This window comes from Pseudomonas sp. GW821-FHT02H06 (genome assembly GCF_059421525.1).
This window is the reverse complement of record NZ_JBWKVD010000017.1, coordinates 1-57,671: the sequence shown is the minus strand read 5'-3', so window position 1 is coordinate 57,671 and position 57,671 is coordinate 1. Positions and strand designations below refer to the sequence as shown.

44 protein-coding genes and 3 tRNA genes (1 of these 47 running past the window's edge) are annotated in these 57,671 nt (G+C 60.3%); 18 read left to right on the top strand and 29 right to left on the bottom strand.

Annotated elements, in window-relative coordinates; all coding sequences use genetic code 11:
• Positions 1–1,076, top strand: partial view of an enoyl-CoA hydratase/isomerase family protein gene (locus AC07VF_RS22250; protein WP_192174091.1) — the 3' portion only. 22 nt of this gene lie to the left of the window's left edge; the window shows 1,076 of its 1,098 coding nt (coding positions 23–1,098); its start codon lies beyond the left edge, outside the window; it ends in the stop codon at positions 1,074–1,076.
• Positions 1,077–1,079: 3 nt separating this feature from the next.
• Positions 1,080–2,231, top strand: coding sequence for an acyl-CoA dehydrogenase family protein (locus AC07VF_RS22245; protein WP_495009554.1), 1,152 nt, complete (start codon positions 1,080–1,082; stop codon positions 2,229–2,231).
• Between the two features lie 57 nt (positions 2,232–2,288).
• Here AC07VF_RS22245 and AC07VF_RS22240 read toward each other — a convergent pair whose 3' ends face one another.
• The gene (locus tag AC07VF_RS22240; RefSeq protein WP_495009555.1) at positions 2,289–7,586 is read right to left on the bottom strand and encodes a hypothetical protein; all 5,298 of its coding nucleotides are present in this window, start codon (positions 7,584–7,586) and stop codon (positions 2,289–2,291) included.
• A 227-nt stretch (positions 7,587–7,813) separates the two neighbouring features.
• Positions 7,814–8,377 carry an NADPH-dependent FMN reductase gene (locus AC07VF_RS22235; protein WP_282372575.1) on the bottom strand — a complete coding sequence of 188 codons (564 nt, stop codon included), beginning with the start codon at positions 8,375–8,377 and terminating at the stop codon, positions 7,814–7,816.
• A 331-nt stretch (positions 8,378–8,708) separates the two neighbouring features.
• Between AC07VF_RS22235 and AC07VF_RS22230 the strand changes: the two genes are divergently transcribed.
• Complete coding sequence (locus tag AC07VF_RS22230) at positions 8,709–8,921, top strand: hypothetical protein (protein ID WP_192174094.1); 213 nt, start codon at positions 8,709–8,711, stop codon at positions 8,919–8,921.
• 81 nt (positions 8,922–9,002) lie between these two features.
• Here the strand turns inward: AC07VF_RS22230 and AC07VF_RS22225 are convergent, their stop codons facing one another.
• From AC07VF_RS22225 to AC07VF_RS22210, 4 genes are all read right to left on the bottom strand, one after another.
• Positions 9,003–9,572, bottom strand: a complete 570-nt coding sequence (locus tag AC07VF_RS22225; RefSeq protein WP_197984058.1) for a GNAT family N-acetyltransferase — start codon at positions 9,570–9,572, stop codon at positions 9,003–9,005.
• Between the two features lie 178 nt (positions 9,573–9,750).
• Entirely contained in the window at positions 9,751–10,503 is a 753-nt protein-coding gene (dnaQ, locus tag AC07VF_RS22220) for a DNA polymerase III subunit epsilon (RefSeq protein ID WP_495009570.1), read from the bottom strand.
• A 258-nt stretch (positions 10,504–10,761) separates the two neighbouring features.
• Entirely contained in the window at positions 10,762–11,214 is a 453-nt protein-coding gene (rnhA, locus tag AC07VF_RS22215; protein ID WP_192174096.1) for a ribonuclease HI, read from the bottom strand.
• A gap of 46 nt (positions 11,215–11,260) precedes the next feature.
• The gene (locus AC07VF_RS22210; protein WP_065986459.1) at positions 11,261–12,019 is read right to left on the bottom strand and encodes a class I SAM-dependent methyltransferase; all 759 of its coding nucleotides are present in this window, start codon (positions 12,017–12,019) and stop codon (positions 11,261–11,263) included.
• 99 nt (positions 12,020–12,118) lie between these two features.
• On the opposite strand from AC07VF_RS22210, the gene gloB reads away from it, so the two are divergent.
• The 8 genes from gloB (at position 12,119) to fabI (ending at position 23,001) form a co-directional block, all read left to right on the top strand.
• Positions 12,119–12,898, top strand: coding sequence for a hydroxyacylglutathione hydrolase (gloB, locus tag AC07VF_RS22205; protein ID WP_495009571.1), 780 nt, complete (start codon positions 12,119–12,121; stop codon positions 12,896–12,898).
• 99 nt (positions 12,899–12,997) lie between these two features.
• A complete protein-coding gene (locus AC07VF_RS22200) occupies positions 12,998–14,611 on the top strand; it encodes a lytic transglycosylase (RefSeq protein WP_495009556.1) in 1,614 nt (537 codons plus the stop codon).
• A 146-nt stretch (positions 14,612–14,757) separates the two neighbouring features.
• Complete coding sequence (locus tag AC07VF_RS22195) at positions 14,758–16,587, top strand: extracellular solute-binding protein (RefSeq protein WP_495009557.1); 1,830 nt, start codon at positions 14,758–14,760, stop codon at positions 16,585–16,587.
• The gene (locus AC07VF_RS22190) at positions 16,584–18,479 is read left to right on the top strand and encodes an extracellular solute-binding protein (RefSeq protein ID WP_495009558.1); all 1,896 of its coding nucleotides are present in this window, start codon (positions 16,584–16,586) and stop codon (positions 18,477–18,479) included. Before AC07VF_RS22195 ends, AC07VF_RS22190 begins: the two co-directional genes overlap by 4 nt.
• 1 nt (position 18,480) lies before the next feature.
• Entirely contained in the window at positions 18,481–19,554 is a 1,074-nt protein-coding gene (locus tag AC07VF_RS22185; protein WP_237252271.1) for a microcin C ABC transporter permease YejB, read from the top strand.
• Position 19,555: 1 nt separating this feature from the next.
• Positions 19,556–20,575, top strand: a complete 1,020-nt coding sequence (locus tag AC07VF_RS22180) for an ABC transporter permease (protein WP_191945774.1) — start codon at positions 19,556–19,558, stop codon at positions 20,573–20,575.
• A 1-nt stretch (position 20,576) separates the two neighbouring features.
• Positions 20,577–22,187 (top strand): ABC transporter ATP-binding protein, encoded by a 1,611-nt coding sequence (locus tag AC07VF_RS22175; RefSeq protein ID WP_495009559.1) that lies wholly within the window; start codon positions 20,577–20,579, stop codon positions 22,185–22,187.
• Positions 22,188–22,206: 19 nt separating this feature from the next.
• Positions 22,207–23,001: an enoyl-ACP reductase FabI gene (gene fabI, locus AC07VF_RS22170; RefSeq protein ID WP_108121389.1), complete on the top strand. Its 795-nt coding sequence runs from the start codon at positions 22,207–22,209 to the stop codon at positions 22,999–23,001.
• A gap of 518 nt (positions 23,002–23,519) precedes the next feature.
• On the opposite strand, the gene AC07VF_RS22165 is transcribed toward fabI, so the two are convergent.
• The 9 genes from AC07VF_RS22165 to AC07VF_RS22125 all read right to left on the bottom strand — a co-directional run bounded on the left by AC07VF_RS22165 (position 23,520) and on the right by AC07VF_RS22125 (position 32,809).
• Positions 23,520–25,394, bottom strand: coding sequence for a SurA N-terminal domain-containing protein (locus AC07VF_RS22165; RefSeq protein WP_495009560.1), 1,875 nt, complete (start codon positions 25,392–25,394; stop codon positions 23,520–23,522).
• Positions 25,395–25,633: 239 nt separating this feature from the next.
• Complete coding sequence (locus AC07VF_RS22160) at positions 25,634–25,921, bottom strand: HU family DNA-binding protein (protein WP_272631174.1); 288 nt, start codon at positions 25,919–25,921, stop codon at positions 25,634–25,636.
• A gap of 121 nt (positions 25,922–26,042) precedes the next feature.
• Positions 26,043–28,439: an endopeptidase La gene (lon, locus tag AC07VF_RS22155; RefSeq protein WP_192174103.1), complete on the bottom strand. Its 2,397-nt coding sequence runs from the start codon at positions 28,437–28,439 to the stop codon at positions 26,043–26,045.
• A gap of 201 nt (positions 28,440–28,640) precedes the next feature.
• On the bottom strand, positions 28,641–29,924 hold the full coding sequence (gene clpX, locus AC07VF_RS22150) for an ATP-dependent Clp protease ATP-binding subunit ClpX (RefSeq protein WP_037013640.1): 1,284 nt from the start codon (positions 29,922–29,924) through the stop codon (positions 28,641–28,643).
• 115 nt (positions 29,925–30,039) lie between these two features.
• On the bottom strand, positions 30,040–30,681 hold the full coding sequence (gene clpP / locus AC07VF_RS22145; RefSeq protein WP_122537614.1) for an ATP-dependent Clp endopeptidase proteolytic subunit ClpP: 642 nt from the start codon (positions 30,679–30,681) through the stop codon (positions 30,040–30,042).
• Positions 30,682–30,772: 91 nt separating this feature from the next.
• On the bottom strand, positions 30,773–32,083 hold the full coding sequence (tig, locus tag AC07VF_RS22140; RefSeq protein WP_192174104.1) for a trigger factor: 1,311 nt from the start codon (positions 32,081–32,083) through the stop codon (positions 30,773–30,775).
• A 373-nt stretch (positions 32,084–32,456) separates the two neighbouring features.
• Positions 32,457–32,541, bottom strand: a tRNA-Leu gene (locus tag AC07VF_RS22135).
• Positions 32,542–32,597: 56 nt separating this feature from the next.
• Positions 32,598–32,673, bottom strand: a tRNA-His gene (locus AC07VF_RS22130).
• Between the two features lie 59 nt (positions 32,674–32,732).
• Positions 32,733–32,809: transfer RNA gene (locus AC07VF_RS22125), tRNA-Arg, on the bottom strand.
• Between the two features lie 310 nt (positions 32,810–33,119).
• Between AC07VF_RS22125 and folD the strand changes: the two genes are divergently transcribed.
• Complete coding sequence (folD, locus tag AC07VF_RS22120) at positions 33,120–33,974, top strand: bifunctional methylenetetrahydrofolate dehydrogenase/methenyltetrahydrofolate cyclohydrolase FolD (RefSeq protein WP_133776580.1); 855 nt, start codon at positions 33,120–33,122, stop codon at positions 33,972–33,974.
• A 90-nt stretch (positions 33,975–34,064) separates the two neighbouring features.
• Here the strand turns inward: folD and AC07VF_RS22115 are convergent, their stop codons facing one another.
• From AC07VF_RS22115 to AC07VF_RS22090, 6 genes are read right to left on the bottom strand one after another with little or no spacing between them, the layout of a single operon-like run.
• A complete protein-coding gene (locus AC07VF_RS22115) occupies positions 34,065–35,870 on the bottom strand; it encodes an ABC transporter substrate-binding protein (protein WP_192174105.1) in 1,806 nt (601 codons plus the stop codon).
• 59 nt (positions 35,871–35,929) lie between these two features.
• Positions 35,930–36,202 carry a DUF2160 domain-containing protein gene (locus AC07VF_RS22110; protein WP_065986436.1) on the bottom strand — a complete coding sequence of 91 codons (273 nt, stop codon included), beginning with the start codon at positions 36,200–36,202 and terminating at the stop codon, positions 35,930–35,932.
• Between the two features lie 11 nt (positions 36,203–36,213).
• Positions 36,214–37,014 (bottom strand): carbohydrate ABC transporter permease, encoded by an 801-nt coding sequence (locus AC07VF_RS22105; RefSeq protein WP_122537834.1) that lies wholly within the window; start codon positions 37,012–37,014, stop codon positions 36,214–36,216.
• 27 nt (positions 37,015–37,041) lie between these two features.
• Entirely contained in the window at positions 37,042–37,908 is an 867-nt protein-coding gene (locus tag AC07VF_RS22100) for a carbohydrate ABC transporter permease (RefSeq protein WP_122537610.1), read from the bottom strand.
• A complete protein-coding gene (locus AC07VF_RS22095) occupies positions 37,901–39,031 on the bottom strand; it encodes an ABC transporter ATP-binding protein (protein WP_495009561.1) in 1,131 nt (376 codons plus the stop codon). The genes AC07VF_RS22100 and AC07VF_RS22095 overlap by 8 nt, the downstream gene beginning before the upstream one ends.
• Positions 39,031–40,125, bottom strand: coding sequence for an ABC transporter ATP-binding protein (locus AC07VF_RS22090; protein ID WP_423572627.1), 1,095 nt, complete (start codon positions 40,123–40,125; stop codon positions 39,031–39,033). The genes AC07VF_RS22095 and AC07VF_RS22090 overlap by 1 nt, the downstream gene beginning before the upstream one ends.
• 355 nt (positions 40,126–40,480) lie before the next feature.
• Here AC07VF_RS22090 and AC07VF_RS22085 point away from each other — a divergent pair, with 355 nt between their 5' ends.
• The 3 genes from AC07VF_RS22085 (at position 40,481) to AC07VF_RS22075 (ending at position 43,130) form a co-directional block, all read left to right on the top strand.
• A complete protein-coding gene (locus AC07VF_RS22085; RefSeq protein WP_495009562.1) occupies positions 40,481–42,346 on the top strand; it encodes a sigma-54-dependent Fis family transcriptional regulator in 1,866 nt (621 codons plus the stop codon).
• Between the two features lie 170 nt (positions 42,347–42,516).
• Entirely contained in the window at positions 42,517–42,756 is a 240-nt protein-coding gene (locus tag AC07VF_RS22080) for a type II toxin-antitoxin system Phd/YefM family antitoxin (RefSeq protein ID WP_065986546.1), read from the top strand.
• Positions 42,753–43,130 carry a type II toxin-antitoxin system VapC family toxin gene (locus AC07VF_RS22075; RefSeq protein WP_074892086.1) on the top strand — a complete coding sequence of 126 codons (378 nt, stop codon included), beginning with the start codon at positions 42,753–42,755 and terminating at the stop codon, positions 43,128–43,130. Before AC07VF_RS22080 ends, AC07VF_RS22075 begins: the two co-directional genes overlap by 4 nt.
• Positions 43,131–43,383: 253 nt before the next feature.
• On the opposite strand, the gene cysS is transcribed toward AC07VF_RS22075, so the two are convergent.
• Entirely contained in the window at positions 43,384–44,766 is a 1,383-nt protein-coding gene (gene cysS, locus AC07VF_RS22070) for a cysteine--tRNA ligase (RefSeq protein ID WP_192174109.1), read from the bottom strand.
• A 10-nt stretch (positions 44,767–44,776) separates the two neighbouring features.
• A complete protein-coding gene (locus AC07VF_RS22065; RefSeq protein ID WP_192174110.1) occupies positions 44,777–46,474 on the bottom strand; it encodes a glutamine--tRNA ligase/YqeY domain fusion protein in 1,698 nt (565 codons plus the stop codon).
• Positions 46,475–46,751: 277 nt separating this feature from the next.
• Between AC07VF_RS22065 and AC07VF_RS22060 the strand changes: the two genes are divergently transcribed.
• Together AC07VF_RS22060 and AC07VF_RS22055 are read left to right on the top strand one after the other, a co-directional pair.
• The gene (locus AC07VF_RS22060) at positions 46,752–47,255 is read left to right on the top strand and encodes a peptidylprolyl isomerase (protein WP_192174111.1); all 504 of its coding nucleotides are present in this window, start codon (positions 46,752–46,754) and stop codon (positions 47,253–47,255) included.
• Positions 47,252–47,977: a UDP-2,3-diacylglucosamine diphosphatase gene (locus AC07VF_RS22055; protein WP_192174112.1), complete on the top strand. Its 726-nt coding sequence runs from the start codon at positions 47,252–47,254 to the stop codon at positions 47,975–47,977. Before AC07VF_RS22060 ends, AC07VF_RS22055 begins: the two co-directional genes overlap by 4 nt.
• 197 nt (positions 47,978–48,174) lie before the next feature.
• Here the strand turns inward: AC07VF_RS22055 and AC07VF_RS22050 are convergent, their stop codons facing one another.
• The 6 genes from AC07VF_RS22050 to AC07VF_RS22025 all read right to left on the bottom strand — a co-directional run bounded on the left by AC07VF_RS22050 (position 48,175) and on the right by AC07VF_RS22025 (position 54,365).
• On the bottom strand, positions 48,175–49,707 hold the full coding sequence (locus AC07VF_RS22050) for a DHA2 family efflux MFS transporter permease subunit (RefSeq protein ID WP_133773439.1): 1,533 nt from the start codon (positions 49,705–49,707) through the stop codon (positions 48,175–48,177).
• Positions 49,708–49,776: 69 nt separating this feature from the next.
• Positions 49,777–51,042 carry an HlyD family secretion protein gene (locus AC07VF_RS22045; protein ID WP_282372158.1) on the bottom strand — a complete coding sequence of 422 codons (1,266 nt, stop codon included), beginning with the start codon at positions 51,040–51,042 and terminating at the stop codon, positions 49,777–49,779.
• Positions 51,043–51,052: 10 nt separating this feature from the next.
• Complete coding sequence (locus AC07VF_RS22040) at positions 51,053–52,549, bottom strand: efflux transporter outer membrane subunit (protein WP_495009563.1); 1,497 nt, start codon at positions 52,547–52,549, stop codon at positions 51,053–51,055.
• Positions 52,546–53,019, bottom strand: a complete 474-nt coding sequence (locus tag AC07VF_RS22035; RefSeq protein WP_192174116.1) for a MarR family winged helix-turn-helix transcriptional regulator — start codon at positions 53,017–53,019, stop codon at positions 52,546–52,548. Before AC07VF_RS22035 ends, AC07VF_RS22040 begins: the two co-directional genes overlap by 4 nt.
• A gap of 144 nt (positions 53,020–53,163) precedes the next feature.
• Positions 53,164–53,772 (bottom strand): MiaE family protein, encoded by a 609-nt coding sequence (locus AC07VF_RS22030; protein WP_122537832.1) that lies wholly within the window; start codon positions 53,770–53,772, stop codon positions 53,164–53,166.
• A gap of 119 nt (positions 53,773–53,891) precedes the next feature.
• Positions 53,892–54,365 (bottom strand): DUF1289 domain-containing protein, encoded by a 474-nt coding sequence (locus tag AC07VF_RS22025; RefSeq protein WP_423572634.1) that lies wholly within the window; start codon positions 54,363–54,365, stop codon positions 53,892–53,894.
• Between the two features lie 426 nt (positions 54,366–54,791).
• Here AC07VF_RS22025 and acnB point away from each other — a divergent pair, with 426 nt between their 5' ends.
• On the top strand, positions 54,792–57,392 hold the full coding sequence (acnB, locus tag AC07VF_RS22020; RefSeq protein ID WP_346625405.1) for a bifunctional aconitate hydratase 2/2-methylisocitrate dehydratase: 2,601 nt from the start codon (positions 54,792–54,794) through the stop codon (positions 57,390–57,392).
• The last annotated feature ends 279 nt before the right edge of the window (positions 57,393–57,671 follow it).

Here is a 57,671-nt window from a genome sequence, read left to right as displayed (position 1 = left end):
CCGAATACGCGGCGCAGCAATCCGCCTGCGCGAGCGTTCTGTCCGACGTACGCAATCACATTGGTCACCTCACCCTCAACCGCCCCCAGGGCCTCAATGCCATCGACCTGCACATGGTCCGGCAGCTGCAGTACCAGCTCGACGCCTGGGCAAAGGATGACAACGTTTACGCCGTGGTCCTGCGCGGTGCCGGCGAAAAGGCCTTCTGCGCCGGCGGCGACATCCGCTCGCTGTACGACAGCTTTCAGGCCGGCCGAACCGAGCACCTGGATTTCTTCGTCGAAGAATACGCGCTGGACCTCACCCTTCATCATTACCGCAAACCCGTCGTCGCCTTGATGGACGGCTTCGTGCTCGGCGGTGGAATGGGCCTGGCCCAGGGCGCGGACCTTCGCGTGGTCACTGAGCGCAGCCGTCTGGCGATGCCGGAAGTGGCGATCGGTTATTTCCCTGACGTGGGCGGCAGCTACTTTCTGCCCCGTGTGCCCGGCGAGTTGGGGATTTATCTGGGCGTTACGGGCGTGCAGATCCAGGCCGCCGATGCGCTGTATTGCGGGATGGCGGACTGGTACCTCAACAGCGAACGCCTCAATGACCTCGATCTGCAGCTCAATAACCTGAAGTGGAGCCTGACCCCGCTCAAGGACTTGCAGGGCGCGCTGGCGAAACTCGGCGTGCAGCACTTGCCTGCGCCGCCGCTGGCAAAACTGCGCCCGGCCATCGATCATTTCTTCGGCCTGCCGGACGTCCCGAGCATCATCGAACAATTGCTAGAAGTCAGCGTCTACGACACCCATGCCTGGGCCCTCGACACGGCGCATCTGATGCAAACCCGTTCACCGCTGGCGATGGCGGTCACCCTGGAGCTGCTGCGCCGCGGCCGGCATCTGCCGCTGGAGCGTTGTTTCGCCCTGGAGCTGCATCTGGACCGCCAGTGGTTTGAAAGGGGTGACTTGATCGAAGGCGTTCGTGCCTTGATCGTCGACAAAGACAAGAAACCGCACTGGAGCCCTTCCAGCGTGCAGGCATTGGATGCCGAGCACGTGGCAAGCTTCTTCAGCGGTCATGAGGGGTGACCTATGCAAGATCTTGAACTGACCGAAGAGCAAGTGATGATCCGCGACATGGCGCGGGACTTCGCGCGCAATGAAATCGCGCCCCATGCTCAGGCCTGGGAACAAGCCGGCTGGATCGACGACGCGCTGGTGGCGAAGATGGGCGAACTGGGCCTGCTCGGGATGGTCGTCCCGGACGAATGGGGCGGCAGCTACATCGACTACGTCGCCTACGCGCTGGCGGTCGAAGAGATCTCCGCCGCCGACGGCGCCACCGGTACGCTGATGAGCGTGCACAGTTCAGTGGGCTGCGGGCCGGTGCTCAACTACGGCAGCGACGGGCAGAAACAACAGTGGCTGGAAAAGCTCGCCAGCGGAGAGGCCATCGGCTGCTTCTGCCTGACCGAACCCCAGGCCGGCTCCGAAGCCCACAACCTGCGCACCCGTGCCGAATTGAAAGACGGCGAATGGGTGCTCAACGGCGCCAAGCAGTTCGTCAGCAACGGCAAGCGCGCGCAGCTGGCAATTGTCTTCGCCGTCACCGACCCGGACCTGGGCAAGCGCGGCCTGTCAGCGTTTCTGGTGCCCACCGACAACCCCGGTTATCGCGTCGACCGTATGGAACACAAGATGGGCATCCGCGCCTCCGACACCTGCGCCGTGACCCTGAGCGATTGCCGGATTCCGGCGGAAAACCTGTTGGGTGAACGGGGCAAAGGACTGTCCATCGCCCTATCAAACCTGGAAGGCGGACGCATCGGCATCGCTGCCCAGGCTCTGGGCATCGCTCGCGCGGCATTCGAGGCGGCACTGGGTTACGCCCGTGACCGCGTGCAGTTCGACAAGCCGATCATCGAGCACCAGAGCATCGCCAATCTGCTGGCCGACATGCACACCCGCATCAATGCTTCTCGCCTCTTGGTCCTGCACGCCGCGCGGTTGAGAACGGCCGGCAAACCCTGTCTGTCCGAAGCGTCCCAGGCCAAGCTGTTCGCCTCGGAAATGGCCGAGTGGGTCTGCTCCAAAGCGATACAAATCCACGGCGGCTATGGCTATCTGGAGGATTATCCGGTGGAGAAATACTACCGGGACGCGCGGATCACCCAGATCTACGAAGGCTCCAGCGAAATCCAGCGTTTGCTGATCGCCCGCGAGCTGCGGCACTACGCGCTGTAAGGGTCACGCCCCTCCCCCCCAGAAACGCCGAGCCCCTCAGGGCTCGGCGTCTGTCACTCAACGACCGCCCGGCGCGGGGCTTGGCGCGACAAAGCTGCGTCTTCCCAACTGGAGGACAAGCAGGGTCACCGAATCGGCATTGGCCAGGAGAACTCGACTGCGTTTGCGTGCATCGCCGAGAAACGCCTCACGGGCTTCATCCATGGTTTTGCTGCGGGTGAGCTTCAGGATTGCATCATGCTCGAAGCCCTCTTCCTCATCGAAATCACGCCATTCGCCCTCCTTCAAATGCAAAAACAGCTCATCTCTTGCGCTCAGATGCGACAGGCCATGGGTTTGCATGAGCTGGATATCCGCTTTCAGCTTGATGTTGTTGGCGTTGTTTTCCTGCAACAGGTCCGGATACGGTGCCGTGCTTTCCAGATAGGCAATGTCGTGGGTATCGAGCGCCAGGTGCGAGAGTTCGTGGATCAGCGTCGCGGCGCGGTAATGGGCCGGGCAATCGAAGCCTTGGGTGGCCGCCTCGGGCGTGAGCGGAAACTGCGGCGCATCGAAATACCGGTCAGTCAGGAACACGCGCTTTTTCGGGTCTCTTTTGATCACAAAGCCCATGGTGGCTGCGTGGCCCGCGCGGTTGGTGCCCACCACAAACCGGGGCGATGAGTAAGGCGACAACGACGCATCCATGACCTCATCGAACAGCGTCTTGATCGCGCGTTCGGTATCGACCAGCAACTCGTGATCGGGCGTACTGACACCGAAAAAATCTCCGATGATCTGCGAGACGCGCGGGTGCAGTGGAGTCCCAGGCTCATGCACGTTCAGGTTATCCAGAGCGTTTTCAAGGTAGCGTTTGGCCTGCAGATGAGCCTCGCCGATATGCTGCGCGCGTTCCCGAAAAAACTTGCGTATCTCGGGCATGCCACTGGCTTCGATGAGCAACACGTCATCGGCGCTGACGTCCGCCGCGTGTGTGCGCAGCTTGGTCATTGCGCCGCCCCCGCCCTTTAGACCGGACTCGATGTCCAACTGCCAGCGCTGATTGTCATCCAGCCTGAGGCGCGGGCCGAGTGTGCGGTCAGCGCCAATGATCATCCATCTGCCATCCTTGGCCTGGCGGCGCACCTCATAGACCCGTCCGGCGACCGCCGCATAGGCCTTTCCGTTGGCGGGGTCCATAAACAAACTTAGCAATTCATCGCGACGCAGGTCTTTCAGCGAGATGTTTCGGGCTTCCAGCGCCTGCAAACGCTTCAGTTGCTCGGCGGTGAGTGTGACGCCGCCCCAGGAAAACTCTGGCGGCGTCAACTCCTCGTCCGTGACCAGATCGCCCCCGATCAGCTCGTCCTTCTCGGCCTGTTCCCTGGCCGTCACCATCACGCCCAACGCGGCAGAAAATTCGGAAATAGCCTCGCCCCAGTGACGCCCGGCCGCAGACGCAGCCGATGCACGAAACAGCGTATGGCTCTGCCAAAACGCGACCATGGCGGCAAACTTGCCGGGCACAATGCTCAGCGCCTGCTCCAACCCCAGCGAAGCCAGAAACTTGCGCGACGCCTGATCGGCCTCCTCGGTGGTGACCGTATCGGACGCGCCAATGTCCACCAGCAGGCTCACGGTGTCGGTGAACATGAACTGCAGCGAGTTGCCTTTTTCTTCAGCCAGCGAAACCGTGACCGGCCCAGGCGTGTGAGTGGGCACATCGCCCGGCCCCTGGTCAAAGAACGGCAGATGAGGCTCGATGAACCCGCCGTGCTCATATCGCTTGCGCACCTCCGGGTCCAGTCGCTCGAGCACCAGGTGTTGCAGCGTTGCGTCACTGCGCAGATCGGCCAGCAGTGCAGACAGGCTGGCGTACTCGCGGAAAACTAAATCCGGGTGGAACACCGCGTGCAAAATCACCGGGCCGCTGTCAGGGTGCTCGGCACAGATCAGGTAAACGCCCTTGACAGCATCGGGCGTCATTCCCTCATCGGCGACCAGCCGCAGGGTACTGATGATCGTGCGCTCACCGTCCAACGGTTCGCGGGCAATACCGTCGGGCATTTCAACCACCCGCGAGATGAATTCGCAGGCTCGGGGACTCAGCTTTCCTTGCAGCTTCTGCTGCATCGCCACCGCCTGCATCATCGGTGGCAGTTGATTGACAAACAGCGTGTTGCGCTTTCCCCAGTTGACGTCCGCTGGAGTCAACGTCTGCCGCAACAGCGTTCGGAACCCTGCGCCGACGTCCAGCCCACGGGCAGTCCTGCGCACATAGTCCGGGGTCATCAGGCGGCCGATATCGGGGTATTCGGCGGAGTGGATACTCAACGCCGCTTCTGGAAAATCAACGAAGCGATTGATGGCGTAATCAGTGAGAGACTCACTGTGCTCAAGGGTGGCGGCGGGAATCGCTGACGGGATCTGCCCAACGCCGGGGGGCGCGGCGACGTAGCGACGCTGGGTAACGGTGATCTGGTCAGGGTCCAGATCGCGCTCGGGGAAATCCTTGCCCAGCTGATCCAACAGCCTGCTGCGCGCGTATTCAGTCAGGGTCGGGAGGTCAAAGAGAAAATCCTCGTCACCTTCGCTGGCGAGAAAAAAACGACGCCATATCTCGTTATACGCACGAATGTCGCTGGCTGATGCAGACTTGAACCAGTCCGGCAACAGCTCTTCAAACAATGTGTTGTCGATCCGGACCGCCAGAGCGTCGAGCATGTCGACCAATTGCGCATCCAGTTCGGTGGCGCGGGCAACGCGAGTGAACAGCCCGGCTTCAAAACGACAACGCCGGGCACGGGCGCACAGTTGCTGGAGGTTCTGTAACTGGCGGTTAAACACAGTCTGTTGCAACGCCTCGATCGCATGGCCATTGCAGCGACTGAAATCAAAGCGGACCTGCTCCGCCGGTTGCGCCCGCAGGTGGTTGCGCAACAGCGTACGGTCGCGCTCCCCCACCAGAGCCAACCAGCGCTCGCTGTGCACGCTGCGCAATCGACTGCCTAGTTTGTCGGTCAATGCCTGCACGGATTCGAAATGCTCCCAGCCCTGCACGCTGCTCCAGAACATCAAACCTGCACCGGTCCGCCGCGGTTGCCAGAGCACCATTGAATCGCTGAGGGTGGCCTCGGCGCCGGATCCATATACCACCGACAGCGAAAACACCTCGGTCATCGACAGGCCCGATTCTGATCTCTGCGCACGGACAGGCGCGTTGAGCACTTGCATGACCATGTGCGCCGCCTCGCTCGGGACCACCTCCATTCGCTGCCTCAGCGCCAGGTCCAGGCGCAACGCGTCTTCCCTGAGCACCAACGCCATGGCAACCGGTTGCAGCTGCCTGTCGCCCAGACGCGCAAGGGCCGTGCGCGATCGTCCAAATCGGTCGAGGTAGCGCTCGACGAAGTCCGAAGCAACGCGCTCGAGCATGACGTTAATCAGTTCGACATCAAGGTGCGCCCCTGCAGCTTGAGAAGTGAGCAGCACCTGCGCCGTGTGCGAGAGGGGATCAGGACGGTGCCCACTGACGCGCTCAAGCAACAGCGCCACCAGATCCATTGACGTGGCGCGTAAGGACTCACTGATGGCGACAGAACTCGGCTCGACATCGGAGGCGGCAACCGGCAGCGATTCCAGCCAGCGCACCCGTATCTCACTCGCGCGCAGGCCGCGTGCCGAAGCCGCGCATAGATAGCTTTGCAGTGCCTGCTCGGCGTAGCTGACCAGAAAGTTGTCCAACTGGCGCAGGTGGGCCGCACTGGCATCGGATACCTGGGTTCTCTCCAGCCACGACGGGGGCGACGGCTGTAGCGCAGTGGGCCGGGAAGGTCCGGAGGCGGAAGGTTCAAGGACGGCGCTGTCAGGCTCTGGCGCCGGGACGACCTGAATCAGGTCATCGTTGGCGCTGCTGCACCAGACGGCAGCAAAGTCCATCGGTTGGTCGTGCCGCCAGCGCCCCGCCGTGAAATGCACCTGACGCGGGTCGATCAGGTAACGCACGTCCAGCGCATCGTCATACATCGCTGAGACCTTCACGGGCTCAGCCGACAACCCCGTCACGTACTGCAGGTTACGCAGCTGGAGCGCAAGGACGGAGTCCACCCGTTCGCGGAACAAGGGCCCGTCGATACTATCCAGCGTAAGGGTCAAATGACCTTCACGCAGTAACAGCGGCTGGTCTACAAGGGCCAGTACCGGGCGCAACATCTCGCGTCCTTCCGGGGTTGAGCAAAACGCACTCAGCGCCGTCAGGTTGGCGAATCGACGCAGGCCGTGCTCCGGGGTAAACCACAGCAGCGGCAGCTCGGCCGGGGAGAAATCGAAAACCAGTGTACCGGCCAGTTGTGTGGCTGTTCCGTCGGACAGGTGCAGCACAAGACGTCTGCAGAGCAGCTGAGCTTCTGACGAAATGTAGTGCGGTCCGGACATGAGCAGCGGCCTCAGCATTTCGTGCTCCTGCCGTCTGAGATTACCCTCATGGCCGTAACGGTAGAGTTCATGGCACAGGCTGGTCGCGTAGACCTGGACCGCCACGTCGCGGCAGGAACCGGTCCCGCGTTGCTGGCTCCAGTAATCACGCAGCAGCCAGGCGAATTGGTCCGGCAGCGCAGACATCGTGTCGGTTATGGCCTGAGCGAACAATTGTGCGTCGCGTTCGCTCACCACTCGGCCCTGTGCATCCAGGAATTGCGGCGTCACGCCCGGCGCCTGCTCGGCATGGCAAAACGCTTCAAACGCCGTTTGAGACAGGGTCTGGGTCATCAGCACAAGCTCGTCGCCGGCACCGAAAGCCGGTTGCACCATCCGCATGAGGTGCCTCGCCGGATCAATCTGCTGATCCGGCAAGAGCCGACGCAGTTGCAGGGCCAACGCGGAGGTGACAGCGCCGACCAGGTCTGGCGTCAGCTTCAGTCGCTCGGTGAACTGCCTGACCGAATTTGCCTGATATTCGACGATGGCCTGCATCTGGGCCTGAAAAACGTTGTCGTCGATTTTCTCGTACTCGAACGCTGCCGAAGGGTCGTTGTTTGCAAACCGGCCGAGCAACGCCTCCAGCAACTGCTGGCGACCGTCGAAGGCTTCGACGCCGGACGCCAGCGTGAACAGGAATATCCGTGGGTCGCTGGTCTGGCCGTGGCTGAACATCAGCGCAGCACTGAGTTCCAGCGAAGTAGGCAGGCCGTCATTGAGCAGCAACCGATCGACCCTGACCGGATCGGGATCATCGGCGGCCATCGCGCCTGCCGCGCGTTTAAGCCAGGTCTGTTCAGATGAGCGGAGCACGCCGGCAGCAACGGCGCGGTCGACTTCGTCGAGAAAGCGCTGTCGCAGTGACGCGCTGTTGAAGTACGTGGTGGTAACGGTAGGCATTGCAGCTCCTTGAGCACAAACGCCCGCGGCTGGCATCGGCCAGGCAGGGGCAGGAAAGGCTGGGAGCGTAGGGAAGAAATCCACCGCAACTGCGGTACATAACGCTGTACACGGGGAGGGAAATTCAGGATTGAATGGCGAAGACGCGGCGACGTCCGGCCATGAATGCGAAAGGCCTGCACGTCGAGTGGCGTGCAGGCCTTTTCATCGGAAGACAGTTCAGCCGATCAGGCTTTCGACGTGCGCTCAACGTGACCGGCGAAGGCGTCGATGATGTTCTGCAGGAACGGACGGGTTTTCTCGTTCAGCTTGCCCTGTTCGTCAAAGAAGGTGCCCGCGTTGCCCAGGTACGCTTCCGGCTGCTGCATGCACAGCACGTCGAGGAACACGAAGCACTGGCGCAGGTGCTGGTTGGCGCCAAAACCGCCGATGGCGCCTGGCGAAACGCTGACCACCGCCGCCGGCTTCGCACTGCCCCACGCGCTTTTGCCGTAGGGGCGCGAGCCGACGTCGATGGCGTTCTTCAGCGCGCCCGGCACCGAGCGGTTGTATTCCGGGGTAACGAACAGAAAGCCGTCTGCCCCCTGCAAGGCTTCACGAAAGGCGGTGTACGCGGCGGGCGGCGAATCATGGTCGATGTCTTCGTTGTAGAGCGGCAGGTCGCCAATTTCGACGATGCTCAGTTTCAGGCTTGGCGGCGCCAGTTCGGCCAGTGCACGGGCCACTTTGCGGTTGATGGAATCTTTCCTCAAGCTGCCGACGATGACTGCAATCGAATGAACCTGGCTCATGAAACGGACCTTCTGCTGTTGGAGGAGATAACAGTTATAGATGAAACAGGTGCGCAATTCTGTGTTGTTTTTCCGTTGCTAATCATCGAAGCGTTCGATGCTGTAGCGTGGGTTATCGGTGCATGTGCGCCGCGCGGGGCGCGCAACCTGCGCTCGCGACTATTTTTCCGAGGGCCGAAAACTCCCCCTGAAAACCGCGGTCTGACTGCCTTAGGCGAATAAGGTCCTGATAGAAATTTGGGAATTACCTTACAAGCGGACACGGTTTATTCACTCGCGGTGTTAGGATGCGAGCGAAAACGAGCAGTTATTTCCAGAGGTTACAAAGCAAATGGCTTCAGTTCTAGTTGGGCAATTTCATGCGCGGGACGCGGAGGGACGCGTTTACTCGGTGCATGAATTCCGTGAATCACAGCCCGACGAGGCTGATGGCAAGGAGCCCGTTTCAACTTATCGCCTGGCCATTGGCGACCGCGTCAAGCACTTGAGCGGAGAGGAATTCGAGTTGATTCAAAGCAAGGTCGTACTGACAAGAGAGCGCTGAGGCGCTGCTGCAAGCCCGGCTCTTTACACATAGGCCGCTCACGTCGCGCGGCCACGAGTCAGGCCATCAGGGCTTGCAGCTTCAATCGACGACAGGCCCGTCGAACAGCAGATACCAGAAAATCGCCGCCTCTTGCGTACCCGGATCTATCGCGCGATAACGCAGATGATCCACCCCGCCGACCACAAATCCGTAGCGCTCATATAACCGACACGCCGCCAGATTATTGTTCTGGGTTTCCAGGGTGATGCCCGGCAGACCACGCTTGCGGCTCCAGAACTGCGCCACGTCCAGCAGCTTTTGCGCCACGCCATTGCGCCGCGCGCCGTTGTCGACCGCCAACTCGTCGATGTGAGCGAAACCGTTCCAGTGCTGGCTGACCACCACATGCCCGACCGGCTGTTCATCGAGCCAGGCCACCAGCACAGTGCTGTCGGCGGCGTCCCGATAATGGCAGAACTCTTCGGAATCGATACCGTAGTTTTTCAGGTAGGGCTCGACAGGTTCGACGGGCCACTGCGCCACGGGCTCGCCGATCTGCACCCGGGCATAACCGGTAACGGTGAACGTGAATTCGCTGTTGAGGATGTAATCCTCGAAGCACTCGTCAGCGACACGAATGCTGAAAGTCGGGCTGGACGTGTTCACCATGGGCCTCTCTCATCGAACAACCGCAGATGTATCTGCCGACTGATGACTCGTGGGAGCGAGCTTGCTCGCGAAGAGGCCCTTACATCCGGAACATCCGTAGCGCCTGAAATACCGTCTTCGTGAGCAAGCTCACTCCCACACTTACTGCGTTTGCTCCGCGAGTGAGCCGCTGCCGCCTTCAGGCTTCAGCCTGGGCCTGGGTCTGCGCTTCGAGCAACTGGGTCCACAGGGCCGGAGCACCCGCGGATTTGGCGATCACGGCCAGACGCGCTTCGTGCTCCGCCAGCTCGGCCTCGCTGGCGACGATGATGCGGCCCGGCGTGCGGTTGGCGATCCGGCGGATCTCGGAAGGACGATCAGCGCCGCCCTCTCCATCGTTGTTGCCGGCCAGCGACAGGGTCGTCTGGCCACCGGTCATCGCCAGATAGACTTCCGCGAGAATCTCGGAGTCGAGCAAGGCGCCGTGCAGTTCGCGGCCGGAGTTGTCGACGTCGTAGCGTTTGCACAGGGCGTCGAGGCTATTGCGCTGGCCCGGATGCCGCTCGCGGGCCATGGCCAACGTGTCGAGGATGGTGCAGTAGCTGCTGAGGTTGGCGCGATCGTGCTGGCCGATCAGGGCGAATTCGTTGTTCAGAAAGCCGACGTCGAACGCCGCGTTGTGGATGATCAGCTGAGCGCCTTTGATGAACTCGAAGAATTCGTCGGCGACTTCGGCAAAACGCGGTTTGCCGATCAGGAACTGGTCGGTGATGCCGTGAACGCCGATGGCGCCCTCGTCACTCTCCCGGTCCGGTTGCAGGTAAACGTGGAAATGCCGCCCGGTCAGACGCCGGCCAACCAGCTCGACGCAGCCGATTTCGATGACCCGATGGCCATCGGTGACGGGCATACCGGTGGTCTCGGTATCGAGGACAACCCTTCGTTCAGTGATGATGTTTTGTACAGTCATTGCCTACCGCCTCAGCTTCAGGCGCGGATATTAGCATGGGGGTTTTGGGATGTGGGCGGCCTTGCCAGACCGCACCTGCCAGTGTGGGAGTGAGCTTGCTCGCGAAGAGGTCAGTGCCTCCACTCAATCTCTAGCAGCCGGAATGCCGCATTCGTGAGCAAGCTCACTCCCACAGGGTCCGTGTTTGCTCCACGACCGCGCAGCATCTGGACGACGGAGATCCCGCGCAGGACTCAGCCATCAGCCGTGCTTGATACCGCGCACTTCATCCACCCCACGGTTCGCCAACTGGTCGGCGCGTTCGTTGCCGGGATGGCCGATATGCCCGCGCACCCACTTCCAGCTCACGTTGTGCCGGCTGACCTGCTCGTCCAGCTGCTTCCACAGATCGGCGTTTTTAACCGGTTCCTTCGCCGCTGTCTTCCAGCCGCGCTTCTTCCAGTTGGTCATCCACTCGGTGATGCCTTTCATCACGTACTGCGAGTCGGTCACCAGGATCACTTCACACGGCCGCTTCAGCTCTTCGAGCCCGCGAATGGCGCCGAGCAGCTCCATACGGTTATTGGTGGTGTTGGCTTCACCGCCCCAGAGTTCTTTTTCAACGCCTTTGCACACCAGCAACGCACCCCAGCCGCCAGGGCCCGGGTTGCCCTTGCAGGCGCCATCGGTGAAGAGTTCTACGGTATCGCTCATTACGATGTTTCCAGAAAATTGAGAAAGCGTGGCGCCGGCCGGACAATCAAGGCTCGGGCGTGCGCCGATTGACCTTGGCCATGGGCAACGGCAGCAGTTTGCCCATCGGCTCGCGACGCGGCATGCGCACAGGCCGCAATCCGACACTCATCTTGCGCGCGATCAATAGATAGAAGCCGCCGCCGGGACTTTGCCAGCCATCGCCGAGACGTTCGAGTCCGGCCAGACGGGCCTGCCACTTGGGCGAAGCGAGCGGCGGACGATAGCACCCGAAGCGGCGTTTCTCCAGCGCGAAGCCCAGCAGGTTGAGCCAGTCGCCGACCCGTGAAGGCGAGATGCAGCGGGCCCTGCGCAAGGCATCGTTGGCAAAGAAATGACGAATGCCCCAGGTGCTCCAGGGATTGATCCCGACGATCACCAAGTGCCCGCCGGGACGCACGCTGCTGGCGGCTTCGCGCAACAGGCCGTGGGGCGACAGGCAGAAATCCAGGCCATGCTGCATGACCACCACATCCGCGGCGTGTTCGCTCAACGGCCAGGCCTGCTCTTCGCAGACAATTTCAACGCCCGGCAACGGCGCGCCCAGCCGCACATTGCGCTGAACTTGTTTCGCCGCTGGCGGCGTTTGTGCCGACGGGCCGTAATGCACCAGATAGCCGCCAAAAAAACGTTCGAGCTCTTGCTCCAGCACGCGGCTTTCTTCTTCCAGCAACAACTGCCCCAAGGGCCCGGACAGCCAGTCGCGGGCGGCGCTGATCAGCTCAAGCCATTCAGGATCGGCCTGGGCGAACGCTTCATCGGTCATTTCCGGTCTCCATGAGAGGGTCATTGCGATAGAGACTCGCCTCGAGTCTGTTCAGACCCTAAGATGCTTCTCTATGTTTCCAGCCAAGCGAACCGCGCCATGATACAGGTCGATGCCCTGCCCGCTTTCAGCGATAACTACATCTGGTTGTTACAAGACAATGCCGTCAAGCGCTGCGCCGTGGTTGACCCGGGTGATGCTGCCCCCGTCATTGCCTGGCTGGAACGCAACCCGGACTGGCGCCTGACCGACATTCTCATCACCCATCACCACGCGGACCACACCGGCGGCGTCGCGCAACTTAAAACGCTCACCGGCGCCAAGGTCTACGGCCCGGTCAATGAGAACATTCCGGCGCGGGACGTGGCCCAGTCCGACAACGACCAGCTCACCGTACTCGGCCTGACATTTGCCGTCCATGCAGTCCCCGGCCACACCCTGGGCCACATCGCCTTTTACCACGCCGACGCGCAACAGCCGCTGCTGTTCTGCGGCGACACGCTGTTCGCGGCGGGTTGCGGGCGGTTGTTCGAAGGCACCCCGCAGCAGATGCATCACTCCCTGAGCCGGCTCGCCGAGCTGCCCGACAGCACCCTTGTCTACTGCGCCCACGAATACACACTGAGCAATCTGCGCTTTGCCGTCGCGGTCGAGCCGGAGAATGCCGACGTAGTGGAACGCTTCGAGCAAGTGACGCAATGGCGTGCGCAAAATCGCATCAGCGTGCCGTCGACGCTGGCGCTCGAGCGCAAGACCAATCCGTTTCTGCGAGCCTCCGTCATCTCCGTGAAACAAAAAGCAGACGAACGGAGCGGAACCCACAACGCAACGCCCACAGAGGTCTTTGCGGTGCTGCGGGCATGGAAAGATAAGTTCTAAACAGGCGGCGAATCAGCACGGAAATTCTGAAAGGTTGACCGTTCAGCAGCCACTTTCTAGAATCGCCCGACATTTTCGCCTGGAACTATCCCCCAGCCAATGTCGTCATCTATGCGTAAAACCTTCAATTCCGACACATTGACTCGGTTGGCCCAGGCAATCGCGGTGGTCGCGAGCGCGACACTGGCAGGCTGCCAGAGCACCGGCGGCCTGGAATCCGGCAACGGCGCCAGCGCCGCTCACCCCGTCACCAGCACCAAACCGAAACCCGTTTATATCGCGCGCAAACCCGTGCCGCTGGCCCCTCCCCATGATGTCTGGGAGCGCATGCGTCAGGGTTTCCAGCTGCAAGACGGCAACGACCTCAACCCGCGCATCGATCAGCAACGCCTCTGGTACGCGAACAACCCGTCGTTTCTCGAAACGGCCGGTAACCGCGGCAGCTTGTACATGCACTACATCGTCGAGCGATTGGAAGAGCGCAACATGCCCCTCGAGCTGGCGCTGCTGCCGGTGATCGAGAGCGCCTACAACCCGATGGCCTTGTCTCGCAGCGATGCGGCGGGGATCTGGCAGTTCATTCCGTCCACCGGCCGCTACTTCAACCTGCGCCAGACCAATTTCTACGATGGCCGCCGCGACATCACGGCGTCCACCACGGCAGCGCTGGATTACCTGACCAAGCTGCACGACATGTTCAACGGCGACTGGCTGCTGGCACTGGCAGCCTATAACGCCGGCGAAGGCACGGTCAGCCGCGCCATCGAACGCAACGAAAAGCTCAACCTGCCCACTGATTACTGGAACCTGCCGCTGCCGCAGGAAACCCGCGACTACGTGCCGAAACTGCTGGCGCTGTCCCAAGTGGTCATGTCGCCGGACGCCTATGGCGTCAACCTCAACCCGATCGACAACAAGCCCTACTTCCAGGTGGTCGAGCTGAATCAGCGCATGGACCTGTCGAAAGTCGCCGCCATGGCGAACATCGACGAAGACGAGCTGGTGCAGCTCAACCCTGCGTTCAAGAAGCGCCTGACCATCGACGGCCCTCAGCACTTGCTGGTGCCCACGTCGAAATCCCAGTTGCTGACGGCGAACCTGTCGAACATGAAGCCCGAAGAGCTGGTCGACTGGCAGCAATACCGCGTACGCCCGGGCGACAGCCTGGCCAGCATCGCCAGCCGCTACAAGGTCTCGACCAGCACCCTCAAGGACATCAACAAGCTGTCCGGCAACCAGGTGAAACGCGGCCAGGCGCTGACGATTCCGGTGCAACCGGGCATGCAATATGCGATGCCGGTGTTCGAAGAAGTTGCCGAGGTGGACGAGAAGCCCGCGCGCACCCGCAGCTACAGGGTGAAGAAGGGCGACAACCTGGTGCAGATCGCGCGCATCAATAAGGTCGACGTCAAGGATTTGCAGCACTGGAACAAGCTGTCCGGCCAGAACCTTAAGGTAGGCCAAACGCTGGTCATGCAGGACAACAGCAAACCGGCGAAAGCGAGCTCCCGTGCCGTAGCCAAAGCCGACAGCAGCGCCAGGGGCGAGGACGCCGGCAAGAAGTCAATGCAGTACAAGATTCAGAAAGGCGATTCGATGTACCTCGTCGCCAAGCGCTTCAACGTCGAAATGCAGCACCTCAAGCGCTGGAATCCGCGCAGCGGCCAGGCGCTCAAGCCAGGGCAGACGTTAACGGTTTATTTGCCCCATTGATCTAGCGCCCGCCGCGACCTCGTGGGAGCCACCTCGCTCCCCCAGGCTCTCGCCCAGGTCGGCACCCTCCAGCCGCCCGCACCACCCTTTTTCCAGCCGATACAAGCTGTTACTGTGACCGACCGCTGCCTGGATCGACCGCCGACTTGATACGTCACCTGCTGCTGACTTTCAGCCTGGTCTTGAGCACGACAGCCGCCGCGACCATCAGCGAAAGCCATGGTTACGCACAATTCGGCGTCCTCAAGTACCCTGCCAGCTTCACGCATTTCGACTGGGTCAATCCTGAGGCGCCGAAGGCTGGCACCCTGCGAATCATGGCCAACGGCACGTTCGACACCCTCAATCCCTACACCTTCAAGGGCAGCAGCCCGATTTCGACGCCCAATTTCGGCCAGTATGGCGTCAGCGAGTTGAACGAACCGCTGATGGTCGGCACCGGCCAGTACGACCCCTCCGGTGATGAACCCACCTCCAGTTATGGCCTGATCGCCAAAACCGTCGAATACAGCGACGACCGCAGCTGGGTGGTGTTCAACCTGCGCCCCGAAGCACGCTTCCACGACGGCAAGCCGATTACCGCCTACGACGTGGCGTTTTCCTACAGAACGCTGCTGAAGGACGGTCACCCGCAGTACCGCACCGCGTTGCAGGAAGTGCAGCGGGTGGACATCCTCAACCGCCACCGCATTCGTTTCGTGTTCAAGCGCTCCGGCAATCCATTACTGATTCTGCGCCTCGGCGAGCTGCCGGTTCTACCGCAGCATTACTGGAAGAACCGCGACTTCAAGGCCACCTCCTTCGAGCCTCCGTTGGGCAGCGGCCCCTATCGCATCACCCAGGTGCGGCCGGGGCGCAGTCTGGTGTTTGAACGCGTGAAGGATTACTGGGGCAAGGACCTGCCGGTCAATCGCGGCAAGTACAACTTCAACCGCGTCGAGGTGGAGTTATACCGCGACGCCGACGTGGCGTTCGAAGCGTTCAAGGCCGGTGAGTTCGACATCTACATCGAGCATCAGGCGAAGAACTGGCTCACCGGTTATGACTTCCCGGCGGTGACCGAGGGCAAGGTGATCAAGGCGCAAATCCCGCACCAGATCCCCACCCAGACTCAAGGGCTGTTCATGAACACCCGTCGCGGCGCGTTCGCCGACATCCGCGTGCGCGAAGCCCTGGGGCTGATGTTCAACTTCGAGTGGACCAACCGCACGCTGTTCAACGACGCCTACATGCGCTCGACGAGCTACTACCCCAACAGCGAATTCACTTCCAGCGGACTGCCCGCCGGCCGCGAATTCCTCATGCTCGCGCCCTACCGCGAGCAATTGCCGGCCAAGCTGTTCACCCAGCCCTTCGAAGTGTCGAAAACCGACGGCGGCGGCGTGCCCCGGGATTCCATTCGCAAGGCGCTGGGGCTGCTGGCCGACGCGGGCTGGACATTCACCGAGCGCGGCCTGACCAACAGTGCCGGGCAGCCGTTGCGTTTCGAAATACTTCTGGTCAATCCCAACCTAGAACGAATCCTGCAGCCTTACATCGAAGACCTCACGCGGATCGGCGTCGACGCGCACCTGCGCACCGTCGACCGCGCCCAATACAAACAGCGGCTGGACCAGTTCGATTTCGACATGATTCTGATGACCCTGAACCAGACCCTCAGTCCGGGGCTGGAGCAATGGCAGTATTTCCATTCCAGCCAGGCCAACATCAAAGGCAGCAAAAATTACGCGGGTGTTGCCAACCCGGTGGTCGACAACCTGCTCAACCAGTTGCTGGCGGCAAAAACCCGGGATGACCAGGTGGCGGCCACTCGCGCCCTGGATCGCGTGTTGCTGTGGCAGCACTACATGATCCCCAACTGGTACCTCAATAATCATCGTCTGGCGTACCGCAACCGGTTCGCCATGGTCACCACCCCGCCCTACACCCTGGGTCTGCGTGCGTGGTGGCTCAAGCCTTCGGAGAAAACCCAATGACTGCCCTGCGCTCCCTGACCCGCGCCGGCGGCCTGTTTCTGAGTCCGTTCGTCCTCGCCCCGCTGCTGCTGGGCGTGACCGGTGCAGCCCAGGCGGCTCCGCAACACGCCATCACCCTGTACAACGAAGCGCCGAAATACCCGGCCGATTTCAAGCACTTCGATTACGTGAACCCGGACGCGCCCAAAGGCGGCATTCTGCGCAGCGCCGGTTTTGGCGGCTTCGACAGCCTCAACCCGTTCATCAGCAAGGGCGTGCCTGCCGACGACATCGGCCTGATCTACGACACCCTCGCCCGCCAGGGCCTGGACGAGCCGTTCACCGAGTACGGCCTGATCGCCGGCAAGATCGAAAAAGCCCCGGACAACAGCTGGGTGCGTTTCTACCTGCGCCCCGAAGCGAAATTCAACGACGGCCATCCGGTTCGCGCCGAAGACGTGGTGTTCAGCTTCGAGACCCTGATCAAGGACGGCTCGCCGCTGTACCGCAGCTATTACGCGGACGTCGAACAGGCCGTCGCCGAAAACCCGACCACGGTGCTGTTCAAGTTCAAGCACAACGACAACCGCGAGCTGCCGCTGATCCTCGGCCAGTTGCCGGTGTTGCCAAAACATTGGTGGGCTACCCGCGACTTCAGCAAGGGCAACCTGGAAATTCCGCTGGGCAGCGGGCCGTACAAGGTGGTCGAGGTCAAGGCCGGGCGCTCGGTGCGCTACGAGCGGGTCAAGGATTACTGGGGCAAGGACCTGCCGATCAACAAGGGCTTCTACAACTTCGACCGGCTGTCCACTGACTACTACCGCGACAACACGGTGGCCCTCGAAGCACTGAAAGCCGGTGCCTTCGACTACTGGCAGGAAATGGCGGCGAAGAACTGGGCGACGGCCTATGACGTTCCGGCTGTCAGACAGGGCCGTCTGATCAAGGAAGAAATTCCCAACGGCAACCCCCAGGGCATGCAGGGCTTTATCTTCAATCTGCGCAAACCGATGTTTCAGGACGTGCGGGTGCGTCAGGCCCTCAGCCTGTTGCTCGACTTCGAGTGGACCAACAAGCAGCTGTTCTTCGGCAGCTATACGCGTACCAAAAGCTATTTCGACAATTCCGACATGGGCGCCAAAGGCCTGCCGACGCCGGCCGAGCTGAAGATCCTCGAACCCCTGCGCGGCAAGCTGCCGGAATCGGTGTTCACCGAGGAATTCAAGCTGCCGGTCACCGATGGTAGCGGCATCATCCGCGAGCAGCAGCGCAAGGCGTTCCAGTTGCTCAAGGAAGCCGGCTGGAGGATCGTCGGCGACAAGATGGTCGACACCGAAGGCAAGCCCGTCACCATCGAGTTTTTGCTCGCCCAGACCGAATTCGAGCGCGTGTTGCTGCCGTATAAACGTAACCTGGCCGACATCGGTATCGACCTGGAAATCCGTCGGGTCGACGTCTCCCAGTACATCACCCGCCGCCGCTCACGGGACTACGACATGATCGTCGGCAGTTTCCCGCAATCGAGCTCGCCGGGTAACGAACAGCGCGAATACTGGGACTCCTCCGCCGCCGACAAACCGGGCAGCTACAACGTGATCGGCCTCAAGGACCCGGCGGTGGACACGCTGGTGAACGGCTTGATCAACGCCGACTCGCGCCAGAGCCTGATCGACCACACTCGCGCCCTCGACCGTGCGCTGCTGTGGGGCTACTACGTGATCCCGAACTGGCACATCAAGACCTGGCGCGTGGCGTACTGGGATCACTTGGGCCACCCGGGCAAAACCCCGCTGTACGACATCGGCACCGTGACCTGGTGGGTCAAACCCGACGCGACGCCGGCCATTCCCGTGCAAGTCGCGCCAGATCAAGTGCCGGCCGACGCCGAGTCATCAAAAGGCACGGAGCAATAACATGCTGGCCTACATCCTGCGGCGCTTGCTGCTGATCATCCCGACCCTGTTCGGCATTTTGCTGATCAACTTCGTCATCATCCAGGCGGCACCGGGTGGGCCGGTGGAGCAGATGATCGCGAAGCTCGAAGGCTTCGAAGGCGCCACCAGCCGCATCGCGGGCGGCGGCGCGGAAGTCTCGGTGGCCGGCTCGACCTATCGCGGCGCACAGGGCCTGGACCCGAGCCTGATCAAGGAAATCGAGCACATGTACGGCTTCGACAAATCGGCGCCGGAACGCTTGTGGATCATGGTCAAGAACTATGCCCGGCTGGATTTCGGCGACAGCTTCTTTCGCGACGCCAAGGTCATCGACCTGATCGTCGAGAAGATGCCGGTGTCGATCTCCCTCGGGCTGTGGAGCACGCTGATCATGTACCTGGTTTCGATCCCCCTGGGGATCGCCAAAGCCACGCGACACGGCAGCCATTTCGACGTCTGGACGAGCTCGGCGATCATCGTCGGCTACGCCATCCCGGCGTTCCTGTTCGCCATCCTGCTGATCGTGGTATTCGCCGGCGGCAGCTATTTCGACTGGTTCCCGTTGCGCGGATTAACGTCGAGCAACTTCGATGAGATGAGCTGGCTGGGTAAAGTGGGCGACTACTTCTGGCACCTGGTGCTGCCGATCACCGCGCTGGTCATCGGCAACTTCGCCACCATGACCCTGCTGACGAAAAACAGCTTTCTCGATGAAATTGGCAAGCAATACGTGATCACCGCCAAAGCCAAGGGCCTGACCCAGCGCCGCGTGCTCTACGGTCATGTGTTCCGCAACGCCATGCTGCTGGTGATCGCGGGTTTCCCGTCGGCGTTCATTGGCATCTTCTTCACCGGCTCCCTGCTGGTGGAAGTGATCTTTTCCCTCGACGGCCTAGGCCTGATGAGCTTTGAAGCCGCGATCAACCGCGATTACCCGGTGGTGTTCGGCACCCTGTTCATCTTCACCCTGCTGGGGCTGGTGGTGAAACTGATCGGCGACCTGACCTACACGCTGGTTGACCCACGCATCGACTTCGACCGCAGGGATCATTGATATGACGCTGTCCCCTCTCAATCGACGCCGTTTCGAACGCTTCAAGGCCAACAAGCGTGGCTGGTGGTCGCTGTGGCTGTTTCTGATCCTGTTCGGCGCCAGCCTGGGCGCCGAGCTCATCGCCAACGACAAGCCGCTGGCGGTGCGCTACGACGGCGAGTGGTACTTCCCTGTGTTCAAGCGCTACCCGGAAACCACCTTCGGCGGCGAATTCCCGCTCGAAGCCAACTACAAGAGCCCGTACATCAAGGAGCTGCTGGCGGCCAAAGACGGCTGGACGCTGTGGGCACCGATTCCGTTCAGCTACCAGAGCATCAACTACGACCTGAAGGTCCCGGCCCCTGCCCCGCCCTCGCGGGACAACCTGCTGGGCACCGACGATCAGGGCCGTGACGTGCTGGCGCGGGTGATCTACGGATTCCGCGTGTCGGTGCTGTTCGCCCTGACGCTGACGATCCTCAGTTCGATCATCGGCGTGATCGCCGGGGCGCTGCAGGGTTTCTACGGCGGCTGGGTCGATCTGATCGGCCAGCGCTTTCTGGAAATCTGGTCCGGGCTGCCGGTGCTGTATTTGCTGATCATCCTCGCCAGCTTCGTCCAGCCCAACTTCTGGTGGCTGCTGGGAATCATGCTGCTGTTTTCGTGGATGAGCCTGGTGGACGTGGTGCGCGCTGAGTTCCTGCGCGGCCGCAACCTGGAATACGTGCGCGCCGCCCGGGCGCTAGGCATGGAGAACGGCGCAATCATGTTCCGCCACATCCTGCCCAACGCAATGGTCTCGACCATGACCTTCATGCCGTTCATTCTCACCGGCGCGATCGGCACGCTGACCGCGCTGGACTTCCTCGGCTTCGGCCTGCCCGCGGGCTCGCCTTCGCTGGGCGAACTGGTGGCGCAAGGCAAATCCAACCTGCAGGCGCCGTGGCTGGGCATAAGCGCCTTCGCCGTGCTGGCGATCATGTTGAGCCTGCTGGTGTTCATCGGCGAATCCGCCCGCGACGCATTCGACCCGAGGAAATGAGATGAATCAGGACAATCTGGTCGAGATCCGCGACCTCTCCGTCGAATTCGTGAACGGCACCAACGTGCAGCGGGTGGTCGAAGGCATCAGCTTCGACATCCGCAAGGGCGAAACCCTGGCGCTGGTCGGCGAAAGCGGATCGGGCAAGTCAGTCACCGCCCACTCGATCCTGCGATTGCTGCCCTACCCGCTGGCGCGCCACCCGACCGGGACGATTCGCTACGCTGACGACGACCTGCTGAAAGTCAGTGAGAAACGCCTGCGGGGCATTCGCGGCAATCGCATCGCGATGATCTTCCAGGAGCCGATGACCTCGCTGAACCCGCTGCAGTCCATCGAAAAACAGATCAACGAAGTGCTCGGCCTGCACAAGGGCCTGACCGGCAAAGCCGCGACGCGACGGACGCTGGAGCTGCTGGAGCTGGTGGGGATTCCGGAACCGGCCAAGCGCCTGAAAGCCTTGCCCCACGAGCTGTCTGGCGGCCAGCGCCAGCGGGTGATGATTGCGATGGCCTTGGCCAACGAGCCCGAGCTGCTGATCGCCGATGAGCCGACCACTGCGCTGGACGTCACCGTGCAGCTGAAAATCCTCGAGCTGCTCAAGGAATTGCAGGCCCGGCTGGGCATGGCCTTGCTGCTGATCAGCCACGATTTGAACGTCGTCAGGCAAATTGCCAACCGCGTATGTGTCATGCAGCGCGGTTGCATCGTCGAACAGGCATCGTGCGAAGAGCTGTTCCGCGCGCCGCAGCATCCGTACACCCGTGAACTGCTCAGCGCCGAGCCCAAAGGCGGGCCGGCGAACAATCCGCCGGGCGCGCCGATGCTGGAAGTCGAGGACCTACGGGTCTGGTTTCCCATCAAGAAAGGCGTGTTCAAGCGCACAGTCGATCACGTCAAGGCCGTCGACGGCATTCACTTCAGTCTGCCCAAGGGCCAGACGCTGGGGATTGTCGGCGAGAGCGGCTCGGGCAAATCGACGCTGGGCCTGGCGATCCTGCGGTTGATTCGCAGCGAAGGCGAGATACGCTTGCATGGGCAATCGCTGGCGGGAATGAATCAGCATCAGGTCAGGCCGCTGCGGCGACAGATGCAGGTGGTGTTTCAGGACCCGTTCGGCAGCCTCAGCCCGCGCATGTCGGTGTGTGACATCGTCGGCGAAGGCCTGCGGATCCACAAGATGGGCACGCCGGTGGAACAGGAAGCGGCAGTGATCGAGGCGCTCAAGGAAGTGGGTCTTGATCCAGCGACCCGGCACCGCTACCCCCATGAGTTTTCCGGGGGACAACGGCAAAGGATCGCCATTGCCCGGGCATTAGTGTTAAAACCGGCGCTGATTTTGCTGGACGAGCCGACTTCGGCCCTCGACCGCACCGTTCAGCGTCAAGTGGTGGAGCTGTTACGCTCCCTGCAAACCAAGTACAACCTGACGTATTTGTTCATCAGCCATGATCTGGCGGTGGTCAAGGCGTTAAGCCACCAACTGATGGTGGTGAAACAAGGCCAAGTGGTCGAACAGGGTGTGGCAGAAGACATCTTCGCCGCGCCGCAACATCCTTATACACAGCAGCTGCTGGAGGCCGCCTTCTTGGCGCCGGCAGCTGTCGATTAACCTGAAGAGGAACAAAACAATGGGTTTTCTCGCCGGTAAGCGCGTCCTGATCGTCGGTGTCGCCAGCAAATTGTCCATCGCATCCGGTATCGCTGCCGCCATGCACCGCGAGGGCGCTGAGCTTGCCTTCACGTATCAGAACGAAAAACTCAAGAAGCGCGTCGAGGAATTCGCCGAGAGCTGGGGTTCGAACGCTGAGCTGTGCTTCCCTTGCGACGTCGCCAGCGACGAAGAAATCGCCAAGGTTTTCGAAGAGCTGAGCAAGAAGTGGGACGGCCTGGACTGCATCGTGCACTCCGTGGGCTTCGCGCCGGGCGACCAGCTGGACGGTGACTTCACCCAAGCCACCACCCGTGAAGGTTTCCGTATCGCTCACGACATCAGCGCCTACAGCTTCGTGGCCCTGGCCAAAGCCGGCCGCGACCTGATGAAGGGCCGCAATGGCAGCCTGCTGACGCTGTCGTACCTGGGCGCCGAGCGCACCATGCCGAACTACAACGTGATGGGCATGGCCAAGGCCAGCCTTGAAGCCGGCGTCCGTTACCTGGCCCGCAGCCTCGGCCCGGAAGGTACCCGCGTCAACGCGGTATCGGCTGGCCCGATCCGTACCCTCGCGGCGTCGGGTATTTCGAACTTCCGCAAAATGCTGGCGGCCAACGAGGCGCAGACTCCATTGCGTCGCAACGTGACCATCGAAGAAGTGGGTAACGCAGGCGCGTTCCTGTGCTCTGACCTGGCGTCCGGTGTCAGTGGCGAGATCATGTACGTCGACGGTGGTTTCAACACCACGGCGATGGGTGATCTGGAAGGTTGATGGTTGCCTGCCCGTTTTCAGCGTGATGACGCTCTGAAAACGGGCGCAAGACCTACAAGCGCCGGCTAGCTGGCGAAAGCGGTGGATCAGACGGCCCTGAGGCTGAATGATCTGCCGTTTTTTTTCGTCCTACGTTTGGCGCTGCTTTCGACGTGAGAATTCGAGATCACGGTGGCGCTGACTGGATCTGCCTAATGGCAGATATTTCGCCTCCGGCGAGTTACTTGGAAAAGCACCCCAAGTAACCAAGGGTGCTTGCTCCTGGTTGGGCTTCTCCTCCGTCGAAGTACCCTCACTCCGACGACGCTCCGTGGGCCCGGAATGAAGGAACCCTGAGGAACGAAGGGCCCAACCAGGAGCACAAGCCCTTGGTTACTTGGGGCTTTTTCAAGTAACTCGCCGAAGGCGAAACAGTCTGCCCCCAGGCAGACGCCCTTGATCTTGCCCTACCCCAGCGAATACAAAAAAGCCCCGACTCTCGCGAGTCGGGGCTTTCTGTTAACAGCATCCTGCGTCGATCAATACTTCTCGATCTTCGCCGCCGCTTCCAACTGCTTACGGTAGGCCGCGAAATCCTGCTGCCCCTCACGGGATGACAGGAAACGACGGTACTGGCTCTTCTCCTCATCCGACGCCGGAGCCGCCTGATTCACGCCGTTCAGACGCACAATCACAAAGCTGCCATCCGCAGCCGTCAGACTGCCATAAACCGGCTTGTCCTTGCCTTCCGGCTTCGGCATACGGAACACCGACTGCAGCACCTGAGGATCAACACCCTCCTGGCTGCGTGAGGCCGCTTCCACGACCTTCCAGCTCTGACCTTCCTGCTTGGTCGCCGCATACGGCACCTTGCCGTCACGCAGGGATGCCAGCAGCGCCTCGCCCTTGGCCTTCACCGCATCGCTGGCATGTTCTTTCGCCAGTTGCGCGCGAATCGGCGCCGACACCGCTTCCAGTGGCAGTTGCTCAGGCTGACGGTGCTCTTTGACATGCACCACCACCACGGTCTCAGGATCCAGCTCCAGCGCAGAACTGTTGGAACCCTCTTCCATCACTTCCGGACTGAAAGCCGCCTGAATCACCGCACGGTTGGCTGCAATGCCTTCGCCACCCTCGCGACCGAACGGCGCAGTCGTCTGCACTTTCAGACCCAGGTCCTGAGCCGGCTGAGACAGATCGGACGCTTCGAACGCCGCATCTTCCAGCTTCTTGCTCGCATCGACGAACTTCTGCTCGACCTGCTGAGACTTCAGCTCGTGGGTCAGCTTCTCCTTCAGGCTGGCGAACGTCGGTACCGACGGCGCTTCAACGCCCAGCAGCTTGATCAAGTGCCAGCCGAACTGACTGCGAACAGGCGCGGAGACCTGATCCTTGTTCAGCGCGTACAGCGCGTCTTCAAAGGCCGGGTCATAAACACCCTTGCCGGCGTAGCCCAGGTCACCGCCCTTGGTCGACGAGCCCGGATCCTGAGACAACTCCTTGGCCAGCGCAGCAAAATCTTCACCTTTGGCCACGCGCTGCTGGATTTCTTCAATCTTGGCTTTGGCCTGAGCGTCCGTGGTCTTGTCGTTGACTTCGATCAGGATGTGCGCCGCGCGGCGCTGCTCGGCCAGGTTGGCGATCTCTTTCTGATAAGCCGCCTGCAGGTCTTCATCCTTCACCGACACCTTGTCGAAGAACGAAGACTTCTTCAGTTCGATGTAGTCGAGCACCACTTGCTCAGGACTCAAAAACTCTTTCGCGTGCTGATCGTAGTGCGCCTTGACCTCGTCGTCGGTGACTTTCGCGCTGGTCGGATCGGCCGGCAACGTCAGGGTGGCGAAATCGCGGCTCTGCTTTTCGAGGCGGGCGAAGGCGTCGACTTGAGCGTCAGTGACGAATGCGCTGCCGCCGATACCGGCACGAATCTGGCCGATCAGCATTTCCTGACCCAGAATCTGGCGGAACTGCAGACGGGAATAACCGAGCTGGCGAATGACCTGATCGAAGCGATCAGCGCTGAATTTACCGTCGACCTGAAATTCAGGGGTCAGCAACATCTGTTGATCCAGAGCGGCTTCGGAGAAACCGAACTTCGAATCAGCGGCGCCCTGCAACAACAGCTTGCGGTCGATCAAGCCTTTGAGGGCCGAATCACGCAGCATCTTTTCGTTGAGCATTGCAGGGTCAAAATCCTTGCCCAGCTGTTGCATCAGCTGGCGGCGTTGCATTTCAACCGCTTGACCCAGTTCTGCCTGGGTGACTTCCTCGCCATTGACCTTCGCAGCATCCTGCGAGTGGCTGGTGGCCCGGAAAATGGCATCGAACCCGGTCAGGGCCATCAGAGCGATGATGACCCCGATGATGGTTTTGGCAATCCATCCCTGTGAATTGTCCCTGATATTCTGCAGCATGTATCCCCCAGAGGGTTGTACTCGACTCACCAGGCTGCTGCACACGGTAACGCGGAGCGTGGGTTGAATCCGGATAGAAGAAAGGCGCATCCGAGGATGCGCCTTCTCGTAACTTGCAAAGCGGACGGGGTTCGATGTGCGTTCCCCGAGTGACAGTCCAGCGCTTGAGCAACCGCACTTGCCGCTTCACGCCCCGAACAGAGATAACGCTGTCCTGGGCGGGCAAAGTAAAAAGAAACTTAGTTGACGGCTTCTTTCAGAGCTTTACCGGCTTTGAAGCCTGGTTTCTTGGCCGCTGGAATTTCCAGGGTTTTACCGGTCTGAGGGTTACGGCCGGTACGGGCAGGACGATCAGTGACGGAGAAAGTGCCGAAGCCTACCAGTACAACAGAGTCGCCAGCCTTGAGAGCGCCAGTGACGGATTCGATTACAGCGTCCAGCGCACGGCCAGCAGCAGCTTTCGGGATGTCAGCGGATGCGGCGATGGCATCAATCAGTTCCGACTTGTTCACTCTAAGTCCCCTTATATATTTGAGTATTTCTAAGTTTTTTTTGGTGTAACCAAACGAACACTGAGCGGCCTGAACAGGCTTGAAGAGCCGCTTTATAGCAAGGGCTCCAAAAACCTGTCAAGGAAGGCCTCCCAGACTAATGCGTGCTGATCCTCTCCTTGGCGTCAGACTCGCGCTTTTCATCCTTGGCAACCATCTCGGGAGCCACGTCCGGCAAGGGCTCCGGCGCGTATTGCAGCGCAATTTGGAGGACCTCGTCAATCCATTTAACCGGTTTGATCTGCAGGTCGGCCTTGATGTTGTCCGGGATCTCTTTGAGATCTCGCACGTTCTCTTCGGGGATGATCACGGTCTTGATGCCACCACGGTGAGCGGCCAGCAATTTCTCCTTGAGACCACCGATAGCCAGTACCTGTCCGCGCAGGGTGATTTCACCCGTCATGGCCACGTCGGCGCGGACCGGAATCCCCGTCAGTGCCGACACCAGCGCCGTGCACATGCCTACGCCTGCGCTCGGGCCGTCTTTTGGCGTCGCGCCTTCCGGCATATGGATATGCGTGTCGCGCTTCTCATGGAAGTCCAGAGGGATGCCCAAGCTTTTCGCACGGCTACGCACAACGGTCAGCGCGGCAGTGATCGACTCCACCATCACATCACCCAGCGAACCGGTCTTGATCAATTGACCCTTGCCCGGGACAACTGCCGCTTCGATGGTCAGCAGCTCGCCGCCGACCTGCGTCCACGCCAGACCGGTCACCTGACCCACCTGATCCTGCTGCTCGGCCAGGCCATAACGGAATTTGCGCACGCCCAGGAAGTTCTCGAGCATGTCCGCCGTCACGGTCACGGAAAAACGCTTCTCGTGAGCGTGTTCCTTGACCGCCTTGCGGCATACCTTGGCGATTTGACGCTCAAGACTACGCACGCCGGCTTCACGGGTGTAGTAACGGATTATGTCGCGAATCGCCTCGACTTCGAACTCGATCTCGCCTTTCTTCAAGCCGTTGGCAGCAATCTGCTTGGGCGAGAGGTACTTGGTCGCGATGTTGATCTTCTCGTCTTCGGTGTAGCCGGGCAGACGAATGACTTCCATACGGTCGAGCAGCGCCGGCGGAATGTTCATCGAGTTGGCGGTGCACAGGAACATCACGTCGGACAGGTCGTAATCGACTTCCAGGTAATGGTCGTTGAAGTTGTGGTTCTGCTCGGGGTCGAGCACTTCCAGCAACGCCGACGCCGGGTCACCGCGCATGTCGCTGCCCATCTTGTCGATTTCATCGAGCAGGAACAGCGGGTTACGCACACCGACCTTGGTCATTTTCTGGATCAGGCGACCTGGCATCGAACCGATGTAAGTCCGACGGTGACCGCGAATTTCAGCTTCATCGCGCACGCCGCCCAGGGCCATGCGGACGAACTTGCGGTTGGTCGCGTGGGCAATCGACTCGGCCAGCGAGGTTTTACCCACACCAGGAGGACCGACCAGGCAAAGCACCGGGCCACGAATTTTCTTCACGCGCTTCTGAACGGCGAGGTATTCGAGGATCCGCTCTTTGACTTCGTCCAGACCATAGTGGTCGGCGTCGAGGATGTCTTCCGCGCGAGCGAGGTCCAGACGGACCTTGCTCTGTGCCTTCCACGGCACCTGGACCAGCCAATCGATGTAGGAGCGAACGACGGTGGCCTCGGCAGACATCGGCGACATCTGCTTGAGCTTGTTCAGCTCGGCGGTGGCCTTGGTCATCGCGTCTTTGGGCAGGCCGGCGGCATCGATGCGCTTCTTCAGCTCCTCGATTTCGTTATGGCCTTCCTCGCTGTCTCCGAGTTCCTTCTGAATGGCCTTCATCTGCTCATTCAGGTAGTACTCGCGCTGACTGCGCTCCATCTGCTTTTTCACGCGACCGCGGATGCGCTTCTCGACCTGCAGCAAGTCGATTTCGGCATCCAGCAACGCCAGCACGTGCTCAACACGGGCCGACAGGTCAATGATTTCGAGAATTTCCTGCTTCTGCTCGATCTTCAGCGCCATGTGGGCAGCCATGGTGTCGACCAGACGACCCGGCTCATCAATGCTGTTGAGGGAGGAAAGCACTTCGGCCGGGACTTTTTTGCCCAGCTGCACGTATTGTTCGAACTGAGCCAGCAGGCTGCGAACGAAGACTTCGGATTCACGATCCGGCGCGTCGACCTCATCGATCAGCGCAACCTCGGCGCGGCAGTGGCCGTCCACCTCAATGAAGCGCTCGACCGAGCCACGCTGCTCGCCTTCGACCAGAACCTTCACAGTGCCGTCCGGCAGCTTCAGCAACTGCAGCACGGTGGCAACGGTGCCAACGTTGTACAGCGCCTCTTCACCAGGATCGTCATCGGCCGGGTTTCGTTGCGCAAGCAGCAGGATCTGCTTGTCGCCGGACATCGCCGCTTCCAGGGCCTCGATCGACTTCTCGCGCCCCACGAACAGCGGGATAACCATATGCGGGTAAACCACAACATCGCGCAGTGGCAAGAGAGGCAGTTCAATGGTCGTCTTCATGATTTCGCCTCTACGGCGGCCTTCAGGCCATGGACAGATATAAATAAGCTGAAAATCAAGATGGGGGTTGAACCTTAAAAAAACAAGCGCCGGCTTGAGTTAAAGCGAAAGGACTCGGAAACGCAGACCGGCTTTGAAGGAAACGCGAAAAGGGCCCGAGGGCCCTTTTCGTTTCCAGTCGCCCTGTGCGTTGCCAGCAGGCTACGCGTCGGGTGCCGCCTTGGCAGGTGGCTCGCTGTTTTCGTAAATCAACAGCGGCTTGGAGGTGCCCTCGATCACGCTCTCGTCGATCACCACCTTACTCACGTCGGACTGCGACGGGATCTCGTACATGGTGTCGAGCAGAACGCCCTCGAGGATGGAGCGCAGACCGCGAGCACCGGTCTTGCGCTCAAGCGCACGACGGGCAACCGATTTCAGCGCATCCGGGCGGAACTCAAGGTCCACGCCTTCCATCTCGAACAGCTTGCCGTATTGCTTGGTCAGCGCGTTCTTCGGCTCGGTCAGAATCTGCATCAGAGCAGCTTCGTCCAGCTCGTCCAGCGTCGCCAGAACAGGCAGACGACCCACGAACTCCGGGATCAGACCGAACTTGACCAGATCGTCAGGCTCGACTTCACGCAGGGATTCGCCGACCTTCTTGCCCTCTTCCTTGCTGCGTACTTCGGCGTTAAAGCCGATGCCGCCTTTGGTGGAGCGATTCTGGATGACCTTTTCCAGGCCAGAGAACGCACCGCCACAGATGAAAAGGATATTGCGCGTGTCCACCTGCAGGAATTCCTGCTGTGGGTGCTTGCGACCACCTTGAGGCGGTACGGAAGCCACGGTGCCTTCAATCAGCTTCAGCAAGGCTTGCTGCACGCCTTCGCCCGACACATCACGGGTGATGGAAGGGTTGTCGGACTTGCGCGAAATCTTGTCGATTTCGTCGATGTAGACGATGCCCATCTGGGCCTTCTCGACATCGTAATCGCACTTCTGCAACAGCTTTTGAATGATGTTCTCGACGTCCTCACCCACATAACCGGCTTCGGTCAGGGTGGTGGCATCGGCAATGGTGAACGGAACGTTGAGCAAACGAGCGAGCGTCTCCGCCAGCAAAGTCTTGCCGGAGCCCGTCGGGCCGATCAGCAGGATGTTGCTCTTGCCCAGTTCAACGTCGTCGTTTTTCTTGTCGCGCTGGTTCAGCCGCTTGTAGTGGTTGTACACCGCTACTGCGAGAACCTTTTTGGCACGTTCCTGACCAATGACGTACTGGTCAAGGATGCCGCTGATTTCTTTAGGCGATGGCAGTTTATGCGCGCTGCTCTCGGCCTGTGCTTCCTGCACCTCCTCGCGGATGATGTCGTTGCACAGGTCGACGCACTCGTCACAAACAAATACCGAGGGGCCGGCAATCAACTTGCGCACTTCATGCTGGCTTTTGCCGCAGAAGGAGCAATAAAGCAGTTTGCCGTTGTCCTCGCCGTTGCGGGTGTCAGTCATTCGATCGATCCAATCCGGTAGGCTTGCAACACAAGATGAGGGCAATTGCTCGATTTTTCAAGTCCACAGGCGGCACGGATGTATCAACCGCCCGGGATTATTGCCCTTCACGCAATCATTTGGTCATTTGACGCCGGTCGATCACCGAGTCCACCAAACCGTATTCAGCAGCGCGTTCGGCGCTCATGAAGTTGTCGCGGTTGGTGTCGCGCTCGATCGCTTCCAGCGTCTGGCCGGTGTGGTGCGCCAGCAGTTCGTTCAGACGTTGACGGATGAACAGGATTTCCTTCGCGTGGATATCAATGTCCGACGCCTGGCCCTGAAAACCGCCCAACGGCTGGTGAATCATGACGCGGGAGTTCGGCAGTGCGAAACGCTTGCCCTTGGCACCACCGGCCAGAAGGAAAGCGCCCATGCTGCACGCCTGACCCATGACGGTCGTGGAAACGTCCGGCTTGATGAACTGCATGGTGTCGTAGATCGCCATGCCCGCAGTCACCGAACCGCCTGGGGAGTTGATGTAAAGATGGATGTCCTTGTCCGGGTTTTCCGCTTCAAGGAACAGCAGCTGCGCCGAGATGAGGTTGGCCATGTAATCTTCAACCGGACCGACCAGGAAAATGACGCGTTCCTTGAGCAGGCGGGAGTAGATGTCATAGGCGCGCTCGCCACGGGCGGACTGCTCGATAACCATCGGGACCAGGCCGCCAGCGGCCTGGATGTCAGAGTTCTGCTGAATATAAGAATTGCGGGACATGTCTCGCATTCACTCCCAAATAGTCATGTCTTGAATACGCATAAGCCAGCGCGAAGGCTGGCTTATGGTGTTTTCGAACGAGAGAAGGAAATCAGTCGGCTTGTGGAGCTTCAACCGGCTTGACTGCCTCTTCGTACGAGACCGCTTTGTCGGTCACGCTCGCTTTCTGCAAAACAGTATCCACAACTTGTTCTTCCAGCACAACCGAACGAACTTCGTTCATTTGCTGTTCGTTCTTGTAGTACCAGGCCACAACCTGCTCTGGCTCCTGGTAAGCGGAAGCCATTTCCTGGATCAGCTCGCGAACGCGGGTGTCGTCAGGCTTGAGGTCGAATTGCTTGACGACTTCAGCCACGATCAGACCCAGTTCGACGCGGCGCTTGGCCTGCTCCTCGAACAGCTCTGCCGGCAGTTGGTCAGGCTTGATGTTGCCGCCGAACTGCTGAACAGCCTGAACGCGCAGACGGTTCACTTCGTTTTCCAGCAGCGCTTTAGGCACTTCGATCGGGTTGGCGGCCAGCAGACCGTCCATTACCTGATTCTTGACCTTGGACTTGATGGCCTGACGCAGCTCGCGCTCCATGTTCTTGCGAACTTCGGTGCGGAAGCCTTCGAGGTTGGTTTCCTTGATGCCGAACTGCTTGAAGAACGTTTCGTTCAGCTCAGGCAGGGTCGGTGCCGACACGGTGTTGACCGTGACGGTGAACTCGGCGGTTTTGCCGGCCAGTTCAAGATTCTGATAATCCTCAGGGAAGGTCAGGTTCAGAACGCTCTCTTCACCGGCTTTGGCGCCGACCAGACCGTCTTCGAAGCCCGGGATCATGCGACCCGAACCCAGCACCAGCTGAGTACCGGTGGCCGAACCGCCAGCGAATGCTTCACCGTCGATCTTGCCGACGAAGTCGATGTTCAACTGATCTTCGTTTTGTGCCGCACGATCAACGACTTCGAAGCTGACATTCTGCTTGCGCAGGATTTCCAGCATGTTGTCCAGATCGGAATCAGCGACGTCAGCCGACAGACGCTCGACGGAAATGGAGTCGAAACCGGCAACGGTGAATTCAGGGAACACTTCGAAAGTAGCGATGTACTCGAGGTCCTTGCCCTTTTCGAAGGTCTTTGGCTCGACGGAAGGTGCGCCAGCCGGGTTCAGCTTTTGCTCGACGACGGCTTCGTAGAAGGTCGCCTGGATCAGGTCGCCCAGTGCTTCCTGACGAGCACCGTCTTCGTAACGCTGGCGGATCACGCTCATAGGCACTTTGCCTGGGCGGAAGCCCGGGATCTTGGCTTTACGTGCGGTCTGCTGCAGACGCTTGTTGACTTCAGTCTCGATGCGCTCAGCGGGCACGCCAATGGTCATGCGGCGCTCGAGAGCGGAAGTGTTTTCAACAGAAACTTGCATGGATATTCCTCGTTGCACAGACGTTAGCCGGCCGTTTCCGACCCCAGAATCAAGGGCAAGCATTCTAGTGGGTCAAACTCAAGAAGTCACCCTACTGAACAAGGGTAAATAAAGTGGCATGCAGCCCGGGAATCACAGACGACTGTTTCAGCCTGCGGGAGGTGTCTGGAACGCACCTGATACGCCCCTATATAAAGGAAGCAAAAGGACGACCGAAACATGATCCAGTCCCTGGAAGCACACCGGACAAGCCCTGTGTCATGGGCCCATCAAGCTCGCACTGCGTTAAAACGCAGTACGCTGAAACAAAAAAAGCCGCACAAGGCGGCTTTCTTTCATCCCTCAACACCCCAGGTGTTGCGAGAGCTTTAACTGGTGCGGACGGAGAGACTCGAACTCTCACACCTTTCGGCGCTGGAACCTAAATCCAGTGTGTCTACCAATTCCACCACATCCGCGTTTGAAGCGCTTAAAGCAAAGGCGCCAGATTATGAATCTGGCGCCTTTTCGAATATGGGGTGGACGAAGGGGATCGAACCCTCGACAACGGGAGTCACAATCCCGTGCTCTACCAACTGAGCTACGCCCACCATATTGCGTTGTAACCGACGCATTCAAACTGAATGCTACTTGTGCCAAAGCTGCCTAATGGCGCACCCGGCAGGACTCGAACCTGCGACCATCCGCTTAGAAGGCGGATGCTCTATCCAGCTGAGCTACGGGCACTTATTTCATTTGCCTTCGTTAGACTGCAAATTAAGAGCTTTCAATCACGCTGAGCCGATCTTAACTCTACCTGACTTATTCAACCTTTCGACTTGATCCGCCGCTTCCGGCTTATCCTGTGTGGGGTTGTGCCCGACAAGTGCGACGAATCTTATAGACGGTCCAAAAGGTCGTCAACACTTTTTTCTAAAAAATTCAGTTAATTAAAGGGCTTAGCTTATTAAGCGGACCAACCGTCTTTGCCCTTGCGTCAGGTCATGCGAGAATGCGCGCTCTTTTTCCCTCCCCTTCCGATGGTTAATCACGCGTAATGACTGCAAAACTAATAGACGGCAAAGCGATCGCAGCCAACCTGCGCCAGCAGATCGCCCAACGAGTCGCCCAGCGTCGCGAGCAAGGCCTGCGCACGCCCGGCCTCGCGGTGATCCTGGTCGGCAGCGACCCCGCCTCTCAGGTTTACGTCTCGCACAAACGCAAAGACTGCGAAGAGGTCGGCTTCATCTCCCAGGCCTATGACCTGCCCAGTGAAACCACCCAGACCGAACTGACCGATCTGATCGATCGTCTCAACGACGACCCGGCCATCGACGGCATCCTGCTGCAACTGCCGCTGCCGGAGCATCTGGAATCCTCCAGCCTGCTGGAACGCATCCGCCCGGATAAAGACGTCGACGGCTTCCACCCCTACAACGTGGGCCGGCTGGCCCAGCGCATTCCGCTGCTGCGCCCATGCACGCCCAAGGGCATCATGACCCTGCTGGAAAGCACCGGTGTCGATCTGTACGGCAAGGACGCTGTCGTCGTGGGCGCGTCCAACATCGTCGGTCGTCCAATGGCGATGGAGCTGCTGCTGGCGGGCTGCACCGTAACCGTGACCCATCGTTTCACCCAGGATCTGGCCGGACACGTCGGTCGCGCCGATCTGGTGGTCGTGGCGGCGGGCAAGCCGGGCCTGGTCAAGGGCGAGTGGATCAAGGAAGGCGCCATCGTCATCGACGTCGGCATCAACCGTCAGGATGACGGCAAGCTGGTGGGCGACGTGGTGTACGAAACCGCCCTGCCCCGCGCCGGCTGGATCACGCCGGTGCCAGGCGGCGTCGGCCCGATGACCCGCGCCTGCCTGCTGGAAAACACGCTGTATGCGGCTGAGACGCTTCACGGCTGATTTCCCAAGCCCCGAGTACCAAAGCGCGCACATGAATAACGGCACCCGAGGGTGCCGTTTTTTTATGCGCCGAACGTAGAAGCGTGCAGGTTACTTCTTCGCAGCTTCCCAGCTCTTCAAGAGGTCCGAGTAAGCGATGGTTTCGCCCTTCGGTTTCTCGTTGGCCAGTTTGCGTTGGGGCGCGAGGAATGCACCGTTGCTCTTCTCGGCCTTGGTGTACCACTCTTCGGCCGAGGTTTCCGGGTTCATCTTCGGCGCGCAACCGCTTGGTTCCTGGACCTTGGAGCGCTCGATGCGGGTCATGATCGCATCCTGATCCTTGGCCAGACCGTCGAGGGCCGCCTGCGCGGTTTTCTCGCCGGTAACGGCTTCAGCCACATGACTCCACCACAATTGAGCCAGCTTCGGATAGTCCGGAACGTTGGTGCCGGTTGGCGACCATTGCACGCGGGCCGGGCTGCGGTAGAACTCGACCAGACCACCGAGTTTCGGTGCCAGGGCGGTCATCTCTTTGGAGTTGATGTCCGATTCGCGAATCGGCGTCAGGCCCACGATGGTTTTCTTCAGCGAGACGGACTTCGACGTCACGAACTGCGCGTAGAGCCAGGCGGCCAGGCGTTTCTTCTCTTCGGTGGACTTGAGGAAGGTCCAGGAGCCCACGTCCTGATAACCCAGCTTCATGCCCTCTTTCCAGTAAGGACCTTTTGGCGATGGCGCCATCCGCCATTTCGGCGTGCCATCGGCGTTCATGACCGGCAGACCCGGCTTGGTCATATCAGCGGTGAAAGCGGTGTACCAGAAGATCTGCTGAGCGACGTTACCCTGGGACGGCACCGGGCCGGACTCGGAGAACGTCATGCCCGCCGCTTCAGGCGGCGCGTAGGCCTTGAGCCAGTCGATGTACTTCTGAGTGGCGTACACAGCGGCCGGGCCGTTGGTGTCGCCGCCACGGGTGATGCTCGAACCGACCGGGTGGCAGTCTTCTACGCGAATGCCCCACTCGTCGACCGGCAGACCATTCGGCAAACCTTTGTCGCCGCTGCCGGCCATGGAGAACCAGGCATCGGTGAAGCGCCAGCCCAGGGACGGGTCTTTCTTGCCGTAGTCCATATGGCCATAGACTTTCTTGCCGTCGAGCTCTTTGACGTCTTCGCTGAAGAACTTGGCGATGTCTTCATACGCGGACCAGTTCACCGGAACGCCAAGCTCGTAGCCGTATTTGGCTTTGAACTTCTCTTTCAGATCAGGACGCTCGAACCAGTCGGCGCGGAACCAGTACAGGTTGGCGAACTGTTGATCAGGCAGTTGATACAGCTTGGCCGGCGTGATGACTTTGCCGGACGCGTCTTTGACTTCAGGCGAAGTGGTGAACGAGGTACCGATGAAGTCCTTCAGGTCAAGCGTCGGAGAAGTGACTTTCGCCCCTTCCGGGCTGGCCATCAGGTCTGTCAGAGACATCGCCTTGCCGTAGCGGAAGTGCGTACCGATCAGGTCGGAGTCGTTGACCCAGCCGTCATAGATACTCTGGTTGGACTGCATGGCGGTCTGCAGCTTCTCGATCACGTCGCCTTCCTGCAGCAGGTCGTGGGTGACCTTGATGCCGGTGATTTCGGTGAACGCCTTGGCCAGGGTTTTGGATTCATATTCATGGGTGGTCAAGGTTTCGGAAACCACCTTGATGTCCATGCCGCGGAACGGCTCTGCGGCCTTGATGAACCACTCCAGTTCCTTGAGCTTCTCGGCATCGGAGAGCGTGCTCGGCTTGAACTCGCTGTCGGCCCACTTCTTGGCCGCATCCTCGTACTGGTCGGCCCATGCCGACACGCTCAAGCCACTGAGCATTACCATCGTCGCTACCGTCACACTATGTCGCAGCTTGTTTTTCTTATTGAACATAGACACCTCTTGTGTTGATTCTTATGTGATCCCGCGTTTCAACCTTCGCTTAAACCTTCTCAACCCCAACGCATCACTACCAACAGCCAGACCAGGGAAAGCCCGGAGGCCACCCAGATATCCCAGCTCGTCGCGCCGATGACCAGCAGATGCAGGTAGGCACTTCCGAGCAGGCCGATGAACAGACGATCGCCGCGTGTGGTGGCAATCGGTAGAAAACCACGACGTTCAATGCTCGCCGAACGCAGTTCCCAGGCCGTCATCGCAACCAGAATCGCAGCGATGGACGCAAAGAAAATAGCAGTTGGCAGGGTCCAGGACATCCACTCCATTTTTCGACTCCTCAGACACGACCAAGAGCGAAGCCCTTGACCACGTGATTACGAACGAACCAGATAACCAGCATGCCCGGCAGAATGGTCAACACTCCCGCCGCTGCCAGCACCCCCCAATCGATCCCCGACGCCGAAACGGTGCGGGTCATGACCGCTGCGATCGGCTTGGCATTGACCGAGGTCAGCGTCCGCGCCAGCAGCAACTCGACCCAGGAGAACATGAAGCAGAAGAACGCCGTCACACCGATGCCCGAGCCAATCAGCGGGATGAAAATCTTGCCGAAGAACTTGGGAAAGCTATAGCCGTCGATGTAGGCCGTTTCGTCAATTTCCTTGGGAACGCCGGACATGAAGCCTTCCAGAATCCACACCGCCAGCGGCACGTTGAACAGGCAGTGCGCCAACGCTACCGCAATGTGCGTGTCAAACAGGCCGATGGACGAATACAGCTGGAAGAATGGCAGCAGGAAAACCGCAGGTGGCGCCATCCGGTTGGTCAGGAGCCAGAAGAACAGGTGTTTGTCGCCGAGGAAACGATAGCGTGAAAACGCGTAGGCCGCAGGCAATGCGACGCTTAGCGATATCACCATATTCAGGCAGACGTAGTACAGCGAGTTGATGTAGCCGCTGTACCAGCTTTCGTCGGTGAAGATCACCTTGTAGTTCGCCAGCGTGAAGTCCTGTGGGAACAGGGTCAGGCCGCCGAGGATTTCGGTGTTGGTCTTGAACGACATGTTGATTAGCCAGTAGATCGGCACCAGCAGAAACAGCAGGTAGATCCACAGCGGTATGAGCTTTTTGAACGACACTTTCTCGCGCTTGTTCATGGGCGCTCCTCAGTTCTTTTCGCTGTGGGTCATGGCGGTGTAGAACACCCACGACACCAACAGAATGATCAGGAAATACACCAGCGAGAACGCCGCCGCAGGGCCCAGGTCGAACTGGCCGAGGGCCATGGTCGTCAGGGTCTGGCTGAGGAAGGTCGTCGAGTTGCCCGGACCGCCACCGGTGAGCACAAACGGCTCGGTGTAGATCATGAAGCTGTCCATGAATCGCAGCATCACCGCGATGAGCAGCACGCTCTTCATCTTCGGCAGCTGGATGTGTCGGAACACGGCCCAGTTGGACGCCCGATCAATTCGCGCTGCCTGGTAGTACACGTCCGGAATGGCGCGCAGACCCGAGTAGCACAGCAACGCCACCAGCGAGGTCCAGTGCCAGACGTCGATGACCAGCACGGTCACCCAGGCGTCCGACGCATTGGCCGCGTAGTTGTAGCTGATGCCCAGCACATCGTTGAGGATCCAGCCCAGCAGACCGATGTCGCCACGGCCGAAGATCTGCCAGATGGTGCCGACCACGTTGAAGGGGATCAGCAGCGGAATGGTCATGACGATCAGGCACACCGACGACCAGCGTCCCTTGGTCGGCATGGTCAGGGCGATGCCGATGCCCAGCGGGATTTCGATCAGCAGCACGCAGGCGGAGTAGATGAACTGACGCAGCAGCGAGTCATGCAGGCGCGGGTCCTGCAGCACTTGCCGGAACCAGTCGGCGCCGACGAAATAACGGCTGGACTGGTCGAAGATGTCCTGCACCGAATAGTTGACCACGGTCATCATCGGAATGATGGCGCTGAACGCCACCAGCAGGAACACCGGCAGCACCAGCCACCAGGCCTTGTTGTTTTGCACTTTAGTCATGGGACACCTCGCTGGCCGGCAGTGTGTTCGCCGCGGCCTCCAGCAGAAATTCATCGGCGTAGAGCATCAGCCATTGCGCGGGGAAACTGATCCAGGCCTGGCCCTGCGGCACCGGCTTGTCTTCCTGCACGCGCACTTTCAACAGCTGGCCGGCCAGTTTCAGGGTGAGAATCTTGTAGGTCCCCAGGTCCTCGACGTAGGTCACTTCAGCCTGCATGGCGTCATCAACCGGGCCGTCCCAGACGTGCACGAACTCGGGACGAATCCCGACTTTCAACGTGCTCCACTGAGTGGCGGCCAGACGCTGCTGCAAGGCTTCGGACAACGGCAGATGAATGCCGCCAAAGCCCACGCCGCCGGCTTCAGGCTTGACCTCGATGAGGTTCATACCCGGGCTGCCGATGAAGTAGCCGACGAAGGTGTGGTGCGGCTTTTCGAACAGTTCGCGCGGGGTGCCGAACTGGACGATCTGGCCGCCGTACATCACCGCAATCTTGTCGGCGAAGGTCGAAGCCTCCAGCTGATCGTGGGTGACGTAGACCATGGTGATGTTGAACTGCTCGTGAATCTGCTTGAGCTTGCGGCGCAGCTTCCACTTCAGGTGCGGGTCGATCACGGTCAGCGGTTCGTCGAACAGAATCGCCGACACGTCATCGCGAACCAGCCCGCGGCCCATGGAGACTTTCTGTTTTTCGTCAGCAGTGAGGCCTTTGGCTTTCTTCTTCAGCAACGGCTGCAGGTCCAGCACGTCGGCGATTTCCTGCACCTTGATCTTCACTTTCGCTTCCGGCATGCCCTGATTGCGCAGCGGAAAGGCGAGGTTGTCGTACACCGTCATGGTGTCGTAGACCACCGGGAACTGGAAAACCTGAGCGATGTTGCGCTCTTCCGGCGACATGTCGTTGACCACGGTGGTGTCGAACAGAACCTTGCCTTCGGACGGGCTGAGCAGGCCGGAGATGATATTGAGCAGGGTCGACTTGCCGCAGCCGGACGGGCCGAGCAAGGCATAGGCGCCGCCCTGCTCCCAGATGTGGGTCATTTCGCGGATGGCATAGTCTTCAGGGCCGGTCGGATTGGGGCTGTAGCTGTGCGCGAGTTGTTGCAAGCGGATCTCGGCCATCAGGCAACCCTCGCCATGCGCAGGCCCGGCGCCTGAATAAGGCCGCCCTGCTGATCGAATACGAACAGTTTGTGAGTCGGGATGTACACGCGAATCGGCGTGTCCACGTCGTACTCATGGACGCCCGGCAAATGCAGCACCAGCGAAAAATGCTCATTGCGCACGTGCAGGAAGGTTTCCGAACCGCTGATTTCGGCGAGCTCGACGGTGACCGCCAGTTCGAGATCGTCGTCGTTGGACGGCACCAGGCTCAGGTGGCTCGGGCGCACGCCAAAGCGGTACTCGCCGTCGCCGATGGTGCGCAAGTCGACATTGAGCGGGAAGTGCACGAAGTTGGCGAAGCTCACTTCGTTGCCTTCGATGCGGCCTGGCATCAGGTTGATCGGCGGCTCGGAGAACAACTCGGCGGCCAGCACGGTTTTCGGCTGGTGATACACCTCGGGCGTACGGCCGCTCTGGATGACGCGGCCTTCGTGCAGAATCGTGGTGGTCCCCCCCAGCGCCAGCGCTTCGTTCGGCTCGGTGGTGGCGTAGATAGCGATGGTATTGCGCGTTTCGAACAGCTGGCGCATTTCCTGACGCAGCTCTTCACGCAGCTTGTAGTCGAGGTTGACCAGCGGCTCATCGAACAGAATCAGTTCGGCGTCTTTGACCAGCGCCCGCGCCATGGCCGTGCGCTGCTGCTGGCCGCCGGACAATTCGAGGGGGTGACGGCTGAGGAATTTTTCGATGCGCAGCATCTTCGCGGTTTCGCGAACCCGGCGGTCGATTTCGTCCTTCGACATCTTGGCCTGGCGCAGCGGCGAGGCGATGTTGTCGTAGACGGTCATGCTCGGATAGTTGATGAACTGCTGATAAACCATCGAGACGTTGCGATGACGCACCGCGACCTGGGTGACATCTTTGCCATTCATCAGTACCCGGCCGCTGTCTGGCTTGTCCAGACCGGCCATCAAGCGCATCAGGCTGGTTTTGCCTGATAAGGTGCGCCCCAGCAATACGTTGAATGAGCCGGGTTCAAAGCTCAGCGAAGCATCGTCGATCCAGATCTGACCGTCGACGGAGCGGCTGACGTGCTCAAGCGTGAGAGACATGGCGTGCCCTTTTTATTTGTTTTGTTCGGGGTGTTGCGCGTGTGCCGTATGGCAGGTCGTAACATCCGTTGACCGATTGTGCTGACCGCTTGTTGGATAGCGACAATCGTGCCAACCGGCCTGCTCGGGGGCTTTCTGGCTGGAATGCGCGGACTAGAGCGGTTGCGACAATTTGCCGCACAGATTGGCATTCGTTGATGAACATAAATGAACAGGAAAGGCTGAACACCTGAACAAAATGAACATTGACTTTGAACAATCCTGAACAACAATGGGTGGACGTTTTCGAGCAGGGATGCTCTGCCTAGCGGCATCTCGACAACAATAAATAAAAGTACTCGGACGGAGCCATTTCATGGCCACAGCAGGCGCATCCCCCAGCCACGACACCATCATTCAGGACTCGTGGGCCCGTTGCCGCGAGTTCGGCCTCGACCATCAGTCACGTCCGTCCTTCGGTCGCCTGCCCGATCAGCAGGTTTCGCAACTGCTCGAGCGCCATCATTCTCTGGTGCAGACCACCCACCAGCAGGTGCTGCCCTTCTACGAAAACATCCTGAGCAATTCCAATTGCCTGATCCTGCTCGCCGATCAGCAGGGCCAGGTGCTCAATTCCTGGGGCAACAAGCGCTTCGTCGAGCCGGATCAACAGCCGGGTTTCGTCGCCGGCGCCAGCTGGCTGGAGCAAGGCGCCGGCACCAATGCCATCGGCACGGCCCTGGCCTGTGAACAGGCTGTTCACATTGAACACGATGAACACTTTCTCAAGGCCAACCGTTTCATGACCGGGTCGGCAGCGCCGATTTTCGATGCGTCGCGGCGGATGATCGCGGTGCTCGATGTGTCCAGCGACAGCTTCCTGCCGCCCTCCCACACCCTGGGGATGGTCAAGATGATGGGCCAGACCATCGAAAACCGGCTGATCCTCGACCAGTTCCAGCACAGCCATTTCCAGCTGGTGTTCAACACCGGGCTGAACAACCTCGACAGCCAGTGGGCGGGCCTGCTGGTGTTCGACGAAAGCGGCCGAGTGCTCTGCGCCAACCGCCGTGCCGACAATCTGCTGGGCGTCAGCCTGCTCAACGCCAACATCGAAAACCTGTTCAAGGCGCCGATCACCGACCTGCTGGATCAAATGGAAGGCCAGCCCTTTCCGCTTCAGGCCTCGGGCCATAACCGTTTTCATTGCGTGCTGAAGCGGCCGAAGGCGCCGGTGCTCAAGCTCAGAACGGTGCCCGTGCCGATTCCGGTGCAAGTACCGGTTGTGTCCCGATCGGCTACTGTTGGCGCCATTGAGCCGGGTCTAGGTGATGAGCGGGTTGAGAAAGCAGCGCGCCAGGGGCAGCGACTGCTGGAGAAGAACGTCCCGCTGTTGATCCTCGGTGAAACGGGTGTGGGCAAGGAAGTGTTCGTCAAAGCCCTGCACCGCGCCAGCTCCCGCGCCCATCAGCCTATGATTGCCGTGAACTGCGCGGCGATCCCGTCGGAACTGGTCGAGGCGGAACTGTTTGGCTACGAAAAAGGCGCGTTCACCGGGGCTCACCATAAAGGCAGCATCGGGCTGATCCGCAAGGCGGACAAAGGCACGCTGTTCCTCGACGAGATCGGCGACATGCCACTGCCGGTTCAAGCGCGCTTGCTGCGGGTGTTGCAGGAACGGTGCGTGCAACCGGTGGGCAGCAGCGAGTTGTACCCGGTGGACATCCGGGTGATTTCCGCGACCCATTGTTCACTGCGCGAGCATGTGCAGAACGGGCGGTTTCGACAGGATTTGTACTACCGCATCAGTGGCCTGAACCTGGAGCTGCCGCCGTTGCGCGATCGCAGCGATAAACCCGCGCTGGTGCGTGCGATCTGGGAACAACACCGCGAACCGCAGCAGACAGCGGGCTTCGAGCCTCAGGTGATGGAGCTGTTTGAACGGCACCCGTGGCCGGGAAATCTGCGGCAGTTGAGCAACGTGATTCAGGTGGCGTTGGCGCTCGCCGACGATCAGCCGATCTCCACCGAGCATCTGCCGGAAGACTTTTTTGCGGACCTGGCGATGGGGTGTGAGCGCGTCGAGGCCGAGGCAGTGCTCAACCGCAAGGCTGCGCTGGACACGCCGGAGGAGTTGAGTGAGTTGTTGCAGGCGGCAGGCGGGAATATCTCGCAGCTGGCGAAGCGGCTGGGGGTGAGCCGGAATACGCTGTACAAGCGACTGCGGGAACAGGGGTTTTGATTGGGGTTTGTCGCTAGCGCGCAGAGCCAGCAAAACCGGGATGCGGAGTATCAGACGAGGCATTCCCACGCGGGGCGTCTCCACAATCAGCACAGAATTGTAACGGTGGCTTGGGCAAGAAGAATTATATGGCTATATTTGGCCAATATTCCCGAATGCGAGCATACGTCATGATTATCGTCCCCCTCGGTGAGGCCAAGGACAACCTGTCAAAACTGGTAGATGACGCTGCGGCGGGCCAGACCATCACGATCGCTAAACATGGTCGAGCAATGGCGCGCCTCGTCCCGATCGGACGGCCCACCGGTAAACGCATCGGTGCTATGAAAGGTATTCTTCAACTACCGGACGACTTCGATGCACCGCTTTCTGACTCTGTGCTGGATGATTTCGAAGGCAGTCGCCCATGAGGATACTGCTGGATACTCATATTCTTCTGTGGGCTCTGACTGACGACCCGAAGCTTTCTCCCAAAGCAAAAAAACTGATCGAAACCGCCACTGAGGTTTACATCAGCGCCGCCACGTTCTGGGAGATGTCGATAAAGATTGGCTTGGGGAAACTAACGGCCGATCTCGAGGAGATTCGCGAGTACTGCCGAGACAGCGGCTTTATCGAGCTCCCTGTCAGCGTTGAACATGCAATCGCAGTCAAAGATCTGGAACACCATCATCGCGACCCATTCGATAGGCTAATCGTTGCTGCCGCCATTACTGAACCGATGAAGCTAATTACGTCAGACGCGATGGTTGCCAGGTACACGTCACTTGCTGTTCTGGCCTAAAGCACCTAGGCGCCAAAAGCAGCAGGTCAGTCGACATCAACAATTTGCCAAACGAACTTCGTGAGACTGATTGTTCCACCCAGAACGGGAACAATCACCGCAGATGTAACGGGTGACAGATGAACTGTGGGAGCGAGCTTGCTCGCGAAGAGGCCAGTACATCCGCCAAATATTCAGCGTTCGAAACGCCGCCTTCGCGAGCAAGGTGGAGCGCCACCCCGGTCGCTCCCACATCAACCGTGTGCGCGGCTGATCAATCCGCCAACCGCCATGTCGTGCTGCCCTTGCTGTCTTCCAGCACCACGCCCATGGCGGTGAGTTGATCGCGGATGCGGTCGCCTTCAGCCCAGTTCTTGTCAGCGCGCGCCTGCAGGCGTGCGGCGATCAAGGCTTCGACTTCGGCGGCATCCACCCGCCCTTCAGCGCCGGCGCGCAGGAAGTCATCGGCTTCCAGTTGCAACACGCCCAACACACTGGCCAGCTCCTTCAAGCGAGCCGCCAGACCTGCCGCTGCGTTGACATCGCTGTCGCGCAGACGGTTGATCTCGCGGACCATCTCGAACAGCACGGCGCAGGCTTCCGGGGTCCCGAAGTCGTCGTTCATGGCATTCGAAAAACGCTCGACGAACGCCTCACCACCCGCAGGCTCAGCGACCGGCAAGCCTTTGAGCGCGTGATAGAACCGCTCCAGCGCGCCTTTCGATTCCTTCAGGCTGTCTTCGGAATAGTTGATCGCGCTGCGGTAGTGGCTCGACACCAGCAGGTAACGCACTACTTCCGGGTGGTATTTATCCAGCACGTCGCGAATGGTGAAGAAGTTGTTCAAGGACTTGGACATCTTCTCGCCATTGATGCGGATCATGCCGCAGTGCAACCAGGCGTTGGCGTAGGTCTTGCCGGTCGCGGCTTCGCTCTGGGCAATCTCGTTTTCGTGGTGCGGGAATTCCAGGTCGCTGCCGCCGCCATGAATGTCGAAGGTCTCACCCAGGCAGCAGGTGGACATCACCGAGCATTCGATGTGCCAGCCCGGACGCCCGGCGCCCCACGGCGATTCCCAGCTCGGTTCGCCCGGCTTGACGCCTTTCCACAGCACGAAATCCAGCGGGTCGTCCTTGGCCTCATCGACTTCGATCCGGGCACCGATGCGCAGGTCTTCGATTTTCTTGCGCGACAGCTTGCCGTAGCCGAGGAATTTGCCGACGCGGTAGTACACGTCGCCATTGCCCGGTGCGTAGGCATAGCCCTTGTCGATCAGGCGCTGGATCATGTCGTGCATGCCGCCGATGTAATCGGTGGCGCGCGGCTCCATGTCCGGCTTGAGGATGTTCAGGCGCGCTTCGTCCTCGTGCATCGCGTCGATCATGCGCGCGGTCAGGGCATCGAACGCTTCACCGTTTTCACGGGCGCGGTTGATGATCTTGTCGTCGATGTCGGTGATGTTGCGCACGTAGGTCAGGTCGTAGCCGCTGAAACGCAGCCAGCGGGTAACCACGTCGAACGCCACCATGCTGCGGCCGTGGCCCAGGTGGCAGTAGTCGTACACGGTCATCCCGCAGACGTACATGCGCACCTTGTTGCCATCCAGCGGTTTGAAGACTTCTTTGCTCTTGCTGAGCGTGTTGTAGATAGAAAGCACGTTGCCTACCTTAGCTCCACGAATCGCGGAGCGTCACAGTCCGGTTAAAGACCGGATGACCGGGTTTCGAGTCCTTCAGATCCGCGCAGAAATAGCCTTCGCGTTCGAACTGGAAACGGTCTTCCGGCTGAGCGTCAGCCAACGACGGTTCAGCGCGACAACCGGTCAACACCTGCAGGGAGCCTGGGTTGATGTTGTCCAGGAAGGTCTTGCCCTCTTCTGCCTTCTCAGGGTTTGCCGACAGGAACAGACGGTCGTACAAACGCACTTCGCATTCGATGCTTTCGGCTGCCGGTACCCAGTGCACAACGCCTTTGACCTTGCGGCCTTCAGGGTTCTTGCCCAGGGTTTCCGGGTCGTAGGAGCAACGCAGCTCGACGATGTTGCCGTCGGCGTCCTTGATCGCTTCGTCGGCGCGAATCACGTAGCTGCCACGCAGGCGTACTTCACCGTTCGGCTCCAGGCGCTTGTAGCCCTTCGGCGGCTCTTCCATGAAGTCGTCACGGTCGATGTAGATCTCGCGGGAAAACGGCAGCTTGCGCACGCCGAGCTCTTCCTTCTGCGGATGGCGGGGCAGTTCGAGGTGGTCGACCTGGCCTTCCGGGTAATTGGTGATCACGACTTTCAATGGACGCAGCACGCACATGGCGCGCGGGGCGTTGTGGTCCAGGTCCTGACGGATGCTGAATTCCAGCATGCCGAAATCGACCACGCCGTCGGACCGGTTGGTGCCGATCATTTCGCAGAAATTGCGGATCGACGCCGGGGTGTAACCGCGACGGCGGAAGCCCGACAGCGTCGACATGCGCGGGTCGTCCCAGCCGTGCACGTGCTTTTCATCGACCAGTTGCTTGAGCTTGCGCTTGCTGGTGATGGTGTAGTTCAGGTTCAGGCGCGAGAACTCGTACTGGCGCGGCTTGCACGGCACCGGCAGGTTATCGAGGAACCACTCGTAGAGCGGGCGATGGCTCTCGAATTCCAGGGTGCAGATCGAGTGGGTGATGCCTTCGATGGCGTCCGATTGACCGTGGGTGAAATCGTAGATGGGGTAGATGCACCACTTATCACCGGTCTGGTGGTGATGGGCGTGACGAATACGGTAGAGGATCGGATCGCGCAGGTTCATGTTCGGCGAAGCCATGTCGATCTTGGCGCGCAGGACACGGGCGCCGTCTTCGAACTCGCCGGCCTTCATGCGGCTGAACAGGTCGAGGTTTTCTTCGACGCTACGATCGCGGAACGGGCTGTTCTTGCCCGGCTCGGTCAGGGTGCCGCGGTATTCGCGAGCCTGCTCGGGGGTCAGGTCATCGACGTAGGCCTTGCCCGTCTCGATCAGATGGACCGCCCAGGCGTACAGCTGGTCGAAGTACTGCGAGGCATAACGCACTTCGCCGGACCACTCGAAGCCCAGCCATTTGACGTCGGCTTCAATGGCGTCGATGTATTCCTGGTCTTCCTTCGCCGGGTTGGTGTCGTCGAAGCGCAGATGCGTGACGCCGCCGAATTCCTGAGCCAGACCAAAGTTGACGCAAATCGACTTGGCATGACCGATGTGCAGGTAGCCGTTGGGCTCCGGCGGGAAGCGGGTCACGATCTGGGTGTGCTTGCCCGAATCCAGGTCAGCCTGCACGATGGGGCGCAGGAAGTTGGTTGGAATGGCTGGGCCTGCCTTGGAATTCGCAGCGGCATCTTGAGTGGGCTTGCTCATAGGATCCTTGTACGGGTCGCGGCCAGGAAGGCCGGTTAAATCAAAGCGCCTATCATAGCCGAAGCTGTCAAGCCCCTGACAGCGCGCTGTGACAAAACTGCCGAGATGGGCGCCCGGTCAGCGGCGGAACCTGCAGCTCAATCGCAACTACCCGTGCAACGGCTACCCTCTGTAAACTGCGCGCCTGAAGTGAATCCGCAGGACTGGCCTCGCATGCCGATGGCCGACTGCCGCGATCACTGCCTCCCATTACGACTTCAAAGAGCGCGAGCTGACCATGTCGAAAGTAAAGCTGACCACCAACCACGGTGAAATCGTTCTGCAATTGAACGCAGAAAAGGCGCCGCTGACTGTCGCCAACTTCATCGAATACGTCAAAGCAGGCCACTACGAAAACACCGTGTTTCACCGCGTGATCGGCAATTTCATGATTCAGGGCGGCGGCTTCGAGCCTGGCATGAAAGAAAAGAAAGACAAGCGCCCGAGCATCCAGAACGAAGCCGACAACGGCCTGCCGAACAAGAAGTACTCAGTGGCTATGGCCCGCACCATGGAGCCCCATTCAGCCTCGGCGCAGTTCTTCATCAACGTCGCCGACAACAGCTTCCTCAATCACAGCGCCAAGACCGTGCAGGGTTGGGGTTACGCGGTGTTCGCTGACGTCGTCGAAGGCACTGACGTGGTCGACAAGATCAAGGGCGTCGCCACCACGTCCAAGGCCGGTCACCAGGACGTGCCGGCCGAAGACGTGATCATCGAGAAAGCCGAGATCATTGAGTGATATTGCTGATCTCCGATCTGCACCTTGAAGAAGGACGCCCGGACATTACCCGGGCGTTTCTCGGTCTGCTGAATGGGCGCGCGCGCGCGGCTGAATCGCTGTACATCCTTGGGGATTTCTTCGAAGCCTGGATCGGCGATGACGCCATGTCGCCCTTTCAGCGCTCGATTTGCCAGGCGCTGCGGGCACTGAGCGACAGCGGCACGCGGGTGTTCCTGATGCACGGCAATCGCGACTTCATGATCGGCCAGGGGTTTTGCAAAGCGGCGGGCTGCACGCTGCTCAAGGACCCGAGCGTCGTGAATTTCAACGGCGAACCGGTGCTGCTGATGCACGGCGACAGCCTGTGTACTCGGGACGAAGCCTACATGCGTATGCGCCGTTACCTGCGCCATCCGCTGACGCTGTGGGTGCTGCGGCATCTGCCGTTGAGCACACGGCACAAGCTGGCGCGCAAGCTACGCAGCGAAAGCCGTGCGCAGACGCGGATGAAGGCCAGCGACATTGTCGACGTCACGCCGGACGAAGTGCCACGGGTGATGAAGGAGTCTGGCGTGAAGACGCTGATTCATGGTCACACCCATCGGCCTGCGGTTCACGACCTTCAACTGGGTGAGACCATGGCGCAGCGCATCGTGCTGGGGGATTGGGATCGCGAGGGATGGTTGCTGCGGATCGATGAGTCGGGCTTTCATCTGGAGTCGTTTGCGTTTGAGGCCTGACCAGATCACCGGTGCGTCAGAAGTGAACACCGATGATCGTCGAACGCAGAACCTGTGGGAGCGACCGGGGTGGCGCTCCACCTTGCTCGCGAAGGCTTACTTTCTGACATCAGAGAAAGTGGCTGAATGTCCCGGCCTCTTCGTGAGCAAGCTCACTCCCACAAGTATTGTGTTTGACGCCGACAGCGCGGCGTCAATCAATGCCCTCCCCCAGGCGCCGCCTTCGCGGTAAACGGCGGTTTGGCCAGCCAGATGATCAGGATCAGCGACAGGAACACCCAGCCCATCATGTAGAAGTAGTCCACCGTGGACATCATGTACGCCTGGCTGGTGACCATCGAATCGAGCTGCGCGTAAGCCTGATTGCTCGCCCCGCCCAAGGTCTCCAGCGCATGTCGCGTCGTCGGCTCGTAGGCGTTCACGCTTTCGCTCAGATAGGCGTGGTGCTGATCGGCGCGGCGGATCCAGATCCACGTGGTCAAGGAGGCCGCGAAGCTGCCACCGAGGTTACGCAGGAAGGTCGCCAGCCCCGAGCCGTCGGCGATCTGCGACGGCGGCAGGTCGGAAAGCAGGATGCTCAAGGTCGGCATGAAGAACAGCGCAATGCCCGCACCCATGAACAACTGCACCAGGGCGATGTGCTCGAAATCCACCTGACTGGTGAAACTTGCCCGCATGAAGCAACTCAGGCCAATCCCCAGAAACGCGAGGCCGGCGAGCAGGCGCAAGTCGAATTTATGCGCATAACGTCCCACGAAGGGCGACATCAATACTGGCAGCACCCCGAGTGGCGCCACCGCCAGCCCCGCATAGGTCGCCGTGTAACCCATCTGCGTTTGCAGCCACTGGGGCAGAATTAGGTTGATCCCGAAGAACCCCGCATAGCCCGCCACCAGACAGATCGTCCCGTAGCGAAAGTTGCGAAACGCAAACAGCCGCAGGTTGACCACCGGGTGATCATCCGTCATTTCCCAGATGACAAATGCCGCCAGGCCAATGGCTGAAATCACCGAGCCGATAATGATGAAGTTCGACTCGAACCAGTCCAGGTCATTGCCTTTGTCGAGCACGATCTGCAGCGCGCCCACGCCGATGATCAGCGTAATCAGACCGACGTAATCCATGGGCTGGCGGCTGGTGCTGACCGGCCGGGTAGCCATCTGCTGACGCACAACGAACGCCGCGAACAGTCCGATCGGCACGTTGATGAAAAAGATCCACGGCCAGCTGTAACTGTCGGTGATCCAGCCGCCGAGAATCGGCCCGGCAATCGGCGCCACGACCGTCACCATCGCCAGCAATGCCAATGCCATCCCCCGTTTCGCAGGGGGATAAACGGCGATCAGCAGCGTTTGCGTCATCGGGTACAACGGCCCGGCAACCATGCCCTGCAACACTCGAAAGCCCACCAGCTCAGGCATCGAGGTGGAAATGCCGCAGAGAAACGAGGCGGTGACGAAAAGCAGCGTGGCCCACAGAAACAGCTTCACCTCGCCGAAGCGCCGGCTCAGCCAGCCGGTCAGCGGCAGCGCGATGGCGTTACTGACCGCGAACGAGGTGATGACCCACGTGCCCTGCTCCGAGCTCACGCCGAGGTTGCCGGAGATGGTCGGCAAGGCCACGTTGGCGATGGTCGTGTCGAGCACTTGCATGAAAGTCGCCAGCGACAGGCCGATGGTGGTCAGCAACAGGCTTGGCGGCGTAAAAGAAGCGGGAGCGTTCGTACTCATCGCGAATCCTTTGACACTCAAAGATCACCACGGCCTGTACACACAGGCCGTGGCAGATGGATTGGCGAATCAGCGCTGGGCTGTCTTGCCGCTGGTTGACGCGCTGTTCTCGTGGATCACGCGGGCGATCATCGTGTCGGCGTCGGCCAGTTGTTTGGCGTAGACATCGGTGGTGAACAGCGGCTGCTTCGGCGGTTGTTGCGCCAGCACCGGACCGCTCTGGTCGTGCAGGTTCACGTCCACGGTGGTCGACAGGCCGATGCGCAGCGGATGCTTGGCCAGCTCGTCGGCGTTGATGTGAATCCGCACCGGAATACGCTGGACGATCTTGATCCAGTTACCGGTGGCGTTCTGTGCGGGCAACAATGCAAACGCACTGCCGGTACCGGCGCCGACGCTGTCCACGGTGCCGCTGTATTTGACGTCGCCGCCGTACAGGTCGGCTTCGATGTCCACCGGCTGGCCAATGCGCATCTGGCCGAGCTGGGTTTCCTTGAAGTTGGCGTCGATCCACAGCTGGTCGAGGGGGATCACTGCCATCAGCGCAGTGCCCGGCTGAACCCGCTGGCCCAGCTGCACGGTGCGCTTGGCGACGTAACCGGTGACCGGCGCGATCAGCGTGCTGCGCGCGTTGCTCAGGTAGGCCTGACGCAGTTGAGCGGCAGCGGCTTTGACGTCCGGGTGCGAGGACACCTGAGTGTCATCCACCAGCGCAGTGCTGGTTGCCAGCTGCTGCTGAATGTTGGTCAACGCATTCTGCGCGGTGGTCAGGTCATCCTTGGCGTGGGACAGCTCTTCCTGGGAAATCGCCCCGCCGGCCGCCAGACTGCGACGACGGTTGAAGTTGTCCTGGGCTCTTTGCACTTCGGCGCGCTGGGCGGCCAGTTGCGCTTTCATGCCGTCGACATTGCTGTACAGACCACGCACCTGACGCACGACTTTTGCCAGATTGGCTTCGGCACTTTGCAGCGCCACTTCGGCGTCATTCGGGTCGAACTGCACCAGCACCTGCCCCTCGCGGACCAGATCGCCGTCGTCGGCACCGATGCTGACCACGGTGCCGGTGACTTGCGGGGTGATCTCCACGACGTTGCCGTTGACATAGGCATCGTCGGTGCTCTCGCTCCAGCGACCGTACATTTCGTACCAAGCCCAGACGCCAAGCACGCCAAGCACCACGACCAGCAGCAGGCCGAGCAACAGCAGCTTGCGCTTGCGCGGGTTCTTGGTCGGTTTGGTCTGCTCGGCGCCCTTGTCAGCGGCCTTGTCAGGCGCGGAGGCGTTGACGTCCTTTTCTTCGTTTGTGGCGTTGTTGTCGGTAGTGGCAGCGGCCATGACGATTACCTTAATGAGTCAGCGAAGCAGTTGACGGGACGACCGGGGCGGCGTTGTCGCCGGGCTTGCTGTCTTCGAAGCCTCCCCCGAGGGCCTGCATCAACTGGATCGAAAGATCGATTCGTTCCGCGTTGAGATCAGCCTGTTGGCGTTGCGATTGCAGCAGTTGTTGCTCGACGCTCAGTACGTCCAGGTAGTTGCCGATCCCCGAGGAGTAGCGCTGAACGACGGTGTCGTAGGATTTCTGAATCACGTCGGTCGCCTGCTGGCGCGCTTCGATCTGACGGCGGATGTCGCGCAACTGACCGATGCCATCGCTGACATCCCCCAGCGCCCGGACCAGCGTCTTGTTGTACTGCGCCACGGCGAGGTCATAGTCGGCGTCCCGCGCATCCAGATCGGCACGGCGACGGCCGCCGTCGAAGATCGGCAGCGACACCGTCGGCGCGACGTTGAAGAAGCGACTGGCTGAGCCGAACATCGCATCACCCAACAGCGACTCCACCCCTGCCGATGCGCTCAGGTTGAGGTTCGGGTAGAAGTTGGTCTTGCTGACGTCGATGTTTTTGCTCGCCGCTTCAACCCGCCAGCGCGCGGCCACCAGATCCGGGCGACGGCCCAGCAATTCCGCAGGCACCACCGAAGGCAGGGCCACGACAGCAGGTTGCAGCACCGCAGGCCGGCTCAGTTGTTCGCCGCGGTCCGGGCCTTTGCCCATCAGCACGGCCAGCTGAATCTTGGCGCTGCGCAGGCTTTTTTCCGCGTCTGCCAACGACTCGCGGGAGTTGGCTTCCAGGCTCTGGGTCTGCTCGTACTGGTACTCGCTGTCGATGCCCGACTTGAAGCGCCGCGATCCCAGGTCAAGCAATTGACTTGTGCGCTTGAGGTCTTCAGCCGCCAGGTCACGGACGATGTAGGCCTGGCCCAGGTCGCTGTAAGCGCGGGCGACATCGGCGGCGAGGGTCAATTGCGCTGCTTGCTGATCGACTTCACTGGCACGGGCCTGGCCCAATGCCGCTTCCCAGGCAGCCCGCTGGCCGCCCCACAGGTCGAAGTTGTAATTGAAGCCGGCGCTCAGGCTGCGCAAGGTGCTGTAGCGCCCGCCGGCCCCCGTCGGGTCCTGATCACGGGCCAGGCGCGAACGGCTGACGCTGGCGTCGGCATCCACGGTCGGCATGCGTTCGGCGTCGGCGGCATAGGCCTGCGCCGTCGCCTGATGAGTGCGGGCGGCAGCGATCTGCATGTCCGGACTGTCGCGCAGTGCTTCGGTGATCAGGCTATTGAGTTGTGGATCGCCCAGGCTGGTCCACCAGTCGCGCTTGGGCCAGGCGGCCGGCGACAGGGTGATGCCATTGAGGCTTTGAGCGGTCTGCAGACTGTTGGCATCGATGCCGACGGCTTCGGTTTTCAGGCCTTTGGAACTGGCGCAACCGGCCAGCACCAGTGCCACGACTATCAGGCTCAGGGACGTGCGCAGGGTCGAGCCCCGCTGAAGGTGAGTGCTCATTGTTCGGCAATCCGGGCAATCGTAATGGGGTCGCCCGAGGCAACCAGAATTTTCGTCAGAATCTTTTCCAGGGCCAGCAGCTCGCTGTCTTCCAGCACCCCGACCATCTCGTTCATCGCGTGTGCGCCGATTTCCGGCAACAGGTCGGAGAGCGCCTTGCCTTCCTCGGTCAGCACCAGTTGCACCTGACGCCGATCGGATTCCGAGCGCGCGCGGGACAGCAGGTTTTTCTGCTCCAGACGGTCGAGCATGCGGGTCATCGAACCACTGTCGAGATTCAACATGCGGCAGATGTCGGCCGGGGTCTCAGCGCAGAAACGCGCGATCATCACCAGCACTTTGAACTGCTGCGCAGTGACGCCGTGGGGCTCGAGATGCCGGTCGAGGATGCGGTTTTTCAGTTGTTCAGTCCGGCCCAGCAACATGCCCAGCAGACTGTCGTGAAAATTTTCAGGAGTGAAATGCGCCATTGATAGCCACCCATTATCTGCTTAGGCAGTGAATGGAGGGGATCTTACTGCCTAGGCAGTAAACACACAATGAAACAATATTTAGGGTGCGCGAATTCGGACGAACGTAGTTCGCCTGCTGAATGGGTAGGTTTCTAGAGTGGCTTAGAGCGCCGGCACACCGCTGTGGAAGCGGAAATCTTCATCCGGGCTCAGGATCAGCTCGCGCTCGGCCAGGCGGATTTCTTCGATCTTGGCGTCGACGTCCGCTTCAGTGCCGTAGGTGTAGGCGAGTTTCAGGTAGTCCTGAAAATGCCGGGCTTCGGACTTGAGCAGGCTGGCGTAGAACTTCGACAGGTCTTCGTCCAGATGCGGCACCAGGGCGGCGAAGCGTTCGCACGAGCGCGCTTCGACGATGGCGCCGACGACCAGCGCGTCGGTCAGGCGATACGGGTTGTGGGTACGAACGAGTTTGCGCAGCGACCCGGCATAGCGCGCCGAGCTGATGTTCGCCATCGGAATGCCGCGCTTCTTGATGATGCCGATCACTTGCTCGAAGTGACGCAGCTCTTCGCGCGCCAGCCGGGACATCTTGGCCAGCAGGTCGAACTTGTCGTTGTACTGGAACATGAACTGAAACGCCGCGCCGGCGGCCTTCTTTTCATTGTTGGCGTGATCGATCAGCAGGATATCCAGATTCTGCAAGGCGGCCTGAACCCAACTGTCGGGCGTGGGGCAAAGCAGGAAAGCGTCGATTTCTGGATAGATCTGCATGGGTTCACGGATGGCTGGCTGGGCAAGGCGCAGCATTATACGGAGCCTGACGGGCAGAGCCAGCGCGCGCAGATGAAAAGCATGGATTGTCGGGACCGGGCGCGAGAATCAGGTCAGGATCAAACCGCGCCCATCGCATCCTTGAGGAAGCCCGGCGCGATGTAGCGCTCGTAGTGCGCTTCGGACAGCAGGAAGAATTCCCGATCAATGGCATCGCGCAGCTCAGGCAGCGACCAGTCGCGAAACTCCGGCAGCAGCACCATGCCGTAGGCGTCCAGCTGGTTGATCACCCTCGCGCCCCGGGCAATCAGCTGGTAGGCCCAGCAATATTCCGACTGATGGGGGACGAAACGGATTTTGCGTTGCTCCAGTTGCGACCGCAGCTTTGCCGGATCGAATACCTCGACTTTCCCCGCCATCACTTGCACCAGCAGCTGTTCAAGGCGCAGCCAGACGGCACGCTTTGCATCCTCGTCGTAGCCGTTCCAGTGGATCACTTCGTGGTGAAAGCGCTTGCATCCCCGGCACACGAGGTCGCCGTAGACGGTGGAGCACAGGCCCACGCAGGGCGTCTTGATGATTTGATTGGGCATGGCAAGGGAACACGACGGCGAACGAAACAAGCCGGCATGTTAGCCCTTTGTCTAACGAGGTACACCCTTCAACCTGTAGGGGCTAACTTACCTTCAGCGGTTTTTTACCGTAGAATCACCGGGCCTTTTAAGGCGCCAATGTCCGTTGGAAGCTGTTTTCAAAGCGTCACGAGCACAGTCAGGGCTTTTTACGATAAGCCGGCGAGCCACTTATCGTACAAAGCCCGCCCCGCAGTCCGGTTTGACGCGAGTCCCTCGCGTCCCCTCCCCGACCGATCATGCAGGCGTAAAACTTTGAAAACAGCTTCTGTTGGAGATCGTCAGCTTCCTGCCAAGAAACTTTAAAAAGTTCGAGAGCGCCGATGCGGACCTTCTCTGGATGAGCGTCCCGGACACCCATTTGGGACCACTGATGAGGGTAATACTGTGCTTGAAGCCTACCGTAAACACATCGAAGAGCGTGCCGCCCAGGGTATCGTGCCCCAGCCGCTTAACGCCGAACAAACTGCAGGCCTGGTCGAGCTGCTGAAAAACCCACCGGCTGGCGAAGAAGCTTTCCTGCTTGACCTGATCACCAATCGCGTTCCACCGGGCGTTGACGAAGCTGCCTACGTCAAAGCCGGTTTCCTTTCTGCCCTGGCCAAGGGCGAAGTTCACTCCCCTCTGCTGGACAAGAAGCGCGCCGTCGAACTGCTCGGCACCATGCAGGGCGGCTACAACATCGTGACCATGGTTGATCTGCTGGACGACGCCGAGCTGGCACCTGTCGCTGCAGAGCAACTGAAGCACACCCTGCTGATGTTCGATGCCTTCCACGACGTCGCTGAAAAAGCCAAGAACGGCAACGCACACGCCAAGGGCGTGCTGCAGTCCTGGGCTGACGGCGAGTGGTTCCAGAAGCGTCCGACCCTGGCCGAAAAGATCAGCCTGCGCGTCTTCAAGGTCACCGGCGAAACCAACACCGACGACCTGTCGCCTGCGCCTGACGCCTGGTCCCGCCCGGACATCCCGCTGCACGCCCTGGCCATGCTGAAAATGGCCCGCGACGGCATCGTCCCTGACGTGCAAGGCTCCATCGGTCCGATGAAGCAGATCGAAGATATGCGCAGCCAGGGTTTCCCTATCGCCTACGTCGGTGACGTGGTCGGTACCGGTTCCTCGCGTAAATCGGCCACCAACTCGGTGCTGTGGTTCTTCGGCGACGACATCCCGAACGTGCCGAACAAGCGCGCCGGCGGCTTCTGCTTCGGCAGCAAGATCGCACCGATCTTCTACAACACCATGGAAGATGCGGGCGCCCTGCCGATCGAGTTCGACGTATCGAACATCAACATGGGCGACGTCATCGACGTTTACCCGTATGCCGGCAAAGTCACCAAACATGGCACCGACGAAGTCCTGGCGACCTTCGAACTGAAGACGCCTGTGCTGCTTGACGAAGTCCGCGCTGGCGGCCGTATTCCGCTGATCATCGGCCGTGGCCTGACCGGCAAGGCGCGCACCGAACTGGGCCTGCCGCCTTCGACGCTGTTCAAGCTGCCTGACGTTCCCGCTGCCAGCACCAAGGGTTTCACCCTGGCGCAGAAGATGGTCGGCAAGGCCTGCGGCACCGACGGTATCCGTCCGGGCACTTACTGCGAGCCGAAGATGACCACCGTCGGTTCTCAGGACACCACCGGTCCCATGACCCGTGACGAACTGAAAGACCTGGCGTGCCTGGGCTTCTCCACCGATCTGGTGATGCAGTCGTTCTGCCACACCGCGGCGTATCCGAAGCCGATCGACGTCAAGACTCACCACACGCTGCCTGACTTCATCATGACCCGTGGCGGCGTTTCCCTGCGTCCGGGCGACGGCATCATCCACAGCTGGCTGAACCGCATGCTGCTGCCGGACACCGTCGGTACCGGTGGCGACTCCCACACCCGTTTCCCGATCGGTATCTCGTTCCCGGCCGGCTCCGGTCTGGTCGCGTTCGCCGCTGCCACTGGCGTCATGCCGCTGGACATGCCGGAGTCGATCCTGGTTCGTTTCAAGGGCAAGCTGCAACCGGGCGTCACCCTGCGCGACCTGGTTCATGCGATTCCGTACTACGCCATTCAGAAAGGCCTGCTGACGGTCGAGAAGAAGGGCAAGAAGAACGCCTTCTCCGGTCGCATTCTGGAGATCGAAGGTCTGGAAACCCTGACCGTCGAACAGGCTTTCGAACTGTCCGACGCTTCGGCCGAACGCTCTGCCGCCGGTTGCACCATCAAGCTGTCGAAAGAGTCGATCGCCGAGTACCTGAAGTCGAACATCACCCTGCTGCGCTGGATGATCGGCGAAGGCTACGGCGACCCGCGTACCCTGGAGCGTCGTGCTCAGGCGATGGAAGCCTGGGTGGCCAACCCAGAACTGCTGGAAGCCGATGCTGACGCGGAATACGCTGAAATCATCGAGATCGATCTGGCCGATGTGAAAGAGCCTGTGCTCTGCGCGCCGAACGACCCGGACGATGCCCGTCTGCTGTCGAGCGTCGCTGGCGAGAAGATCGACGAGGTGTTCATCGGTTCGTGCATGACCAACATTGGTCACTTCCGCGCCGCCGGCAAGTTGCTGGAGCAGGTGAAGGGTCAGTTGCCGACGCGTCTGTGGCTGTCGCCGCCGACGAAGATGGATGCTCATCAGTTGACCGAGGAAGGTTACTACGGCATCTACGGCAAGGCTGGCGCGCGCATGGAGATGCCGGGCTGTTCGCTGTGCATGGGTAACCAGGCGCGTGTTGAGCCGAATTCGACAGTGGTGTCGACGTCGACCCGTAACTTCCCGAACCGTTTGGGTGATGGGGCGAACGTGTATCTGGCGTCGGCTGAGTTGGCGTCTGTGGCGTCGATTCTGGGTCGTCTGCCGACGGTCGAGGAGTATATGGAGTACGCGGGCAAGATCGACAGTATGGCTGCCGATGTTTACCGTTACTTGAGCTTCGATCAGATCGCGGAATTCCGTGAGGCTGCAGCGAACGCTAACATCCCGGTTGTTCAGGCTTAATAGCTGAGACCGTGTTGAGAGAACCCCGCTTCGGCGGGGTTTTTTTATGGCTAGTTTATTAGTAGGACCGGCTCCAGCCGGGAATTGTGCGTTGATGCTGATAGGGTCTGCTTGGGGGCAGACTGTTTCGCCTTCGGCGAGTTACTTGGAAAAGCACCCCAAGTAACCAAGGGTGCCTGCTCTCGGCTGGGCCCCTCGTTCCTCGGGGTTCCTTCACTCCGGTCTCGCTCCGTGGGCCCGCGCCGAACGGACATCCATGTCCTGACGGCGCTCTCGCCG

What these genes read in the sequence shown, in the direction of transcription:
- AC07VF_RS22050 (WP_133773439.1), bottom strand. Translation starts at nt 49,707, where the DNA reads ATGAGTACGAACGCTCCCGCTTCTTTTACGCCGCCAAGCCTGTTGCTG.
- rnhA (WP_192174096.1), bottom strand. Translation starts at nt 11,214, where the DNA reads ATGAGCGATACCGTAGAACTCTTCACCGATGGCGCCTGCAAGGGCAAC.
- AC07VF_RS22040 (WP_495009563.1), bottom strand. Translation starts at nt 52,549, where the DNA reads ATGAGCACTCACCTTCAGCGGGGCTCGACCCTGCGCACGTCCCTGAGC.
- AC07VF_RS22185 (WP_237252271.1), top strand. Translation starts at nt 18,481, where the DNA reads ATGCTGGCCTACATCCTGCGGCGCTTGCTGCTGATCATCCCGACCCTG.
- AC07VF_RS22235 (WP_282372575.1), bottom strand. Translation starts at nt 8,377, where the DNA reads ATGAGCCAGGTTCATTCGATTGCAGTCATCGTCGGCAGCTTGAGGAAA.
- AC07VF_RS22080 (WP_065986546.1), top strand. Translation starts at nt 42,517, where the DNA reads ATGATTATCGTCCCCCTCGGTGAGGCCAAGGACAACCTGTCAAAACTG.
- AC07VF_RS22210 (WP_065986459.1), bottom strand. Translation starts at nt 12,019, where the DNA reads ATGACCGATGAAGCGTTCGCCCAGGCCGATCCTGAATGGCTTGAGCTG.
- AC07VF_RS22240 (WP_495009555.1), bottom strand. Translation starts at nt 7,586, where the DNA reads ATGCCTACCGTTACCACCACGTACTTCAACAGCGCGTCACTGCGACAG.
- AC07VF_RS22035 (WP_192174116.1), bottom strand. Translation starts at nt 53,019, where the DNA reads ATGGCGCATTTCACTCCTGAAAATTTTCACGACAGTCTGCTGGGCATG.
- AC07VF_RS22225 (WP_197984058.1), bottom strand. Translation starts at nt 9,572, where the DNA reads ATGGTGAACACGTCCAGCCCGACTTTCAGCATTCGTGTCGCTGACGAG.
- AC07VF_RS22245 (WP_495009554.1), top strand. Translation starts at nt 1,080, where the DNA reads ATGCAAGATCTTGAACTGACCGAAGAGCAAGTGATGATCCGCGACATG.
- AC07VF_RS22090 (WP_423572627.1), bottom strand. Translation starts at nt 40,125, where the DNA reads ATGTCTCTCACGCTTGAGCACGTCAGCCGCTCCGTCGACGGTCAGATC.
- AC07VF_RS22180 (WP_191945774.1), top strand. Translation starts at nt 19,556, where the DNA reads ATGACGCTGTCCCCTCTCAATCGACGCCGTTTCGAACGCTTCAAGGCC.
- AC07VF_RS22175 (WP_495009559.1), top strand. Translation starts at nt 20,577, where the DNA reads ATGAATCAGGACAATCTGGTCGAGATCCGCGACCTCTCCGTCGAATTC.
- AC07VF_RS22045 (WP_282372158.1), bottom strand. Translation starts at nt 51,042, where the DNA reads ATGGCCGCTGCCACTACCGACAACAACGCCACAAACGAAGAAAAGGAC.
- AC07VF_RS22110 (WP_065986436.1), bottom strand. Translation starts at nt 36,202, where the DNA reads ATGGAGTGGATGTCCTGGACCCTGCCAACTGCTATTTTCTTTGCGTCC.
- lon (WP_192174103.1), bottom strand. Translation starts at nt 28,439, where the DNA reads ATGAAGACGACCATTGAACTGCCTCTCTTGCCACTGCGCGATGTTGTG.
- AC07VF_RS22025 (WP_423572634.1), bottom strand. Translation starts at nt 54,365, where the DNA reads ATGCCCAATCAAATCATCAAGACGCCCTGCGTGGGCCTGTGCTCCACC.
- AC07VF_RS22095 (WP_495009561.1), bottom strand. Translation starts at nt 39,031, where the DNA reads ATGGCCGAGATCCGCTTGCAACAACTCGCGCACAGCTACAGCCCCAAT.
- AC07VF_RS22100 (WP_122537610.1), bottom strand. Translation starts at nt 37,908, where the DNA reads ATGACTAAAGTGCAAAACAACAAGGCCTGGTGGCTGGTGCTGCCGGTG.
- AC07VF_RS22115 (WP_192174105.1), bottom strand. Translation starts at nt 35,870, where the DNA reads ATGTTCAATAAGAAAAACAAGCTGCGACATAGTGTGACGGTAGCGACG.
- AC07VF_RS22030 (WP_122537832.1), bottom strand. Translation starts at nt 53,772, where the DNA reads ATGCAGATCTATCCAGAAATCGACGCTTTCCTGCTTTGCCCCACGCCC.
- AC07VF_RS22190 (WP_495009558.1), top strand. Translation starts at nt 16,584, where the DNA reads ATGACTGCCCTGCGCTCCCTGACCCGCGCCGGCGGCCTGTTTCTGAGT.
- fabI (WP_108121389.1), top strand. Translation starts at nt 22,207, where the DNA reads ATGGGTTTTCTCGCCGGTAAGCGCGTCCTGATCGTCGGTGTCGCCAGC.
- AC07VF_RS22200 (WP_495009556.1), top strand. Translation starts at nt 12,998, where the DNA reads ATGTCGTCATCTATGCGTAAAACCTTCAATTCCGACACATTGACTCGG.
- AC07VF_RS22230 (WP_192174094.1), top strand. Translation starts at nt 8,709, where the DNA reads ATGGCTTCAGTTCTAGTTGGGCAATTTCATGCGCGGGACGCGGAGGGA.
- AC07VF_RS22060 (WP_192174111.1), top strand. Translation starts at nt 46,752, where the DNA reads ATGTCGAAAGTAAAGCTGACCACCAACCACGGTGAAATCGTTCTGCAA.
- gloB (WP_495009571.1), top strand. Translation starts at nt 12,119, where the DNA reads ATGATACAGGTCGATGCCCTGCCCGCTTTCAGCGATAACTACATCTGG.
- AC07VF_RS22085 (WP_495009562.1), top strand. Translation starts at nt 40,481, where the DNA reads ATGGCCACAGCAGGCGCATCCCCCAGCCACGACACCATCATTCAGGAC.
- clpX (WP_037013640.1), bottom strand. Translation starts at nt 29,924, where the DNA reads ATGACTGACACCCGCAACGGCGAGGACAACGGCAAACTGCTTTATTGC.
- folD (WP_133776580.1), top strand. Translation starts at nt 33,120, where the DNA reads ATGACTGCAAAACTAATAGACGGCAAAGCGATCGCAGCCAACCTGCGC.
- clpP (WP_122537614.1), bottom strand. Translation starts at nt 30,681, where the DNA reads ATGTCCCGCAATTCTTATATTCAGCAGAACTCTGACATCCAGGCCGCT.
- AC07VF_RS22075 (WP_074892086.1), top strand. Translation starts at nt 42,753, where the DNA reads ATGAGGATACTGCTGGATACTCATATTCTTCTGTGGGCTCTGACTGAC.
- AC07VF_RS22065 (WP_192174110.1), bottom strand. Translation starts at nt 46,474, where the DNA reads ATGAGCAAGCCCACTCAAGATGCCGCTGCGAATTCCAAGGCAGGCCCA.
- AC07VF_RS22165 (WP_495009560.1), bottom strand. Translation starts at nt 25,394, where the DNA reads ATGCTGCAGAATATCAGGGACAATTCACAGGGATGGATTGCCAAAACC.
- tig (WP_192174104.1), bottom strand. Translation starts at nt 32,083, where the DNA reads ATGCAAGTTTCTGTTGAAAACACTTCCGCTCTCGAGCGCCGCATGACC.